The sequence below is a fragment of the Mesorhizobium sp. M0174 genome (genome assembly GCF_040322275.1).
GTDB lineage: Bacteria > Pseudomonadota > Alphaproteobacteria > Rhizobiales > Rhizobiaceae > Mesorhizobium.
The window spans coordinates 1-53,100 of sequence record NZ_JAMYTB010000028.1; the positions used below are offsets into that span (position 1 = coordinate 1).

48 protein-coding genes and 12 pseudogenes are annotated in these 53,100 nt (G+C 58.5%); 14 read left to right on the forward strand and 46 right to left on the reverse strand.

Features of this window, described 5'->3' with window-relative positions:
- Positions 1 to 152 precede the first annotated feature (152 nt).
- A pseudogene (locus tag NKJ13_RS28450) lies at positions 153 to 315 on the forward strand (IS21 family transposase); the annotation flags it as partial.
- Positions 316 to 669: 354 nt separating this feature from the next.
- A pseudogene (tnpC, locus tag NKJ13_RS28455) lies at positions 670 to 1,649 on the forward strand (IS66 family transposase); the annotation flags it as partial.
- A 55-nt stretch (positions 1,650 to 1,704) separates the two neighbouring features.
- On the opposite strand, the gene tnpC (NKJ13_RS28460) reads toward tnpC (NKJ13_RS28455), so the two are convergent.
- From tnpC (NKJ13_RS28460) to tnpA, 3 genes are read right to left on the reverse strand one after another with little or no spacing between them, the layout of a single operon-like run.
- On the reverse strand, positions 1,705 to 3,276 hold the full coding sequence (gene tnpC, locus NKJ13_RS28460; RefSeq protein ID WP_352778982.1) for an IS66 family transposase: 1,572 nt from the start codon (positions 3,274 to 3,276) through the stop codon (positions 1,705 to 1,707).
- 31 nt (positions 3,277 to 3,307) lie between these two features.
- The gene (tnpB, locus tag NKJ13_RS28465) at positions 3,308 to 3,685 is read right to left on the reverse strand and encodes an IS66 family insertion sequence element accessory protein TnpB (protein WP_352778984.1); all 378 of its coding nucleotides are present in this window, start codon (positions 3,683 to 3,685) and stop codon (positions 3,308 to 3,310) included.
- The gene (gene tnpA, locus NKJ13_RS28470) at positions 3,666 to 4,139 is read right to left on the reverse strand and encodes an IS66-like element accessory protein TnpA (RefSeq protein WP_352496699.1); all 474 of its coding nucleotides are present in this window, start codon (positions 4,137 to 4,139) and stop codon (positions 3,666 to 3,668) included. Before tnpA ends, tnpB begins: the two co-directional genes overlap by 20 nt.
- 81 nt (positions 4,140 to 4,220) lie before the next feature.
- Between tnpA and NKJ13_RS28475 the strand changes: the two are divergent.
- Positions 4,221 to 4,496: pseudogene (locus NKJ13_RS28475) on the forward strand (transposase domain-containing protein); the annotation flags it as partial.
- Positions 4,497 to 5,009: 513 nt separating this feature from the next.
- Here NKJ13_RS28475 and NKJ13_RS28480 read toward each other — a convergent pair.
- From NKJ13_RS28480 to NKJ13_RS28535, 12 genes are all read right to left on the reverse strand, one after another.
- Positions 5,010 to 5,369 (reverse strand): EutQ-related cupin domain-containing protein, encoded by a 360-nt coding sequence (locus tag NKJ13_RS28480; protein WP_352778986.1) that lies wholly within the window; start codon positions 5,367 to 5,369, stop codon positions 5,010 to 5,012.
- 717 nt (positions 5,370 to 6,086) lie between these two features.
- Positions 6,087 to 7,067, reverse strand: a complete 981-nt coding sequence (locus NKJ13_RS28485; RefSeq protein ID WP_352778988.1) for a transketolase family protein — start codon at positions 7,065 to 7,067, stop codon at positions 6,087 to 6,089.
- A gap of 1 nt (position 7,068) precedes the next feature.
- Positions 7,069 to 7,884, reverse strand: coding sequence for a transketolase (locus NKJ13_RS28490; protein WP_352778990.1), 816 nt, complete (start codon positions 7,882 to 7,884; stop codon positions 7,069 to 7,071).
- A gap of 129 nt (positions 7,885 to 8,013) precedes the next feature.
- Complete coding sequence (locus NKJ13_RS28495; protein ID WP_352778992.1) at positions 8,014 to 8,748, reverse strand: ABC transporter ATP-binding protein; 735 nt, start codon at positions 8,746 to 8,748, stop codon at positions 8,014 to 8,016.
- The gene (locus tag NKJ13_RS28500; protein WP_352778994.1) at positions 8,745 to 9,575 is read right to left on the reverse strand and encodes an ABC transporter ATP-binding protein; all 831 of its coding nucleotides are present in this window, start codon (positions 9,573 to 9,575) and stop codon (positions 8,745 to 8,747) included. The genes NKJ13_RS28495 and NKJ13_RS28500 overlap by 4 nt, the downstream gene beginning before the upstream one ends.
- A gap of 3 nt (positions 9,576 to 9,578) precedes the next feature.
- On the reverse strand, positions 9,579 to 10,493 hold the full coding sequence (locus NKJ13_RS28505) for an ABC transporter permease (protein ID WP_352778996.1): 915 nt from the start codon (positions 10,491 to 10,493) through the stop codon (positions 9,579 to 9,581).
- A gap of 14 nt (positions 10,494 to 10,507) precedes the next feature.
- Positions 10,508 to 11,530: an ABC transporter permease gene (locus NKJ13_RS28510; protein WP_352779067.1), complete on the reverse strand. Its 1,023-nt coding sequence runs from the start codon at positions 11,528 to 11,530 to the stop codon at positions 10,508 to 10,510.
- 46 nt (positions 11,531 to 11,576) lie between these two features.
- Positions 11,577 to 13,175, reverse strand: a complete 1,599-nt coding sequence (locus NKJ13_RS28515; RefSeq protein ID WP_352778998.1) for an ABC transporter substrate-binding protein — start codon at positions 13,173 to 13,175, stop codon at positions 11,577 to 11,579.
- Between the two features lie 140 nt (positions 13,176 to 13,315).
- Entirely contained in the window at positions 13,316 to 13,729 is a 414-nt protein-coding gene (locus tag NKJ13_RS28520; protein ID WP_352779000.1) for an FAD-dependent oxidoreductase, read from the reverse strand.
- A 184-nt stretch (positions 13,730 to 13,913) separates the two neighbouring features.
- The gene (locus NKJ13_RS28525) at positions 13,914 to 14,702 is read right to left on the reverse strand and encodes an SDR family NAD(P)-dependent oxidoreductase (RefSeq protein ID WP_352779002.1); all 789 of its coding nucleotides are present in this window, start codon (positions 14,700 to 14,702) and stop codon (positions 13,914 to 13,916) included.
- A gap of 243 nt (positions 14,703 to 14,945) precedes the next feature.
- Positions 14,946 to 16,307 carry a flavin monoamine oxidase family protein gene (locus tag NKJ13_RS28530; RefSeq protein WP_352779004.1) on the reverse strand — a complete coding sequence of 454 codons (1,362 nt, stop codon included), beginning with the start codon at positions 16,305 to 16,307 and terminating at the stop codon, positions 14,946 to 14,948.
- A gap of 743 nt (positions 16,308 to 17,050) precedes the next feature.
- Positions 17,051 to 17,263, reverse strand: a complete 213-nt coding sequence (locus NKJ13_RS28535) for an aminotransferase class III-fold pyridoxal phosphate-dependent enzyme (RefSeq protein ID WP_352779069.1) — start codon at positions 17,261 to 17,263, stop codon at positions 17,051 to 17,053.
- 1,041 nt (positions 17,264 to 18,304) lie between these two features.
- Between NKJ13_RS28535 and NKJ13_RS28540 the strand changes: the two genes are divergently transcribed.
- Positions 18,305 to 19,150 carry an SMP-30/gluconolactonase/LRE family protein gene (locus tag NKJ13_RS28540; protein WP_352779006.1) on the forward strand — a complete coding sequence of 282 codons (846 nt, stop codon included), beginning with the start codon at positions 18,305 to 18,307 and terminating at the stop codon, positions 19,148 to 19,150.
- Between the two features lie 274 nt (positions 19,151 to 19,424).
- Here NKJ13_RS28540 and NKJ13_RS28545 read toward each other — a convergent pair.
- A pseudogene (locus tag NKJ13_RS28545) lies at positions 19,425 to 19,616 on the reverse strand (IS6 family transposase); the annotation flags it as partial.
- Between the two features lie 363 nt (positions 19,617 to 19,979).
- Between NKJ13_RS28545 and NKJ13_RS28550 the strand changes: the two are divergent.
- Together NKJ13_RS28550 and NKJ13_RS28555 are read left to right on the forward strand one after the other, a co-directional pair.
- A complete protein-coding gene (locus NKJ13_RS28550; protein ID WP_352779008.1) occupies positions 19,980 to 20,213 on the forward strand; it encodes an MBL fold metallo-hydrolase in 234 nt (77 codons plus the stop codon).
- Positions 20,214 to 20,616: 403 nt separating this feature from the next.
- On the forward strand, positions 20,617 to 21,294 hold the full coding sequence (locus NKJ13_RS28555; protein WP_352779010.1) for a GntR family transcriptional regulator: 678 nt from the start codon (positions 20,617 to 20,619) through the stop codon (positions 21,292 to 21,294).
- A 10-nt stretch (positions 21,295 to 21,304) separates the two neighbouring features.
- On the opposite strand, the gene NKJ13_RS28560 is transcribed toward NKJ13_RS28555, so the two are convergent.
- A complete protein-coding gene (locus NKJ13_RS28560; RefSeq protein ID WP_352779012.1) occupies positions 21,305 to 21,691 on the reverse strand; it encodes an integrase core domain-containing protein in 387 nt (128 codons plus the stop codon).
- A 187-nt stretch (positions 21,692 to 21,878) separates the two neighbouring features.
- A complete protein-coding gene (locus tag NKJ13_RS28565; protein ID WP_352779014.1) occupies positions 21,879 to 22,079 on the reverse strand; it encodes a hypothetical protein in 201 nt (66 codons plus the stop codon).
- 331 nt (positions 22,080 to 22,410) lie between these two features.
- Between NKJ13_RS28565 and NKJ13_RS28570 the strand changes: the two are divergent.
- Both NKJ13_RS28570 and NKJ13_RS28575 read left to right on the forward strand, forming a co-directional pair.
- Positions 22,411 to 23,612 (forward strand): annotated as a pseudogene (locus NKJ13_RS28570) (IS5 family transposase).
- A 1,431-nt stretch (positions 23,613 to 25,043) separates the two neighbouring features.
- Positions 25,044 to 25,763 (forward strand): methyltransferase, encoded by a 720-nt coding sequence (locus NKJ13_RS28575; RefSeq protein WP_352779016.1) that lies wholly within the window; start codon positions 25,044 to 25,046, stop codon positions 25,761 to 25,763.
- Between the two features lie 223 nt (positions 25,764 to 25,986).
- Here NKJ13_RS28575 and NKJ13_RS31675 read toward each other — a convergent pair.
- A pseudogene (locus tag NKJ13_RS31675) lies at positions 25,987 to 26,124 on the reverse strand (IS630 family transposase); the annotation flags it as partial.
- Between the two features lie 7 nt (positions 26,125 to 26,131).
- Here NKJ13_RS31675 and NKJ13_RS28580 point away from each other — a divergent pair.
- Positions 26,132 to 26,239: pseudogene (locus NKJ13_RS28580) on the forward strand (IS5/IS1182 family transposase); the annotation flags it as partial.
- 177 nt (positions 26,240 to 26,416) lie between these two features.
- Here the strand turns inward: NKJ13_RS28580 and NKJ13_RS31680 are convergent.
- Positions 26,417 to 26,520 (reverse strand): annotated as a pseudogene (locus NKJ13_RS31680) (transposase); the annotation flags it as partial.
- Between the two features lie 57 nt (positions 26,521 to 26,577).
- Between NKJ13_RS31680 and NKJ13_RS28585 the strand changes: the two are divergent.
- Genes NKJ13_RS28585 through NKJ13_RS28595 form a run of 3 tightly spaced genes read left to right on the forward strand, consistent with a single transcriptional unit; the run spans position 26,578 to position 27,609 of the window.
- Complete coding sequence (locus NKJ13_RS28585) at positions 26,578 to 26,841, forward strand: transposase (protein ID WP_502901951.1); 264 nt, start codon at positions 26,578 to 26,580, stop codon at positions 26,839 to 26,841.
- Positions 26,769 to 27,125, forward strand: a complete 357-nt coding sequence (locus NKJ13_RS28590) for a transposase (protein ID WP_352779018.1) — start codon at positions 26,769 to 26,771, stop codon at positions 27,123 to 27,125. The genes NKJ13_RS28585 and NKJ13_RS28590 overlap by 73 nt, the downstream gene beginning before the upstream one ends.
- Positions 27,037 to 27,609: a transposase gene (locus NKJ13_RS28595; RefSeq protein WP_352779020.1), complete on the forward strand. Its 573-nt coding sequence runs from the start codon at positions 27,037 to 27,039 to the stop codon at positions 27,607 to 27,609. Before NKJ13_RS28590 ends, NKJ13_RS28595 begins: the two co-directional genes overlap by 89 nt.
- A gap of 148 nt (positions 27,610 to 27,757) precedes the next feature.
- Here NKJ13_RS28595 and hemA read toward each other — a convergent pair whose 3' ends face one another.
- Together hemA and NKJ13_RS28605 are read right to left on the reverse strand one after the other, a co-directional pair.
- A complete protein-coding gene (gene hemA, locus NKJ13_RS28600) occupies positions 27,758 to 28,969 on the reverse strand; it encodes a 5-aminolevulinate synthase (protein ID WP_352779023.1) in 1,212 nt (403 codons plus the stop codon).
- A 281-nt stretch (positions 28,970 to 29,250) separates the two neighbouring features.
- Positions 29,251 to 29,586 (reverse strand): annotated as a pseudogene (locus NKJ13_RS28605) (transposase); the annotation flags it as partial.
- Positions 29,587 to 29,993: 407 nt separating this feature from the next.
- Here NKJ13_RS28605 and NKJ13_RS28610 point away from each other — a divergent pair.
- Entirely contained in the window at positions 29,994 to 30,221 is a 228-nt protein-coding gene (locus NKJ13_RS28610; RefSeq protein WP_352779025.1) for a hypothetical protein, read from the forward strand.
- Between the two features lie 101 nt (positions 30,222 to 30,322).
- Here the strand turns inward: NKJ13_RS28610 and NKJ13_RS28615 are convergent, their stop codons facing one another.
- From NKJ13_RS28615 to NKJ13_RS28730, 22 genes and pseudogenes are all read right to left on the reverse strand, one after another.
- Positions 30,323 to 30,493, reverse strand: a complete 171-nt coding sequence (locus NKJ13_RS28615) for a hypothetical protein (protein ID WP_352779027.1) — start codon at positions 30,491 to 30,493, stop codon at positions 30,323 to 30,325.
- A gap of 715 nt (positions 30,494 to 31,208) precedes the next feature.
- Positions 31,209 to 31,457: a transposase gene (locus tag NKJ13_RS31685; protein ID WP_502901949.1), complete on the reverse strand. Its 249-nt coding sequence runs from the start codon at positions 31,455 to 31,457 to the stop codon at positions 31,209 to 31,211.
- A 253-nt stretch (positions 31,458 to 31,710) separates the two neighbouring features.
- On the reverse strand, positions 31,711 to 32,067 hold the full coding sequence (locus NKJ13_RS31690; protein ID WP_502901950.1) for an exopolysaccharide production repressor protein: 357 nt from the start codon (positions 32,065 to 32,067) through the stop codon (positions 31,711 to 31,713).
- 39 nt (positions 32,068 to 32,106) lie between these two features.
- Positions 32,107 to 32,424, reverse strand: a complete 318-nt coding sequence (fdxB, locus tag NKJ13_RS28630; protein ID WP_352779030.1) for a ferredoxin III, nif-specific — start codon at positions 32,422 to 32,424, stop codon at positions 32,107 to 32,109.
- Positions 32,421 to 32,624, reverse strand: a complete 204-nt coding sequence (locus tag NKJ13_RS28635; RefSeq protein WP_352779032.1) for a CCE_0567 family metalloprotein — start codon at positions 32,622 to 32,624, stop codon at positions 32,421 to 32,423. Before NKJ13_RS28635 ends, fdxB begins: the two co-directional genes overlap by 4 nt.
- A gap of 25 nt (positions 32,625 to 32,649) precedes the next feature.
- A pseudogene (locus NKJ13_RS31695) lies at positions 32,650 to 33,111 on the reverse strand (NifX-associated nitrogen fixation protein).
- 293 nt (positions 33,112 to 33,404) lie between these two features.
- Positions 33,405 to 34,574 carry a TlpA disulfide reductase family protein gene (locus NKJ13_RS28655; RefSeq protein WP_352779036.1) on the reverse strand — a complete coding sequence of 390 codons (1,170 nt, stop codon included), beginning with the start codon at positions 34,572 to 34,574 and terminating at the stop codon, positions 33,405 to 33,407.
- A 148-nt stretch (positions 34,575 to 34,722) separates the two neighbouring features.
- Complete coding sequence (locus NKJ13_RS28660; protein ID WP_352779038.1) at positions 34,723 to 35,208, reverse strand: FixH family protein; 486 nt, start codon at positions 35,206 to 35,208, stop codon at positions 34,723 to 34,725.
- A 710-nt stretch (positions 35,209 to 35,918) separates the two neighbouring features.
- Positions 35,919 to 36,806, reverse strand: a complete 888-nt coding sequence (locus NKJ13_RS28665) for a universal stress protein (RefSeq protein WP_352779040.1) — start codon at positions 36,804 to 36,806, stop codon at positions 35,919 to 35,921.
- Positions 36,807 to 36,914: 108 nt separating this feature from the next.
- Positions 36,915 to 37,700, reverse strand: a complete 786-nt coding sequence (locus NKJ13_RS28670) for a response regulator transcription factor (protein ID WP_352779043.1) — start codon at positions 37,698 to 37,700, stop codon at positions 36,915 to 36,917.
- A gap of 27 nt (positions 37,701 to 37,727) precedes the next feature.
- Positions 37,728 to 38,207, reverse strand: coding sequence for a NifX-associated nitrogen fixation protein (locus tag NKJ13_RS28675; RefSeq protein WP_352779046.1), 480 nt, complete (start codon positions 38,205 to 38,207; stop codon positions 37,728 to 37,730).
- Between the two features lie 17 nt (positions 38,208 to 38,224).
- On the reverse strand, positions 38,225 to 38,722 hold the full coding sequence (gene nifX, locus NKJ13_RS28680) for a nitrogen fixation protein NifX (protein ID WP_352779048.1): 498 nt from the start codon (positions 38,720 to 38,722) through the stop codon (positions 38,225 to 38,227).
- Positions 38,688 to 40,070, reverse strand: coding sequence for a nitrogenase iron-molybdenum cofactor biosynthesis protein NifN (nifN, locus tag NKJ13_RS28685; protein ID WP_352779050.1), 1,383 nt, complete (start codon positions 40,068 to 40,070; stop codon positions 38,688 to 38,690). Before nifN ends, nifX begins: the two co-directional genes overlap by 35 nt.
- A gap of 7 nt (positions 40,071 to 40,077) precedes the next feature.
- Complete coding sequence (gene nifE, locus NKJ13_RS28690; RefSeq protein ID WP_352779052.1) at positions 40,078 to 41,568, reverse strand: nitrogenase iron-molybdenum cofactor biosynthesis protein NifE; 1,491 nt, start codon at positions 41,566 to 41,568, stop codon at positions 40,078 to 40,080.
- A 62-nt stretch (positions 41,569 to 41,630) separates the two neighbouring features.
- Positions 41,631 to 43,172: a nitrogenase molybdenum-iron protein subunit beta gene (gene nifK / locus NKJ13_RS28695; protein ID WP_352779054.1), complete on the reverse strand. Its 1,542-nt coding sequence runs from the start codon at positions 43,170 to 43,172 to the stop codon at positions 41,631 to 41,633.
- Between the two features lie 125 nt (positions 43,173 to 43,297).
- A complete protein-coding gene (gene nifD, locus NKJ13_RS28700; protein ID WP_352771771.1) occupies positions 43,298 to 44,800 on the reverse strand; it encodes a nitrogenase molybdenum-iron protein alpha chain in 1,503 nt (500 codons plus the stop codon).
- 98 nt (positions 44,801 to 44,898) lie between these two features.
- Positions 44,899 to 45,792, reverse strand: coding sequence for a nitrogenase iron protein (gene nifH, locus NKJ13_RS28705; RefSeq protein WP_352771769.1), 894 nt, complete (start codon positions 45,790 to 45,792; stop codon positions 44,899 to 44,901).
- A gap of 476 nt (positions 45,793 to 46,268) precedes the next feature.
- Positions 46,269 to 47,525, reverse strand: a complete 1,257-nt coding sequence (locus NKJ13_RS28710) for a type II toxin-antitoxin system HipA family toxin (protein WP_352779057.1) — start codon at positions 47,523 to 47,525, stop codon at positions 46,269 to 46,271.
- Entirely contained in the window at positions 47,500 to 47,826 is a 327-nt protein-coding gene (locus NKJ13_RS28715) for a helix-turn-helix domain-containing protein (protein WP_352779078.1), read from the reverse strand. The genes NKJ13_RS28710 and NKJ13_RS28715 overlap by 26 nt, the downstream gene beginning before the upstream one ends.
- Before the next feature lie 267 nt (positions 47,827 to 48,093).
- Entirely contained in the window at positions 48,094 to 48,198 is a 105-nt protein-coding gene (locus tag NKJ13_RS28720) for a hypothetical protein (protein WP_352779059.1), read from the reverse strand.
- 115 nt (positions 48,199 to 48,313) lie between these two features.
- On the reverse strand, positions 48,314 to 48,877 hold the full coding sequence (locus NKJ13_RS28725) for a Tn3 family transposase (protein ID WP_352779061.1): 564 nt from the start codon (positions 48,875 to 48,877) through the stop codon (positions 48,314 to 48,316).
- A 227-nt stretch (positions 48,878 to 49,104) separates the two neighbouring features.
- Positions 49,105 to 49,491, reverse strand: coding sequence for a hypothetical protein (locus NKJ13_RS28730; RefSeq protein ID WP_352779064.1), 387 nt, complete (start codon positions 49,489 to 49,491; stop codon positions 49,105 to 49,107).
- A gap of 480 nt (positions 49,492 to 49,971) precedes the next feature.
- Between NKJ13_RS28730 and NKJ13_RS28735 the strand changes: the two genes are divergently transcribed.
- Positions 49,972 to 50,481, forward strand: a complete 510-nt coding sequence (locus NKJ13_RS28735; RefSeq protein ID WP_352779081.1) for a recombinase family protein — start codon at positions 49,972 to 49,974, stop codon at positions 50,479 to 50,481.
- Here the strand turns inward: NKJ13_RS28735 and NKJ13_RS28740 are convergent.
- Positions 50,459 to 51,270: pseudogene (locus NKJ13_RS28740) on the reverse strand (IS3 family transposase); the annotation flags it as partial. The gene NKJ13_RS28735 and the pseudogene NKJ13_RS28740 overlap by 23 nt on opposite strands.
- Before the next feature lie 206 nt (positions 51,271 to 51,476).
- Positions 51,477 to 52,487 (reverse strand): annotated as a pseudogene (locus NKJ13_RS28745) (IS110 family RNA-guided transposase).
- Between the last annotated feature and the right edge of the window lie 613 nt (positions 52,488 to 53,100).

The window sequence follows — 53,100 nt, forward strand, 5'->3', positions numbered from 1 at the left end:
GCTGATCCGCCTTGCCATCCATCCTCCGAATCGGGATGACAACACCTGACCATCCCATTCGGAACAGCGACACTATTGGTAACATTTTGCTTGAGGCAATGCGCCCTGACGAAATGAAGAACTGACCCCCTCGGTTATGAGAGGAGGCATGGATGACGATTGGGATTTCGGCGATTCCTGCATCGTCGAGAACGATGCAGGGAGAGGAGATGCTTCAGCCTGAGGAGGTGCCAGCGATGCTGCGGCTGCATGAGCTTGGCTGGGGAGTGAAGCGATTGGCGAAGGAATTCGGGTGCGCGCGCAACATTTCAACATTTCGATTCAGCCTCAATTCATCCCGCTCTAAGATCGAAAAGTCGGGCAACCGAAAGGCGCGGAACGTCAGTGGGCTCGACCGATGCGACCGCTGGATCGATCATCCATGCGGGTACCAGGAAGGATGGGTCCTCGCCTGAGCGCAGGTCAAATGACGACTGCCGTTGTGGAACTGATCGGCAATCACGATCGCGGGCCGCCGGAACAGCGGGTGAAACGGATAGGCGACCTCTACCTCATGCCCTAGAATCCAGGCATCATCAGGTCCCGTCGGATACGGCGCGGAGACCCTGGCACGTGCCATGACGACCATGGAGAAGGCCAAGATGAATAGCCTCGATCCGCAGGCATATCAAGCTGGGCGAGGACGTGACCGAGACGCTGGAGGAGATCCCGCGCCGCTTCAAGCTGATCGAAACGGTGCGCGAAAAGTTTACCTGCCGCGACTGCGAGAAGATCACCCAGCCGCCGGCGCCGTTCCATGCCACGCCGCGCGGCTTCATCGGTCCGCAGCTGCTGGCGACAATCCTCTTCGACAAGTTCGGCATGCATGCTCCACTCAACCGCCAGAGCGCGCGCTTCAAGGCCGAGGGGATCGAGCTGCCGCTGTCGACGCTGGCCGATCAGGTCGGCCACGGAACCTTCGCCGTCATGCCGCTCTTCCAGCTGATCGAGCGCCATGTGCTCGCGGCCGAGCGCCTTCATGGCGACGACACCACCATTCGCATCCTGGCGAAGGGCAAGTGCGCGACCGGGCGCATATGGACCTATACGCGCGACGACCGTCCCTTCGCCGGGCCTGCGCCGCCGGCGGCGATCTATTACGCCTCGAGCGACCGGCGCGGCCAGCGTCCTCAGAAGCATCTGGCCGGTTCGCCGGCATCCTTGAGTGCGACTGTTACAGTGGCTTCGAGCCGCTGTTCGACCCGCAGCGGAAGGAGCAGCCGATCACGCCGGCCTTTTGCTACGCCCATGCGCGGCGAGGATTCTTCGAATTGGCCGACATCGCGAAAAAGGCCCGGGATGGCAAGAAGGGCAAACCGATCTCCCCGATCGCGCTGGAGGCGGTCAGGCGCCTCGACGCACTGTTCGAGATCGAGCGCGCCATCAACGGCCGCAGCGCTGCCGAGCGGTATGCCGTGCGGCAGGAGAAGAGCAAACCACTTCTCGACGACATGCACGCCTGGTTGCTCCGCGAGCGCGATACCCTCTCGCGCTCTTCCGAGGTCCTGAAGCCAATCAATTACATGCTCAGGCGCTGGGCCGACTTCGCCCGCTTCATCGACGACGGCAGAATCTGCCTCAGCAACGTAAGCGCTATTTTCGCTGCACGTTGACGCGGGGGCTTTCGACGGATGGCCTTCGAATCGGGAACGGTATCTGGTCTGATCAGGCTGCTGTTACTTTGGCGAAGTTGAAGGGCAGCAGATCGTAGATATCAGCGTCCTCGTTGCGTTGAGGCAATTCAGTGAGGACGTGGCGCAGCCACGCTAACGTCTCGACGCCACAGGCGCGGCAGGTCAACATCAGGCTGTAGATGACGGCGCTGGCCCTGGCTCCGTCGACGGTATCGCTGAACAGCCAACTTTTCCGGCCAGTGGCAAAGATTCTGATGTCACGCTCGAGAAGATTGTTGTCGATCGGCATGCTGCCGTCCTCGGTGTAACGAGTCAGATATCCCCATTGGTTCAGGGTGTAGGAGACGGCGTCGCCGAGCTTGCTGTCCGGCAAGACTTTTGGGGCGATGTCGTCGAGCCATGCCTTGAGAGCCTGGAGGATCGGGACACTATGTTGCTGGCGGAAGCGGCGAATGCAGTGATCTCGCGTTTCGCCGTCATCGGGGATTTCGTTCCGCGCCTGCCTTTCAACCCGATAGAGCTGTTCAAAGAACCGGAGCGCCTGTTCCGGCGGGCCGCCGCCTTTCTTCCTCGCCTTTAGGGCATCGACGAAGCGCCGCCTGGAATGGGCCATGCAGCCAAGATGCGTTGCCCCTTCCAGCGTGCGCCAGGCGGAATAACCGTCACTCATCACGATGCCGCGGTAATCGCCCAAGAAGGTCTGCGGGTGTATCTGGCCGCGACCCGGCTGATAATCGAGCAGCACGATCGGCTCGTCACTGTCGTGGCCGCTCCGGTATGCCCACATGTACGAGGTGCTGGTGGCCTCTCTGTCCATTTCCTTCAGCACCTGGACCGTGGTCTCGTCGCCATGGATGAGGGGCTGCGATCTGAGCCGCAGCTTCAGCACGTCATAGATGCGGGCGAGATGCTTTTCGCTCGAGCCGATCATCCAGTGACCCAGAGCGCCACGGCTGACAGGAACGCCCGCGCGCTCGAAGGCCTGCGCCAGGCGGTAGAGCGGTGTGCCGTCGACGTATTTGTGAACGAGCGCGAAGGCCAGCGTCGAGGCCGTGGCGATGCTGCCCGGCAAGGGTTGCGCGGGCATCGGCGCGGTCACGACCGGCGTGTTGATGCCGGTACGGTCGCAATGACGGCAAGCATATTTGAACCGCACATTCTGCAGGACCTTCGCCTTCACCTCGATATGAAGTTGCTCGGTAACGGCCTCGCCCATGCGATGCATCTGGTGACGGCAGCAAGGACAAGCCTTCTGATCGTCGGGAAGGTCATACTCGACGCGCTCGCGCGGCAGGTTTTCCGGCAAGGCCTTGCGGCCGCGCTTCTTTCCCGTCGCCCCTTCGCTCGCCGGCAAGCCCGTGTCCGGCAGGACAACGACGCCGCCATCTTCGTTGTCGGCGGCGTCCTCATCCGCGGCCTGTTCGGCTTCATTGAAGAGGCGGTCAATGTGCTTTTCACTGCGCGGCGCAAAACGATGCAGTCGTGCAAGCGCCAGCTCTTCCTCGAGTTTGACGACGCGTTCGGTGAGTTGACGGTTCTGCGCCTGCAGCGCAGCAATACGCGCCATCAACGCTTCAACAGTCGGTTCGCCGGGTCGATTCATCAGATTCTTGAATCGAAAGCATGCCGCCGCGTCAACCGCTCAATTCGAGAGCCCTCAACCCGCAACCTGATATTGCCGCACCGGATGGCGGACCATCGCATCGATGTCGATGCCGTCGAGGATCCAGTGCAATTGGCTCGGTCGTAAGCGTGACCACCGCTGCCTCCCGGCGCGGCCACCGGAACTTGTCCTCGGTCAGCCGCTTCAGGACCAGCACAAAGCCCGACCGATCGAAGAACAGGAGCTTCATCCGGTCGCGACGGCGATTGCAGAACGCAAAAACCGCCGGAGCAAACGGATCGAGCGCCATCGTCTCTTGGACCAGAACCGCAAGGCTGTTGATGCCGGCCCGGAAGTCGATCGGCTCGCGGTGCAGGTAGACTTTCAGGTCAGCGCCCAGTCTGAACATGACCCAGTGCTCCGATGGTCGCCGTCAACGCATCCACATCACCGCATTCCAGCGTCAACGTCACGCCGTTCGGCAGCGACGCGCTCACCTTGGCTGGAGAGGAAAAAGGCGCTGTCCTTTTCGATGCCGACCTACGTGCCCCATCGCAAGTCCCCGGCAAATCCACCGCAGCCATGCTGCTCTGTCGCAGCAAGGCCCGATCGGAAGTGCTTTCAATCTGAACCGGGATGAACGCCGATGGTGGGGGCTGTGGGAGGGACTGGGTCTCCGCCCGCTTCTTTATCCACTTCCGAAGAAGGTTCGCATTGACCCCATGTTCGAGCGCAAGCCTCGATACCGACACGCCAGGCTCAAGACAGGCCGAGACAAGACGGTCCTTCGATGCCGGGTCGTATCGGCGTCGCCCGTCCCGACCGACAAGCCTCACCCGCAGTTTCTGCTCATCTTCTTCCATCACAAGGTGTCCACCTATTTTGGTGGACACCTCATGCATCAGAGCACTCAACAGCAAAAGGTGCGGGGAAATTCGCGCTTACTCAGCAACAACGCGGCCGAAAGAGCGCTGCGTGGCATTGCTCTGGGAAGGCGCAACTGGACCTTCGCCGGTTCCCAGCGCGGCGCCGACCGCGCCGCCGTTATGCTTACCCTCATCACCACGGCACGCCTCAACGACGTCGACCCAAAAGCCTGGCTCGCCGATGTCCTGGCCCGCATTGCTGATCTTCCCGCTTCGCGTCTGCACGAACTACTGCCTTGGGAATGGAAGCGCCTGCGCGAAGCCGACAAGGCCGCCGATCAGCAGGCCGCCTGACCTTCACGCATCGCCATCATAGAGCCCGCCGCGCGCACGCGCGTGTCCCAATCATGCGGCCTTCGTCGTATGCGTACGATCGGACGCCCACGCTCGTCGTTCGACCGACGAATGGAACAACTTCCTCGACAGCTTTGTCGACGGCCAAGAGCTCATCGAGCGCATCAAAGCAAAAGCTCCGCGGTAACAATCGGCCGGTTACGACCTATGTCAAAACCCAACTTGCTCCCGAACTGTCGCCGGGCGATGTCGTCATTCTCAACAACGTCGCCTTCCACAAAATCCCGCGAACCAGAGACCTCGTCAGGCGATGCGGCGCGCCTGGCTCCTCTTCCTGCCGCCATACTCGATCGATCTCAATCCGATCGATTCGTACTCAAAATTGAAGGTATTGTTGAGAAAACGGGCGGCGCGGTCCGTAGACGCCATCTGCGGCGCGCTCGGCGTAATCTGCCACCTGTTTGAACCCCAGCAGTGTCGAAACATCTTCAAGGCTGCAGGTTATGGGGCCGATTAAATGCGCCAGGCTTGGCCCTGCGGCCGCTGCTTTTCCCAATCCGGAGGAGTGACGGCCCAAACCGCTTTGGTAGTACCAACGCTACGATAGATGAGTTCGGTGCCAGCCGGAAGCCACATCATATCACCTGGCTCCAACTCATGCGCAATTCCGTCGACAACAAGCTCGAAGCTCTTCTCCAAAGATAGACATAGAAGCATTTCATCATACCACAGCTTCCAATGTATCTCAGCGTCCATAAACACAGTTATTCCGCTCGCCATGCTAGCGCCCTGTTCCGCACCAAAATATTGGTGAAGTGATGACCCGCGCGGTGAGAAACTGGGGGTGATATCCTTGAGCTTGAACACTTTCATTTCGGCCAATCCATCTGCTTTGACATATCTTCTCCGCATCTAATCCCGAATTACCATTTTCTGTCTCATTGAAGTAGCGCAGAAAGCTGCTTCCACCGCTGTCGTTTTCGATTGCTTTTTTTACGGGAATACCATCTTTCGCGCAGAATGCATTAAGCAACTATCGTGCTCGCCTCCTTCGGTTCAATCATGGGCAGCTTTCTGATAAAAAACCATACCTAATAGTCCCAATTGAAACCAAAATGACATCAATTTCTTCTACATAAATCCATACGGAACAATAGATATTCGCCAAAGTGAAATTCTCTATTAGAGATTCTCGTCGTTTTATGTATCTCAGGCGCCTTAAATTTCCAACAATTGCAGGTGACACCTTGAAGATATTTGGCTTTATCTGCCCCTAATCCTGCAGCAAGCGCCCTCTAGCGCAACTCTCATAAGTCTCAAGTGCCAATACCGCTCGCGGGTCATGTCGGCACTGCTACAAACCTCCCAGATCTGAGCTCGAGCGGTGCCGAGTTGCTGAGCAAAATTCTGCATAATATGTCGTTCGCCTAGTCGAAGATACCGTCCATCAAAGCTCTTCGCAAGCGATATAAGTCCTTATCGAACGGCTTCCTAGTTCCACCTGCTGAATTAGAATGCCGTCTCAAGCGAGAGATATTCAGTTCCGTATAATCTACTACAGAAAATCGAAACCACGCTAAGATTTCCTAACTAACCTCGAAGAAATTGCTCGGCAACGCTCCGGATGCCGGCTGCATCAAGCTTGTAGTGTGCGTAGAGATGAGTCGGCGGGGCGATGAGGCTGTACTCGTCATAAATGCCGTGGCGCTTCAGCTTCACGCCCATTCCTTCGTCCGTCAGCACCTCGGCGACCGCCGCGCCAAGACCACCCAGGACGTTGTGTTCCTCGACGGTCATCATCTTGCGGGTTCGCGACGCTGCTTCCAAGATAGCCTCGCGATCGATCGGCTTGATCGAGGCCATGTCGAGGACGCCGATGGACCGTCCGGCAGCGTTCATCGCGCTCGCCGCCTCAATCGCGCCGTGCACGGCCATGCCGCAGGCCAGGATCGTCAGTTCCTCGCCGCGCAGTTGTTCGTGCGCCTTGCCAAATACGAATGTCGGCCTGTCATGATAAACAACCGGGTCCCGGCCGCGGCCGATGCGGAAATAGATCGGCCGGTCGTAGTCGGCGGAGGCGCGGATCACCGCCTCCAGCTGCGGCCCATCCGCCGGGGACACGACCGCGAGGTCGGCGATCGACCGCATCGTGGCGATGTCTTCCGTGGCATGATGCGACGTGCCGTAGAACCCCAACGAAATGCCGGTGTGATGGCCGATGAGGCGGACGGGCTGGGCGCAATAGGCGACATCCATCCTGATCTGTTCGCAGGCGAGCAGCGCCAGGAACGAGGCGAATGTCGCGACGAAGGGCACCACGCCGCAGGTCGCAATGCCGGCGGCAGTGCTGACCATGTTCTGCTCGGATATGCCGAAGGAGATATAGCGGTCGGGATACACGGAAGCGAAGCGGTTAAGGCCGTTGGAATACTGGAGATCCGCCGATCCGGCGACCACGTTGTGGCCGCCCTTCACAAGGTTGATGAGGCCGTTCGATAGGTGGTCCAGCCCGGGGTTGACCGCGTTCAGGCCGCGATACTGCCAGGAATTGGGGGAGAGCGGTCCGTTCATCTCAGGCATCCAGCGCGTTGATTTCGGCGATCGCCTTTTCGGCGTCGGAAGGGTCGAGATAACCCAGGTGCCAGCCAGGCTCGGTCTCCATGTAGGAAACACCCCTGCCCTTGCTGGTCCTTGCAATGATCATGCACGGCCTGGTGCGCTCGTCGTCGGCCCGCACCCGGCGCAGGAGTTCGGTGACCCGCGCGACGTCGTGGCCGTCGACCGTATGCACCTCCCATCCGAAGGCCCGCCATTTCTCGTCCAGCGGCTCGATATTCATCAGGTCGTCCACGCGGCCATCGAGCTGGTAGCCGTTGCGGTCGACGATGGCGATCAGGTTGCGGGCCTTGTGCTGGGCGGCGTTGAGGGCCGCTTCCCAGACCTGGCCCTCCTGCATCTCGCCGTCGCCCATCATGCAGAAGACCCTGTAGTCCTCGCCGGTCCAGCGCTGCGCCAGCACCATGCCCAAGCCATTGGACAGCGCGTGGCCGATCGAGCCGGACGAGAAGTCGACGCCCGGCACCTTCCGCATGTCCGGGTGATCGCCAAGTGGGCTGCCGAGGCGGGTGTAGTTGTCGAGCCATTCCTTCGGGAAGAAACCGAGGTCCGCGTAGATGGGGAAAAGTCCCACGGCGGCATGGCCCTTTCCGATCGTGAAGCGGTCCCGCGACGCCCAGGACGGATCGCCTTTGCGCAGCCGCATGACGTCGTAGTAGAGGGCCGCGAATATCTCGGCGGCGGAGAAGACGGAGGTGTAGTGCCCCGTCTTGGCGATCTCGATCAGCCGAACCGTCTCCAGGCGGATGAAGCGCGCGCGCTCCTTCAGCATCGCCACTACGTCCGGGCCGGGATAAAAATCATTCCGGACATGCCTTGGAGCCGTGCTCACTCTTTCCACCAAAATTCTTCTCCCTCCATCGCCTAAGTTCGCTCTGCCTTCCCTAGAAAGCCGGCAAATTCAGTGCACCAACTCGACGCTAAACTCGCGCAACTTACTCGTATATTCATTCAGAATCCAACCATGCCGCAGTTCTTCTGAAGAAACCTCTTCCACCATCGTACCGTTATTAAGAATAGCAATATTCTCACACAAGTGAGCTACTACCGCGAGATTGTGGCCGACCAATATATATGTCAGTTCTCTTGAAACTCGCAAATCCTTTAGGAGATTAAGAATATCCGCCTGTATCGATACATCCAGAGCAGATGTAGGCTCATCAAGCAATAGTATATCCGGCTCACTTACCAATGCCCGAGCGATAGCAACTCTCTGTCTCTGGCCGCCTGAGAGCTGGTGTGGATATCTATATCGAATATTTTTGGGGAGCGATACCTCATCCATTATTTTCTCTACTCTTGCACTTATATTAGAAAAACCATGGACGAATAAAGGCTCCTTCAGTATTCTTTCTATTGTCTGTCTTGGATGAAGGGAGCCAAAAGGATCCTGAAATACCATTTGGACTTTCCGGAAATAGTCTTTTGTGGGCTGCCTGGCGAGACAGACTCCGTTGACGCTGACAGAGCCGTTCCAATCCGAGCGGATTCCGGCCAAGGTTCTGAGAATACTGGACTTACCGGATCCGCTTTCTCCAACTAGCCCATATGAACCGCCGGCTGCGACGTCAAAGCTAACCCCTCTTACGGCCTCAAAGCTGCCGAAACGGATGACAAGCCCATTAACAGCGATCATTGCATTGCCCAGGCTTCGTCGCGACGCAAGGTCTGGAGCCTACCAACGGGGCTGACTAGAGACGGGAGGCATTTCAAGAGCCCCTGCGTGTAAGGGTGCTCCGCCTTGTGTAGGTCTTTTGCGCGGCATTCCTCTACGATCCGACCAGCGTACATCACAAGCACCCTGTCACAGAAACGGGAAACCAGCGGGAGGTCGTGACTTATGAGCAATAGACCCATCGATCTTTGCTCCAGTAGCCCGTCAATTAATCGGAGAATTTCCGACTGCACCATCCCATCCAATGCGCTGGTAGGCTCGTCTGCGATCAATAACTCAGGGTCGGGAGCTAGCATCATAGCAATCATCACGCGCTGCCCCATTCCTCCAGACAACTCATGCGCGTAGGAGCCAGCTACGCGTTTCGGATCCCTGATATTCACCTGCTCCAGCAATCTAATGGCCTCGCTGAATGCCTCACGCTTGCCTCCACCTCGATGCTGGCGCCATGCCTCAGCGATTTGCTTACCGACGTTGATAACCGGGTTCAGGCTGTACTTCGGATCTTGCATGATCAACCCAGCCCTTCTCCCACGAATACTCCGCATAACGGCCTCATTGGCAGTTATGATGTCAATTCCATCAAAGCTGAGCTTGTTCGCTTCCATTATCGCGTTCTTGGGCAGAAGCTTCAGAATAGATCGGGCCGTGATTGACTTCCCCGATCCGCTCTCGCCCACGATTGCCACTTTCTCGGCTCCCAACTTGAAGGAGACGCCCTTGACTGCCCGCGTTACCCCACGTGGAGAAGGAAACGCCACCCGGAGGTTCTGAATTTCAACTTGCATACACTACTCCTGCCTCGGGTCTAGCACGTCACGCAAACCGTCGCCCAGCAGATTGAAAGCAAGCGAAGCGATCAAGATGGCCATGCCTGGAATGGTTGGCACCCACCATTGCTCCAGAATGAAGCCACGAGACATCGCAATCATGGTTCCCCATTCAGGCGAAGGCGGCTGAGCGCCCATACCGAGGAATCCAAGCCCCGCCGTTGTCAAAATAATGCCGCTCATGTCCAACGCGACCCGCACAATGAGAGAAGACACACAGAGAGGCACGATGTGTCTCAGGATAATACGGCCCGAGAACGCCCCGGTTAGGCGAACGGCCTCTATGTAATCTGCATGCCTTAGCGTCAGCGTTTCAGATCGGGCTAATCGTGCGTATGGCGGCCAAGCGGTGAGCGCGATCGCAAGAATGGCGCTCGCCATGCCTGGCTGCATCGCCGCCACAAAGGCCAAAGCCAAAACCAATCGGGGAAACGAAAGAAAGACGTCGGTGACACGCATCAGGATCGTGTCGAGAAGTCCGCCATAGTAACCCGCCACCGTTCCGACGGCCAATCCAACCGGGGCTACGAGCATTACGACAGCGAGCACGATACCCAGTGTCGCTCGGCTGCCGTAGATAACACGGCTATACAGATCTCGACCCAACTCATCGGTTCCAAGCCAGTGCGCAGCTGAAGGCGGCGCAAGTCTGTTGGCCAAATCCTGAGCCCCTGGCGGATAAGTTGCCAAAGCGGGTGCTGCAATCGCCACAAGAACTAGAACTACAACGATCGCAAGTCCCGCGGTAGCAAGATGGTTCTGGCGGAACTGCAGCCACCGGCGATAAAGCTGCCCAGCCGCTGCCTGACGAGTAGTCACCGGCATATCAGCTAGAAGCCAGTCGTAAAGCGTATCTCGACGAGAAACAGTCCACATTTCACCGACTCTTATCACTTTGCACGGCTAACGCGCGGATCGAACAAATACTGGCCGACATCCGAAAGAATATTCAGCAAGATGTAGATCACCCCGATCAGCGTCGTTGTGCCCAGCACCGCGTTCAAGTCCCCATTCAAAAGCGAGCGCGTGAGATACTGACCGAGGCCTGGCCAACTGAAGATTGTCTCGGTCAGAACCGCACCTTCCAACAGCCCGCCATAAGTCAAGGCGATTGTTGAAAGCAGCCTGCCGACTACGGTGGGGAAGGCATGCCCCCAAAGAATACTGGACCTCGTAAGGCCTTTGGCGCGAGCCGTTACGATGAATTCTCCAGACAGCGCCTCGATCATGAAGGCGCGGGTCATGCGCGATATCACCGACATGCTAGCGTAGGCTAACAGCAGCGCTGGCAAAGCCAGGTGCCTTAGCGCATCGAAGAAGGCATCCGCTTGGCCGTCCAAAAGAGTGTCGACCAGCAGCAAACCGGTTCTGCTCGTTGTAAACCCCTGAAAATCAAGGCCTTGCCTGCCTATTCCAGGTACCAGATCAAGCTTAACGTAGAATATCAGCAGCCCCACAAGCGCCATCACGAATATCGGCGTCGACTGACCAGCGAGCGTGATGACTCTCACCACGTTGTCGAACCTCGAGCCCTGCCGGTAAGCCGCAAACACACCTAACGGAACGCCGACAACAAGAGCAATAATCATTGCTGTGGTGGCTAATTCCAACGTGGCGGGCAAGTACTTCAGCATGTCGGCAAGGACTGGCTGCCCAGTCATCGTCGATACACCTAGATCGCCTTTCAGGAGCCTTTCCAGGTAAAAACCGAACTGGCTTAGCAGAGGTTGATCCAACCCGAGTTCCAGACGAACTTTGGCAACAACGCTAGCAGGCGCCTTGTCCCCGACAATTGCCAGCACCGGGTCAACCGGCATCACCCTCCCAATTAGAAAGGTCACCAGAACAAGACCGAGAAGCGTCGCCAACACGGCGGCGCTCTCGGCTGCGATCTTGCGAAGGTTCTGTACAATCATACGGAAAAGTTCCGCCCCCTTCTACCCTCGCAGGCAATCAGGTTCATGACTTTGTGATGCCAGCGTATCTGTTTACGTTGACAAGAGGCCCGATGTCGTACCCGCTCACTCCCTTCGCCATTGCGGCGACGTCTCTCTGTTGCAACAGGAATGCGAACGGGGCCGTTTCAAAGAAACGTGTCTGGATCGCCCGATAGATTCCTAGGCGTTTTTCGAGATCAAGTTCGCGAACCGCGGCACTTACCGATTTGTTCATTTCCTCGTCGCTGTAGTGGCATCGCCAAGCCGGATACTTGGTAGCACTGCCGTCTGAATCGTCCACGTTGAGGCAGAAAGCTTGGGAGTTCATGTTGGGATCAACATAGTCGGCGCCCCAATACGCCAGGGCCAGCTGGTGCTGACGACTGCGCATTTTGGTGGAAACCTGACCGAGTTCGCCAGCGAGCAGTCTCACTGTAATGCCAATTTCAGCCAAATTCGCTTGCAGAACCTGCGCGATGTTTGGAGCGGGCCAGGTTGCATAGTGATCCAGTGTCACCTCGAACCCACCTTCTAGTCCAGCCTCCTTCATAAGGGCTTTGGCACGGTCCAGATCGCGGCGGAACGGGTTATCCGTCACAGCTCCGGCAGACCCTTTCGGCAAGAAGGATTGCCAGTTGTCCCACAGACCAGGTGTGATGTTGTTGGCGATGGATTCATAATCGATCGCCCATTTGATCGCCTGGGTGATTTTCTGACTCTTCAGCTGATCCGTGCTGCCGTTCATTGCAATATAAAACTGGGTAAAGACGCTTGCCGTCGCCTTGCTGATATCAGCGTCGGAGTTGATGGACCTCAGTTCGTCGGCGCCCAGGTTTCGCGCCACATCGACGTCTCTCTTTTTCACCAATAGCAACTGCGTGGGTGACTCTGCCACGTGCCTGACGATGAAGCGCGAAACGCTAGGATGAACCCGCGCATTTGGATTTGCGGTCAAGATAACCCGGTCGGCGGCCTCCCACTCCTTCAGCTGATACGGACCAGATCCAGCTGAGTTGGTTCGCAGCCACTTGTTTCCGAAGTCTGATCCTGCCGTATTGGCTTCGACAGCCGCCTTTTCCACCACGCCGCCAGCATTGGTGGAGAGGCAAGCCAAGACGAGCGTAGATGACCACAGCTGTGCCAGTGTGAGCACAACCCGGTCTGGTCCATCGGTACGAATTCTTTGGTCAACATTGTCTGCAGTGAATCCAAATTGTGCGATATATTGGCTCTGCCCCAGACCCATTTTGACGGCGCGACGCAAGCTGTAAGCGACGTCTTCTGCCACAACTGGGTTGCCACTCGGAAATTTGGCATCTTTTTGCAAGTAAAATGTATACTCCGTGCCATCAGCTGACACTTCCCACCGTTCCGCGAGGTCGCCAATAATCTTGGTCGAATCGGCCGGATCAACAGTACACAGAGACTGATATATATTTCCACATACTTCATTGTTGCTGAAATCGAACACTTCCGCCGGATCAAATCCGGTTGTGATGTCATCAATGGCCTTCGCCATGACGACAACACCGTCTGGCGTCTTTGCGGACGCCAACACATTCACGAATGGCAGTACAGCGACTGCCGCTCCAAGCCTCATTACGTCTCTACGTGTGATCATTTGTTTCTCCCATTTTTGATCTTACGCAACGGATTGAATTTGCTGTTGTGCTTGCCTAAGAACCCTCATCGATCGACAAAGCTAGTCGGATCAAGCCTCGCAATTCTGCCAATGAGCCCCCCCCCAATTCCAATGTCCTCTTACGCAACCCGCGAGCTAGAAGTGCCGGTTGGACTGTGCAGATACTTGAATCGAACACCCCAGAAGCGAAGGCCCTCTGAGCCTATTAACTCGGCGATCTCACCTCTTCCCATGCGCTGGAAGGGATGCATGCCGGCGGAAGCGATAGACGACAGGGTTAAACCCCACGCACCGGCCTGGGCTGAGTTACCAGCAACCCAAAGCCAGCCGCCGTTTCGAATATCGGCGTCGATGTTATTTGACTGGCAGAAATCGGTTATCGAACCCACGGCCGAAGCGGAAAGCTTGCATATGCCAAGGGCAGCCTTCGGGAGGAACTGCTTCATAAGCGAATAGTACTTCGACCACCAATTCATTATGAATCCGCCGTTACGCCCACCGGCCCCGGATCCGCGGATGTGTTTTTCCAGCAAAAACTACATCGGTAGATGGACTGCGTTGCTTAAGGTGAATCACCGTCCATAAGCCGGTAAATCCACCAGCCGCGACCGCGGTGTCGGCATCCACAAGCCCTTTTAGGGCCGGCAATGGGGTCGGGTTACCTTCGCGCGCAAGGGCCTTGCGCAACCAGTGCGATCTGAACTTTGTCATGGACGGTCAGGCCTTCCTGGTTCGATCAGTCAATGTCGCGACATCCGCGCCTTCGAGCACACTAATCCCCGCCGTCTCACCACCGTCGACCACGACGACTGCCCCATTGACGAAGCTCGCCCTTGGCGACCCAAGAAATGCTACGACTTCGGCAATCTCGCTCGGATCACCGATCCGGCCTACCGGCACTCGCGCCTTAGATCGCTTCACCAGATCGGCACTGTCGGTGACCCGCCGCATCATTCGGGTTGCAACCTGTCCAGGGCACACGCAGTTGAATCTGATATGACCTCCCAGTTCTATGGCCCAAGACTGCGTCAGAGCTATGAGCGCGGCTTTTGATGCGCTGTATGCCGAGAGCTCTTCCTCTCCCACAAACCCCGCGATCGAAGCTATGGTGACGACTGAACCTTGGGCCTTTTTCAAAGACCCAAGCGCCTGCCGGGTGACCGCGAAAACCGCGCGGCCATTGACGTTCATCATCTGATCCCAGATTTCCAGTGAGCATTGTTCGAACGGAAGGCGCTTTGCTTGGCCTGCGTTATTGACCAGCAAGGCGATGCTGCCTCCGCCCAAATCCTCCGCGGCAGAGATCACTTCCTTCTCGAAACCTAGCTTGGTTACATCATTAAGCAGAAAGACACTGCCGGCAACATCGTCCTGAAGCTTCGTCCCGGCATCTTTGTCGGTTCCGGTAAAGAGCACCTGAAAACCATCTCGAGATAACACACGTACGCATGCCGCACCAATACCCTTGGTGCCTCCCGTGACTACAGAAACAGGTTGGGTGGACATCGGACCCTGCCACGACTCGTGTGAAGATCAATGGTGTCGCGACTTTCGTCGCATATTTTTCTCGCAGCACGCTGCATCTAACAAAATCGCATAATTTATAACTTATGACAAGAGACTTATGAATGCCGGCCGATTTTTATACCACTTCCGAGTCTCGGAGTTTTAGGCGGCAATCGCTGCACCGCGCAGACGCGCGGGCTTACGGATCACAATGGGGCCAAAAGACCCAGAGCTGTTTGAAGGCTACGATTGCCGCCCACCTGAAGCGGACTGCATCACTCCGAGCGCTGCAGCCTCGCCAGCCACAAGCGCGCCTTCCATATACCCTGGGAATTGTCTCGCGGCTTGCGTCCCGGCCCAATATATCGGGCCTGTTGGAGCGAAAACCCTATAGCCAATCGCGGTAATTGCACCCGGCGTGGTAAATGAACAGCTAGCACCGGCAGCCCACGCGTCTTCTGCCCAGATTTGTTCTTGATAATCGATCGGCTTCGCCGCGTCATTACCTAGCGCTTGAGAAATTATGTTTAACACGCGAGATTTGCGTTCGTCATTCGATAGTTGAGATATGCCTTTTCCTGCCACTCCGCCAAATAACGCCGCCAATACGGGATAATCTGAGGACTCACTCCCCAAATCGTAAACCGATCCTATCGACCCGTCCATGCAAATTACGTTTCCGCTCAACTGGCGGTCTCGCCAGAACTGTTTCGGGTAGGTTAAAGCGACCTTAGTATATTGCCCAATTGGAAATCTCTGATGGAACTGCCTACGTATCGCTGGCAGCACTGGATAAAATTGAACCTGCGATATCATGGTCGGTGACATAGCGCAGACGAGAAATCGTGCCCCCCATTCACCTTTGGAAGTTCGCACTTCCACGCGCTTGTCAGACCATTTTATTTCGCGAACGTCAGCGGACAGAACGACATTTCCGATCTCTTCCGCCATCCGTTCGGATATATATGCGGCCCCAACTAGATGCTCCTCCTGGGCACCCTCTCCCACGCCCGCCTGGAACGTTGGACCACCACAAGCCTTGAACTTGTTCAATGCGTCGAGCGCGGAGATTTCGTTCGCGGCCGCACCGTAATAAGAACTCGTCATCCGCTTGAGGAGGCCCCGCACTGACTGCGTATGAAATTTGCTGTCCACCCAAGAGGAGAACGTCTGCGAGTCGAAATTGTATGCGATATCACCTTGCCAGTAATCCGTGGGAATGCTTTCCAGAGCCCTCTCCAGAGTGACAAGACCGCTTTTCTGCTCCTCTACTTCAGTAGCGTTCAACCCTGGAACTGTGCCCATCGGTCCGGTGAAGGTCTGTTTGCCGTGAATCCGCACTCGCGCTCCGCCCGTAAACTGCTTTACGATCGGGGCTTTATACCGATGGATAAGGCCGTACATGCGCTTATGAAGATCTCCGACCCATTGCCCGCCAAGGTCGATCCTCTGTCGAAGCACTTCACTGTATGGCGAGTATGTCATGCCTCCAACCCGATCCCGGGCTTCGAGAACGACCGTTTTCACACCGCTCTCTTGAAGCTTTATCGCCGAATAGAGGCCTGAAAGACCACCACCTACTACTATCACGTCAACGTTATTCATCGGAATTACCTCACAGGTCACCGCGGACCATGCGGAGCACCAGCCAGCGATCGTTCATAAATGATGAATGATGACTTATAATTTATTTTTCCGCAACGCAAGGAGAAGCTCGTTGCTAGTTTCTCCGGAAGTCAATTTTTAAAACCATTTGTTTGTGGCGACGGCCAGCCGCCTCGGTGCGCTCGCAAACGCCCAAGGCCGGCCTCCTTTTCGCCCGGCAGCGCGGCGAGATTGTCTCCATCCGGGCGCAGCGCGCTCCTAAATGCAGGCCATTGATATTTTTAGCCGATGAGATCAATCTCATGGCTGGCACGTCCGGTGCCGACGCTGCGGTGGGCAGCGTTTCGGACCAGCCGAGGCCGTGGGCGCGTCAGGTCACCTTGCGCCGCGCCCAGGGAGGTTGAACCCTGCCGGCCACTGGTTCCTCAGTTCCTCTGTAATGGGCCGCGGATCGGTCTGCGAAGCGCCGGACGGAAGCGGGATCACGGGATCGAGCGAGTAGCGTGCGAAATCGCCCTCCTGGAGCGAGTTCACCAATGGCGTCGCGATCACTTGCGCCGCCACGATTTGCAGCCGCACACCTCCATGGCGGAGCGCGTCGGGTAACACACCATTATTCGGACCCGGCTCGGCTCACAAGATCGATCTCGCGGTAAATCCTGATTCCCCTCTGCCGAGACGACAGCCGTCACTGGATGACGGAAGAAGTAAAACCATAGCCGAAGACCTCCGCCCTGTGCGCCTCATTCGGCGAAGTATCGGTTGACCTTATCCGCAATAATGACGCCGCCGATGGGCAAATAGCCGGATGACAGCCTCTTCGCGATCGAAAGGAAGTCCGGGTACATGTCGAGTGTCTGGCTGCTGAAGCAGTTTTCGGTGCCTCCAAATCCACAGACCACTTCGCAGGACAGCATGAGGATATCCTGCTTGCGCAGGACTGCCTGGATGACAATCTTGCAGGGGCACGAGCACGCCGCCTGCGCCCATGGCGGGGTCGGCGATTATCGAAGCAATGGTGTCAGGACCTTCCGTAAAGATTGGCAACTCAAGCTCCCGTGCCAAGCGGGTGGCCTAGAGTCCGTTTCCGTTTCATTTTCATTCGAAAGCTTTCAAAATAGTGGACCGGCCGCGCTGCGGAGATGACGGAGAGCGGCGGGAGATTGCACGACTTGTGGGTCTGTGGCAGGCTGCTCAACCCGGCGCCCATGACTGCACTGCCGTGGAGAGCGCCGAACCTGCTGATGACGCCCGCGAGCCGGTGGTAATTCCAGGCGAGCTTAAGCGTCGTGCCATTGAGTTCCGAGCCGAAAGATCGCGCATTCTCGAACGGCGCCAGCGCTGCGATCTGTCGACGAGTTCGATGGTGGGCTTACCATGTTGAAGGGTGTGATAGACAGCCAGCTGGCGCATCTGGCGGTCGGCCGCGTGGGCCAGCTGGTTGTCGCTGAACTCAAGCGAGACACACCACAGTCCGCCCATTCCCTCGATGTAACAAGACCTCGTGCACGATGTCTCGCCCTGGCTGGCGACTATCGTCAACGGCCCTGATCCTCATGCCGGCGTGGATCCTTCTGGGAAGGGAAGTGCCTGGCTATGTCCAGCATGCGCGCTTCGTTCTTCATCAATTCTCCCCTCGGCGATTGCGTAAGGAATGAATATCTTATAACTTACAAGCTCAGCGAGTGGGATGATCTTGACAGCTACGCTCAATGCCCAAACCACACGCCTCAGACATCGCCTTACGACCCGACGCGGAGCGGATCGCCGTATTGCGGGACAAGGCTGGTTACCAGGGCGGTTCCGATTTCATCCGCGCTGCAATCTGGAGCGCGATGTGTGTCGACAGGCCGTGCCGCCGTTGCGGCAGGTCGAAGATGGTGCGGGCCTTGTCGCCTGTCGCTTCGCCCCGAGAGACCGGCGGCGTCGGGGCACGGATCGGCTTGGTACTCCTTCAAAAAAACACGATGCGTGCTTGAACCGAGAAGGGGATTTCGATGCGATGGAAGGCTGAAATTCATGTGACCGGCCTGGGCTTTCCGGAAGGTCCGGTGGCCCTGCCCGACGGCTCCATCGCCTTCGTCGACCTCTTGGACGCAAAGATACGCGCTTGGCGCGATGGCGAGTTGCGCGAACTCGCCATTGTCTCCGGCGCGCCTAACGGCATGCGGCTTGGCCCGGATGGCATGCTCTACATCGCCAACAATGGTGGCATCGCGCCACTTACCCTGGAGCAATTGAACTTTTGTGACCCACAGATTACCGGGCGCATCCAGCGGCTCGGGCCGAATGGCGTCTTGGCCGATTTCGCCACGGACCTGCCAGGCGCGAAGCCGTCTCGACCCAACGATCTGATCTTTTCACCTCAGGGCGAACTTGTCTTCACCGACCCTCAGAACTGGGATGTTCTGGGTATCGATGCCGCCGTCTATCATGGCGGTCAGCTCCTCGTTGCCGCAGTGGACGGCACCGTCCGCCATCTCGCGGCCCTGACCGGCCTTCCCAATGGCTTGGTCTTCCATCCCGACGGCTCGCTGCTCGTCGGCATCACCATGGAGCATCGCGTGCTGCGTCTTCCTTGGCTCGGCGACCGCGTCGGACCGATGGAGGAATGGTGCCGCCTCGATGATCGCTTCAACCCCGATGGCATGGTCTTCCATGAGGACAGGCTCTACCTCACCGGTAGCGACGGCGACCGTATCGCCATCCTCGATGCCGCCGGAGGATTGGTCCAGATGATCGACACCGGTCTAGGCAGCGATCCGACCAATTGCTGTGTTCATGCCGGCCGCCTGTGGGTCACGCTGGGCTTTCCCGGACAGCTGATTTCCTATCTACTGTAAGACCGACAGGATGTATTGCGACTTTTTGGTTACCTACGTCGACTTTTTCGAAAGGGTTGCGATGTTCAAGGGACGCCAGCTGGATCAATCTGTGATCCTTGCGTGCGCTGGTATCTGACCTATAATCTGAGCCTACACGAACTTGAGGAGCATGATAGCCGAGCGCGATATTGCTCTCCTGCCATTTGCGGGTCACAGCAGCTCCAGCAGCAAGGGCAAGAAACTTGTTGCAACCGCTGAATTGGGACACAGGGAGGATTGTTTGCGCTTCTGGTCAGGTGGCGAGGATGGCGAACTGTTCCGCTAGGGATGGATTCGGATTGAAGGCGTAGTTCGCCTGTCGCTTACGCAATGTAAACCATTTCAATGCCGGACAGGTAATGCCGACGGTTGCTAGGGATTTGAAGCCGAGCGTTCGGACACGGCGCTTAATGCGCCGATCGTCCTGCTCGATCCGATTGTTCAATATTGCTCTCGGCCCGGGATGCAGAGAGTACACGCGTCTCTGGACGCAAGCTATGCTATGCGATCGTATTTAAATCGCATGCGGATATCACTCGCTGCCGACGGGCACCCAAGTCGAGAACGTCAACCAATCTGGCGATCACTGCCTTGACCTACTTGACATATGATATAAGTTATGAGACATGCCAGAAGGGCGGCTTATGACCGTTAGCGAAAAAAATCCGCCGCTTCGCCGAAGGGGCGACAGATCCAGGGGCGACAGATTGTAATTAGGAACAACCAGCGAGCACAACAGTCGCCGGAGGCAAGAATATACCCTTTTTACTGTGGTGGAGACTATTCCGGCTGCGCAACAGTTTATCCCTTGAGAACCAATACTTCATATGTTGTGAGCCGTCCACACGACAATGTCTTGTTTGACACCGGGCCCAATATCACCGACCCTGGCACACGCTTAAGACCTGTGTCAGAGGCTTTCGACATGCGTATCTCTGCAACGGATTGGCTGGTTTCACGCCTTGCTACCATCGGTAAGAATCGCGACCAAATTTCGCATGTGGTCCAGTCACATTTTCATTTCGATCATGCCGCGGGTTGATGCAACGTGGCGAACTGGCTTTCGCACGCTGGCCACCCTACCAACGAGACATTTATGTGCGCAAGGACTTCGACCATCCGATTAACAGGATCGAATTGGATGGCGAGCGACGGCAAGTTGCTGATCGTCCCGACACCTGATCGTACAAGAGGTCACCAATCCCTTCTCGTGCGTCTTCCCAGCCGACCTGTCTTTCTTTTGGGACGCCACCTACCTATTGGCCAAAATCCGAAGCCGTGCTCTACCCGCTGTCGCCTGGAGTCCGGATGCGTTCACGACGACGTGGGACGATATCCGAGGTTACGGTTCCGCAACCGCTCATGGGCTATTACTCCCAATATACACGACGAGTTTTGTCTACTGAAGAACGACAATGAGAAGATTTTGAGGTGGCGAGTGGCATATGCAGCTGGTTGAACTTGGCAGTCTTTCGTCCAGAACATATCTCGCGCTAAGAGAGGCGCTAATTGCGGGCAATTTTCGACCAGGCCAAAGATTGCTCATGCAAGACCTTGCTCAACAGTTTGGAACGAGCATAACTCCTGTGCGCGAAGCGTGCCTCAGACTGGTTAGTGAGCAGGCGTTTGAGGTACGCTCTGGCCGTTTTGTGGCCGTTCCTGAATTGACGCGGTCGCGTTACTGGCAAGTTCGACTAATGCGAATTGCGCTGGAGGGTTTGGCTGCCGAATTGGCGGCCGAGCACGTCACTGACGCTGACATCGCAGGCCTGGAAAAAGTACATCGCAAGTTCGTGCTAAGTGAGACGTCGGGAGACGTGGAACAAACACGCGTCATCAATCGAGAGTTTCACTTTGGTGTTTATAGATTGTGTCAACTGGATATGATTATCGCTCAGATCGAGAGCCTTTGGGTATCCATGGGCCCGATGTTGAATGTTTACTATGAGCAATCCCATGACGAGTATGTTGGGGGAGAGGAGCACGATTGTCTCTTGGATGCGTTTCGTTCTAGAAATAAAAGGGCAGCCCGCAAAGCAATTGAACGCGACATTGTTCGCGGAGGGGCTACCTTCTTGCGATACTTCAATGAACGGGACCACGCAATTGCCGCAGACGGCTGATTTCATCAGACTATTCTTGGACACTTGATCCCAATGCGGATCGGCGAAATACGCGAATTTCGCAAAACGGGACAGTCGTTCCGCTAAATCGCGGACGGCATTGGAGTGCACCCCAAGACTGAGACACAGAAAATCGCGGACAGTTTCCCGTGTTAAGGCTATGCGGCCTTTTCCATCTCTCGTCTGCGTGAATGCTTCTGTTCGTATTCTTCCGGGTGAGATAGTCGAGCGCCGAATGCCGGCGCTGCGTGTTGTAAAGGGTGTCGATGAAAGCGCCGATGCGCTTGCGGGCATCATCTGCATCCTTATAGGCGAGACCTTGCACCTCTTCCTGCTTCAGGGTTTTCATGAAGCTCTCCGCCTTCGCGTTATCGTAAGGATTGCCAACACAGCTCATGCTCGCCTGGAAACCGTGAAGATGCAGAAGTTCGGAGTAGACCCCGCAGGCATGTTAAGCTCCGCGGTCGGAGAGATGCGCAAGGCTCCCGGGTTCGGGCTGGCGATCAGTGATGGCCATCTCGAGAGCCTCGATGACAAGCGTTGCTCTGAGATGCGTATCCAACGCCCATCCGACCACCTTGCGGCTAAACGTCAAGCACAACGGCAAGGAAAGCAAACTCCTCAGCCAGATGCAGGAACGTGATGTCGGCAATCCATAGCTGATTGACGCCATTGAGGATCATTCCCCTGGCAAGGTTCGGCACGACTTGCCAACTATGCCTGGAGTTCGTCGTCACAGGAACAAAGGGCCTTGCGCACAGGCACAGCAGATTGTCTTCACGCATGACCCGTAGAATGCATGTATGGTTGACTTGCCATCCTCCCGCCGCAACATCGCTGCGATCCGGCGATAGCCGTAGTGCGCGTGCCCGAGAGCCATCCTTTGAATAAGATCGCGCAAACCTGTTTCGGCCCGACGAGGGGCCGAATCTAGCCAGTGACGGTAATAAGTCGAAGGTGAACTATCCGCAAACCATTGATCTGGCATGCTGATTAGGGCGGAGGTCGGCTTTTGAGTTGCAGGATTTGCGGGCACTGTTTCTTGCAATTCGATTTTCCCTTTGTGCTGCGGAGCGTGATTCACTCGGTCGGCGGGCGAATTCGAGGGGAACGGCAGTGTCCAGGCCACGCGAGAAGCGCGAGACCAGGCTCGATCAGATCATCAACATGAAGCACGAGCTGGTGCGCCTGGCGCAGGCGATCGACTGGCCGGTGCTGGAGGCGCGTTTCGGTGGGGTCTATTCGGACGGTCCCGGCATGCCGCCGCTGCCGACCCGGCTGATGGCGGGGCTCGCCATCCTCAAGCACACCTTCAACCTGTCAGACGAGGTGCTGTGCGAGCGCTGGGTGGAAAATCCTACTTCCAGTATCTGTGGGGCGAGGAGTTCTTCCGCCACGCACTGCCCTTCGACCGCTCGTCCATGACGCACTGGCGCAGCCGCATGGGCGAGGAGGATCGTCGCGCTTTTGCAGGAAAACCTCAGCATTTCGGTCAAGACGGGGGCGATGAAGCCGACCGACACGCGCCAAGTGATCGTGGACACGACCGTGCAGCCGAAGAACGTGCTGTTCCCGACCGACGCCAAGCTCATCCACCGGGCCCGCGAACGGCTGGTGCGGCTGGCGAAGAAGACGCGGCTCGACCTGCGCCAGACCTATGTGCGGGTCGGCAAGCTGGCGCTGATCAAGCACCAGCGCTATGCGCACGCCAAGCAGTTCAAGCGGGCCAACAAGGCGCTGCGCAGGCTCAAGACCTATCTCGGCCGGACCGTCCGCGACATCTCCCGCCAGATCGCCGGCGATGCGGAACTGGACGCGCTCTTCAAAGGGTCGCTCTACCAGTCCTCCACCGTTCTCGAGCAGCGTCAGCGCCAGCGCGGCCGCAAAATCTACAGCCTGCATGCGCACGAGGTGGAATGCATCGGCAAGGGCAAGGCGCATGTGCCGTACGAATTCGGGGTGAAGGTGTCGGTGGCCACCACGCTGAAGCGCTCAAACGGTGGCAGTTTGCCCTGCATGCAAAAGCGCTGCCGGCAACCCCTATGACGGCCACACGCTCGCAGCGATGATCCCTGACGGAAAAGACCATTGGCAACGAGATCAGCCGCGCGCCGACGCCGGCTATCGGGGCCACAACGCACCGGAGTGCCACAGTTCAGGGTGGCTGCAATTACCTTGCTCACACCCAAGCCGATGCGATCAACGCCATCCTGGCCGCAGCCGGCTATAACTTCTCCCTCCTGCTCAGGTGGCTGAAGGCTCTTTTGTGGCTTCTCCTCGCCGCCTCTCAAAATCAGCCGAAAGAACTCAAAACCTGATCCCTCCCATTGTTCACGGCCGACTAATAACTCGCGCGGCTAACACCAGCGAGCCAGCACATTCTGTCGATGTTGATTTCGCTTTGCGACAAGGTCGGTCGTCATCTCGATGACTTTGAAGATCCCGTTTTGCCAGGAGCGCTGCTCCGACGATGATCTTCCTCGAAGTGCAGCAGGGCTTCTCGAAAAAATCGAGATTGAGCTGCTGTTGGCCGACTTTCTGCTCCAATTCCCTGATCCGGCGCCTGGCCTTGGTCAGTGCCTTTTCCTGAGATGCCGGCACGTCGACTGCGATCTGCGGCGGCCGGGTCAACTCCTAGGGTCGATCTGGCCGGCCGGCCACGCCGACGTGACTTCAGATTACCGTGAGGCCTGAGATATGGCGCGATAATTTGAGTGGGAAGCGCGATGATCAGGATGAAGAGTCAGGTGGTCGCGATTTGGTAAAGATGGACTGTGGATGAGTGAGTTGCAACGGGAGGGTATTTACGGCCATGCGATGACGAAGATCATGCAGCCGTGACCCCCGGCGGTCGCCGGCGCCGCGCAAACCGATCTGGTGAGACAGTTTGACGAAGGTCCATCGGACGCTCCATGGGTCAGGCGGGCGCCGGTCTCGGAAACAAAAGAGCTTGAACTGTCGGGGTTGCAGCACAAATCATCTCGGCGTGTTGCGTAATCTTGCAGAGCACATCCAGCGGAGGCGTGCAGCGGCACGTAGCGCGACTTGCCGAACTTCGTGCCGCGGACGGTCAGCACGCCTTCGCCAAGTCCACGTCATCGCGATCGAGCTTCAGCGGTTCGCTGCACGACATGCCGGTAACCGGCATATAAGCCGAAAAGCGTGGAATAGGTGTGAGGCCGTAACCCGGTTACAGAGGGCAGTCGCCGCGCCGCCTCGAGTAAGCTAGCGATCTTCTCGTCGCGACAAATGTAAGGCGGCGACGTTGATACCGATCGGGAAGCAGCCCCCGAGACGGCACGGTGTTGCGTGGGTCCAGCGCGGCGCAGTACTCTGCAAAACGACGCGCGATCCCCAAGCGGCGCGCCCACTCGGCGGGCTGCGCGCTGCTGCAACAGGTGTCCGGCCAGACGGAGCTCGTGCCCGAGGGCGCTACGCATGGCCAGATACTCGTCGAGCGCAGCCTGCAACGGGCTCATGACGCATCTCCCGGCCAAGCCGCCTCGCTGCGAACCACTTTTCAACAGCCGGATAGCTATGCCTGTTCAATAAGTATTTATGCGCAAAAGATGCTAGCTATATGAAAGTAGTATCACAAAACATTCTCGGTGTGATTGTTGACCTAGCATTTTTATTCCATCAGACTGCCCTAAGGAAAGCATGGCATGACGGATGTTTCTTCGACGCCGACTCACGTCGTCGTCAACCGCTCGCAAAATTTATGACGTCTATTGTCAGGGAGCAGAGATATGACGGAAATTGACCAGATCAAGACGAGACTAAAACACAGTCAACAGCGCTCTTTTCCGGCGTATATCCGAGAGTTTGGACTGGAGTTGACTGTAAACCGAGGGGTCTTTTCACCACAAGAATTCCAGGCTTGGCGTTGGCTTACTGAGAATTTTCCTCCTGTCGTCGGGAAAAGCATCCTGGAGATCGGCTGCGGCTTCGGCCTCCCAGGACTGTACCTCGCGAAAATCGGTGCGCTATCCTTGCTTGCTTGTGATATCGATCCGAAGGCGGTGACGAATACGCTAGAGAATGCTGCAAGAAACGGCATCCAGAATATCGAGGTCATCGAAAGCGACATTTTTAGCGATATTCCCCCCGATCGAGAATTCGATTATATTTTTTGGAATTATCCGTCGACTTTTGCGCCGGACAATTACGAGTACAAGGACAATCTCGAACGAGGCGCCATCGATCCGGGTTATAGATTACTCAGCCGATTCCTATCGGAAGGCCCTGAATTCCTCACAGCGTCGGGCTGCATCCTCCTAGGCTTCGCCGGCGGTGCGCGGGACGATCTTCTCGAAGAAATTATCGACGCAAACGATCTCGTATGCGTGCTTCTCGCGTCCGGCACCTACCCTCAAGTGAGCCGAACCTACAGAATGTTCTCCATACGCAAATCTTGTTGTCAGGGTCGGTCTGAAGACGTGGATGGACAAGTAGCTCCATCCCGTTGAATAGCCGCGTCTATCGACGCGACCGCCGCGCTCACCGCTCGATCCCGTGTGTCGTCGTGTGCAAGCTCGCTTTCCGGGGTCGAGCAATGGCGCCTCTCGCCGGCCAACCAGCTTAGGTTTCGATGCCGCCCGCGTCAGCCGTCGCGCTAGCCAGAACCAGTCTCGACCGGCCTCGTAGGCGAATCAGCCGCACTGATCGCGTGCCCCCCGCCAGCCGTCTGTTCTAGTCGCCAGCGCTTGATGCTGCTGCAACGATCTCATCGGGGTCGGTTTTCCAGACGAATGGCCGCGGATCGTGATTGTGCTCACTCATGACCGCCTGCAGGTCGACGACGGAATGGAAGACGCAGTGTTTCAGTTTCGCTGCATTGGCTCAGATCACCAGCGGCCGTAGTTCGGTGATTTACAGGCGCACCACCCGGCACAGCGGCTATGCTGTCAGTCAGCGTATTTGCAAACGCATTGAAGAGGCGTTCGCCTCTTCGACGAGATCGAGGAAATCGTTGTCCCAGACATCCATTTCGACGATACGCACCTTACGTTCAAAGGCGCGGCGACGGCGCGATCGGCTTCGGCGCCCTCAAAGGGCTTCCTTAATGTCCGCTACGGCGCGTGAGACGGCTCGGCTACGCCGAATTCTCGTGGGACGGATGATAGCGCGCCGGGGTCAGACCAGACGTGCGCCAACATCCCTCGAGCGCCGAAACCGGTCCGGCTGATCGATCGTGGCAAGGAACGCTGGCGCAGTAATAGGTCCGGTCACAATGGAAGCGTCCCGCTTGCCGTCGCGGGCAAGCTGTTTGCCAAGGACGGTTTGCTCGACGATCTGAAGAAGGCGCTGTCGGAGCGCGTACTGAACGCCGAGTTGGACGATCATCTTGACGAGGAGCAAGCCACAGGACTGGCGAACCGGCGCAACGGGCATTCGAAGAAGACGGTTCTGACGGGGACATCGAAGCTCGAACTTTCGATCCCGCGTGACCGGCCAGCTCCTTCGACTCGAAGTTGGTCGCAAAGTATCAGCGCCGCTTTCCCGATTTCGACGCCAAGATCGTATCCATGTATGCGCGCGGCATGAGCGTGCGCGAGATCCGCGCCCACCTGCAGGAACTCTACGGCATCGACGTTTCGCCGGACCTGATCTCGGCCGTCACCGACGCCGTGCTCGAGGAGGTCGCCGAATGGCAGAACAGGCCGTTGGACGCCTGCTTTCCCTTGGTCTTCTTCGACGCCATCCGGGTCAAAATTCGCGACGAGGGCTTCGTGCGCAACAATGCGATCTATCTCGCTCGGCATCCTCCCCGACGGGATCTGGATCGAGCAGACCGAAGGCGCCAAATTCTGGCTGCGCGTGATGAATGAGCTGAAGAACCGAGGTGTCGCCGACATCCTGATCGCCGTTGTCGACAGCCTGAAGGGCTTTCCAGAAGCGATCAACGCCGTATTCCCGCAAACGGTCGTGCAGACCTGCATTGTGCACCTGATCCGCCTTCATTGGAGTTCGTGTCTTGGAAGGACCGCAAGCCTGTCGTGCCGGCGCGGCGGGCGGGACGCCGAAGCCGCCCTGGCCGCGCTCGATACCTTCGACGCTGGCTACTGGGGCCAACGTTATCCAGCGATCGCTCAGAGCTGGTGGCGCAGGGCTCCGCGCGCCGTCAGCCAGCGGCAGTGCAACTTTCCCGATGTGCTACGGCATCCAATTCACCACGCAGGCGCTGGCGGCTCGGCCGTTCCGCTGATCCATGAAGCGATCGCAAATGGCGACGTTCGAATCTTGACCGTTGCGTCCTTGACCGTGCGGTTCATGCACTCGACCTGTTGGTCGAAGGATGCTTTGGCTTCGTAGTTCGATATCGTTCCTGGCGCAGGCGTATAGCATCTCCACTACGAAGATAACGACCAACTGCGTCAAAGTGTGCTCAACCACCTGGGTCTGCCCAGCTGGCACAATCAGGTTGAGGCTGCGCCCCCCTATTTATCCCCTGCATCATGCCTCAGGCAACCTTGCCAAGATTGTCCGTCAGCAGAACCTGCGTGAGCGCATCGACGAACTTATGGATATCTTTCGTGCTATGGTCGGGCGTAACCGTCACCCTGAACCGCTCGGATCCCGCTAGAACACTCGGCGCCAGAATTGGTTGAACGTATATCCCATGCTGATCCAAAAGCTGACGGGACGCTTCCTTGCAACGGGATGAATCACCGATCAGCACAGGAATGATGTGGCTTTCAGTCGGCATGACCGGAATGCCCGCCTCATTCAGCAGTCCGATTAAAAGCTTCGTTTTCCGGCGCAGAGCATTTCGTTCTGAATCTGAACCGCGCAGATGGCGGAGCGCAGCCAGCGCACCCGCCGCCACCGCCGGCGCAAGCGCCGTGGTGAAAATAAAACCGGTCGAGAAGCTTCGTATGGTGTCAACAATGGAAGCCGGTCCGGTCACATAACCGCCCATCGAGCCGAACGCTTTACCCAGAGTCCCTTCGATGATGGTTGGGCGATTCATGATGCCATGTTCCGCAGCAATGCCGGCGCCTTTCGGACCGTACATTCCCGATGCATGAACTTCATCCAGAAACGTCATTGCGCCAAATTCGTCCGCCACGTCACAGATATCTTTGATCGGCGAAATGTCCCCGTCCATTGAATATACTGATTCGAAAACAACAATCTTAGGTCTTGCAGGATCTACACTGCCAAAAATTTCCCGCAAATGCGCAACATCGTTATGTCGGAAAACGCGCTTTTCCGCCCGGCTGTTGCGGCATCCACTGATAATCGAAGCATGGTTGTGCGCGTCGGAAAATATAACTGTGTTCGGCATCAATGATGCTAATGTACTCAATGATGACTCGTTCGAGCTGAAGCCGGAAACAAAAATTAATCCTGCTTCCTTCTTGTGAAGATCAGCAAGCTCCCGCTCCAGCAAGACATGATAATGGTTGGTGCCACTAATGTTGCGGGATCCACCCGATCCTGCGCCATTGGCATCGATGGCGCTCTTCATTGCCGACAGCACTTTGGGGTGCTGGCCCATGCCGAGATAATCGTTAGTGCACCAAATGGTTATCTCTTTTCGTCCGTCAGGCCCATTGAGCCAGGCCTTAGGGAAGTTGCCAGACTGACGCTCCAGATCGGCAAATTCACGATAGTCGCCGCAGGCTTTGAGTTGCTCGATTCGGTTGGCGAAGTATTGCACATAGTCCATTTCAATCTCCTGTTGGGAAACCGTTCTTCGGCGCGCTGAGAGCTGCCTCATAGCGCGCATGCATGCCGCCAACGCCCGTCGCATCCCGCTCGATCCTGCCCGGAGTTCGGCTGCCGTAATCAGTTGAATAACACGCGCTGCAATTCAAGTGAAAAAGCTGTTAAATTTGTTAATTACTCGTCAATAAAATTCAAGTTCTTAGAGTTGCAGAATTCCGTAACATATTGGTTTTAAACATATTATGGATTCTACTTAATCCGCAGACTCATAAGCACGGAGCCTCAGAGGCTCCGTTTTGAAATGCACGGATGAGCGCTTCGACGGACGAGATACCGCGCATGGCACAAGGATCATGGCTTGCGAGACATCGATGCGCTGCTCGTAGTCTCGCATAGGCGGCGCCATCTTGTCAGCCAGCCGAAGGTCCGCTCGAGACCCGGCGGCGGGGCAAGATCTAGAAGCCCTTCTGGTCGTCGGATCGACGGTTGATCTCGACCACGAAGTCAAGATGGGCCGTTTTGTCCATGAGCTTCAGCCTGTCATAGACGCGTCGGCGAATAGATGCGTCGCCCAGGGCCAACACTTGCGGATACGTCTAGAATCACCTGAGCACCGCTCTGCCTGCCGCGGTCCTCCCGTCACACTTGCGTTCGGGATGGGCCTTGGTGCGCTGATACACGCATCGTTCATACTGCTCTTCAATCGCGCTGACCGCGATGTTGGAGAGCAGCGGTGAGAGTATCCCGCTCTGAGGGTGCCCACGTCTGTGCGAAGGAACTGCTCTACAGACTTGAAACCAACGGCTACCGCTCTGAACAAGGCGACACAAGACTAAGGGCTTTTACCGATTATCTGGCGGCGGTCGTTCGTATAGCTTCTGAGACCGGCGATGCGGCACGCTGAATTGATTTAGCCCGCGGGTTCAGCGCTCTTTGGGTCCCGATGAGATTGCCCACTAGGACCTGCCACGGCCAGGTTGACGCCGGTGATGGTGAGCAGACGCCTGATCGCTGGATCGTCCAGCGTGGTCTCGGCAATCCCCGTCGAGGGTCGCCAGGTCCTCGGCAAGCCAATCGAGTTCGCGCACATGCCGCTCGATCGCGAACCGCTCATCGTCGGGCACTGGCGGGCGCGCCAGCCAGGCGCGCCCGCGGACGTTGAACAGATCGGCGTGCGGACACTTCGGGATCAGGTGCGCATGCAGGATCGCATGCACCTCATCTTGATCCGGGTCCCATGTCGCACGACCTGATAGCGCCGCGCGACCAGCCTGCGCATTCGCTCGGTGGCGGCATCTGGCGTCCAGATCCGGCAGATAGCCCGCCGCTTGCAAGCTTGCCAGCGTGCCCGTCTTCACACGGCATCGGCGATCGCCTTCACCTGAAGTGGGTTGGCAATGACCACCCGCTTCACGAAGGGCGACAGCACCCGTGACACCGCCATGCAGTTGCCGGTCGCCTTGATTACCACCTCGTCGGTCGCCAGAAGGCTCTTACAAAAGCCCTCCAGCGCCGTTTGGGTCATGTCGACCGCCCTCCATGTCGAAGCCTGCTTCCCAGAAAACCACCTCCCCGAAGGTTCGGTGGATGTCCATTCCAATCACGCGTCGCATATGCGCTCCTGTCAGAGCGAAACGACGGGAGCGGCGGCGACACGACAACTAAGGATTCGCGCTCACGGTGCAACCGGGCGAGTCGCAGAGGCGGCCAGCTACTAACACGAGCTCTCGGCTCATCGTGTGGATCGGCCTGCCCGCACCTTCGTGCTCCCGGTGCCTCCGTCCCGGGTCCCACCATACGCCGCGATCCTGGAAACCGCAGCCGGATATCGGCACCGAGAACCTTCATACCGGTTACGGATGAGATCGAGCGCCTCAACGGCGAGATTAAGCGGAGCACCGGGGGTGACGATGCGACCGTACGCCTCGTCGGGCAATCCTGCACGAACAGAACGATGAATGGGCAGTGCAGCGGGCCGATATATGACGCTTGTGTGGATGCCAGCCGTTTTGCAAGAAGCGAGCGTGAGGCTCGGTGCGTCACGCGGTCTTATCGATCATTTGCCCATGCGGTTCAGGCCTTCCTAAGATTCCCGACGGACCGGCTTCAGGTCAGCTGCTGAATGCTCATGCAGGCACCGTTGCCGGATTCCGGTAATCCTCTTCGTCAGCATGGCAAGATGCCACGCGCCATCTTGTACGCCAACGCAATGGCCACAAGCATGCGCGGCTTCTTCGCCATCATGCGGGCGAGCCAGGAGCCCCCGGGCGCGCCGTTCCGGGATGCCCATCGGACCACTGCCATCGCGCCGACGATGAGCAGCCGTCGAATATCGCGTTAGCCGATGTTCGAGGCTTTCCTCGTCGTTGCTTGCCACCGGTCGACTTCTGCAACGGGACGAGCCGAAGCCAAGCGGCGAAGTCACGGCCGCATTTGAACGTCTCTATCGGCGCGAAAGTTTCGATGCACCAGTGCTGCGATGGGGCCAACGCCGGGCATGGTTTGCAAGCGCCGAGATGCCTCAGCTATCCCTCGATAGGGCATCGATCTTCTTCAGTGCGTCGATCCGGCCAGTCAGCTGATAGATCAGGTCCAGCAGATCGCGGCAGATCTCGCGGACCAGATCAGGCAATTGGCGTTCTCGTCCTCAACCAAACGTTCAGATCGCCTCAGACAACGAATTCCCCTGCGGCGCGATGTGGCCGAATTCATAGAGGTGCGCACCGTAATGCGTTGACCAACTCAGTGCGGTGATTGCCCAGCTCTTCTCGCGTGCGAAACATTAGCTGCTCCTCGGTCTTCATTTCGACGAAGCGCATCGTTGGCCTTTGCGCTGCCTCGACGATCGCCTTCGCATCCGCTGCGTCGTTTTTCTGCCGCTTGATTAATCGTCAGGTTTCCATGATGCGAAGGAACGTTCGCAGATCGGCTGGGGTAGCTAGACCGCCAGATCATAAAGAGCACGCTTGCGAAATAAGCTACCTGGAGGAGCAGCGAACAAGCCTGCGTTGTGACGACGACCGTGCGGATGGAATGCGAAGCGAAGTAGACAATCAGAGCGTTGCTGCACAGGACCAGCCACAGGACGCGATAAAACATTCTCAGGGGCAACGCCGTTCTCCTGGTTTGTGTGCCACATTATGCAGCGACCTTGTCGGCCGCGACATGGGTCTGGCAGTTCTTCGGGCAGACGCGGGCGCAGGCTCCGCAGCCAATGCAGCGGCCGGCAAGATCGACGACCATAATCATGCGATTGAGCTCGCCATCGAAATCGTCGTCTTCGCCGTCGCAGACGCCCAGAATTTCACCCGCGTCATCGACGCCGTAAAGATGCATGACCTCGCGCGAGCAGACTTTGAAACAGCGGCCGCAGCCGATGCAGGTCGTGCCGTCTATAGCGGTGAGATATTCCGGCACCCATCCGGAGCCGTCGCGGGTGGTGAATGTGCTCGTCATCGTAACTTCTTCATTGCAGCGAGCTCTCTCTTGGCACCATCCAACTCGGCAAAAACGGCCGACGTTTCCTCGGCAACTTCCTCTATCTCCGTCCATTTTCCCGGGAGATTCTCTGCAAGGTCGCGCAATTTCATCTTGGCAACTGCCGCGCGCAGCTGAAGCTTTCGGAATTTCTTCCCCATCTCATCTAGCTTTGACATAAATCCTTCCTCGAAATCGGTTTCTTCACGCCCGTGCCACGTCGGGATAGGCTTCGATGGCTGCAGTCGCATCGTCGACCAGTTTCGTACCGGCCTCCGCGAGCTTCCTGAACGTCTCGAAGCCGAACCGGTGGATGTCACGACAGAGCGACCAACCGCTCGCCGTGAAACAATCGTCCGAAGCGCCCCTGGGTTTCATCTCCTCATTGGCGATGTCATCAGGCCGGAGCGCTCCTCGATCCTAAGCCCGACGGCCGTGTAGAACATATCGAGCCTCCACAGCACGTCCGGATCGGATCGCCAATGATGGGGATGCACGGCGCTGTTTTCTGGTGATGAAGTCGCCCAGCAGTTCGGCGTCCGATTTGCCTTCCCGTGACCCAGAGGCATCCTGAGCACGGATCAGCCGCACGAGGCATCTGACAAAAGGCATGGCAAGGGCCGCCTCGTCCTCGTTGACAGCCGGGCTGACCGCGGCATCAGACATTTCGCCTTCTCCTCATTTCAGTCCTCTTCGTCGAAGCACGATGTCTGTTTTCTGGGATGCCTACTTCGGGCACGCAATTGATATCCCTCTGGCCGACCCTTGAACACGTCCTCGACTGCGAAGTCTTCCACGCGAATTCGCGTCTAACATCACTTCCGCCGCAATGCGGCCGGAGGCCATGAAGATTCGAGCCTCGATCCTGCTGCAAACGATCGACCAAGTGCTGCATGGACCCTCCTGCTGCGGTCACGCCAGGGAAATGGACGAATTGGCCAGTAAGCCATTTCGACCAATTACCCTTTTTTATCTTTCCTCCTCGGCCGACCGCGCTTTGGCACCTTCGGGAAATTGTTTTGCGCAGCCGCAAAGAGAGCGCCGCAACAAGCCTTCGCACCCCTGTACTTGGCGAGGGCCTGCAGCAAATCCGGCAGATGCTGCTCTTTCAATTCGGCTGGGATAGGCTCCGGACCGTCCAGCGACGTCAGTGCCAGTTCGACCAACTCGATCGCGCGATCATTGTTTCCGTTCTCGTGATAGTACCGGGCGACTGCGGGATAGGATCGGTACTTAGGGCTGTCGCCTCGCGGGGGATTCAGCGCCAGGATGTATTCGGACAGCTCCTTGCCCATTGCGAAGCGCTCAGCAGGGGGAAGGCGCGAATGGTCATTGGCCGGATGGAAAAGTTGGTCTAGCGCCGACACCATCCAGTCCTCGGAGTTTTTGTCAATCGCATCGCGAACCAATTGGCGCATCGCGGGCAAGCCGGTCCACATGTCTTGAATTTTGTGAAGCAACAGATGCGCATGAGCCAGGCGGAAATGGATGTCGTCGGGCATCAAGGCGATGCCCTCTTCGATCGCCCAGAGCGCCGTCTTCCAATCTTCTAACTTCACCGCAGCCCAGAATCTGTCATGGATCGGCTGCTTCAACGCTTGTTCGCGCGCCATGGGCTCGCTTGTGGCGATCCGCTCCGTATCGGCGGCTTTAGCTTTATCGCTGATGCGCCAGCTGTCGTTGAGCATTTTCGGCAAAACCTCATCGAGTTGGCTGGGATGACCGATAAAGGCGATGTTGCCGTCTCGGTTGACCACGAACGAGGTCGGAATCCCAACAGAAAAGCTGGGTTTCATCCAAAGCTTGTTCATTTCGCCTGTGTAGTCGAACGCGATCCGATAGTTCAGATTCGAGCACTTTTCGGTCAACCAAGCTTTTAACTTAGTGCGAGCCTCAACGGCCGTTGGAGCGTCTTCATTAGCCGCGACTGCGACGACCTCAAGTCCGCTGTCCCTGTATTTCTCCTGTAGCCGCATCAGATCGAGCATCTCCGCCGCACACAGTTCGCACCAAGTTGCCCAAAATTCGACGATATAGACTTTGCCGGGTTGGAAGTTCGTCAGGGGCTCGCCACGCAGCCAGGTGTCCACTTTGATTGAAGGAGCCGGTGACTTCATCTGCAATACCATGCTGCTCTCCAAAGCTGTTGCCACAGGTTGCGCCGCTTAGAGAGGGGCACAAGAGTTTCAAGGAAAGGAGAGCGGCTCTCGTCTCTCGCATCTGCATGGAGTCATGCCTTCACTTAAGTGTTGCCACATCACAATCAGCAAAGGTCAATTAGCAAAGGCCGTGCCAGCGCGCTCGGTGCGCACTAAGCGCGTGATTTGGCTTTGAAAAACCTCCATGTGCCAAGATGGCCGGTGTATTGAAGCCGACATGTTTTCTACCGCTGTCAGGTTTTGGACAAGGATCACGCGCTTCGCGTCGCCTGAAAAGCCTAGCCACGGACGACTCCAACAATTCGGGCCGAGGGACGAGGCCGATGGACATCATGACTGCGTTGGCTATCGTCAGGCCCGTCACCATCGTCCGCTTCACGCCACCGGCTTGAGCGTCTTGCCGTTCCAGCCCTTCAGGCGGTAGCGGATTTCGCCATTTACGATTGCAGGGAGGCGCTCCATCCCGACCGAGCGCCGCCTGCGCCCTGCCCTCTTGCGCGTTGCGATTGAATTCCTGGCTGGCGACATGGGAGTTGTTCACGACGAAGCCGGTCCAGCTGCGGCTCGCCAATACCGCCATCGTCCGATCGACGATAATGATCATGGCGGAAAAGGCCAGGATGAGTGCCGGCCTGTGCCGGCCGGTGAACTCTGCGGGATCCCTGCTTTGTGTTTATCTTCTGTGTTCCCGGTGCTCAGGTGCAACGGGACCTCGCGGTGCGACGTGAGCGTTGGCGGAATTGCAAACCCAAAGACCGCTCGGTCGCCACGCAGGTTGGGCCGGACCAACGGGAAACGCTGGAGATGCGGCTGTCCGCCACTAACCCGGGCTACCATCCCAGAGATGACAAGGTGATTGATGCCATCGTTCGCGCCGACGCCGGCAAGAGCCCGACCGTCCCGACTCGAAGGTCGGTGCCTTGGCCACTGCACGGTCGTTGCGGTGGTCAGCTCCCGGCCAGTGGTGAGGGAAATCGTGATAACGCCAATACGATGCGGCTACGGTCCGAACGCGGCCTGCCGCGCTGAAACGACTCTCTTTCTCGACCTGACGCCGACCTGAAGCGGTGGTTTTGAGTGGATTGAGGAGCGCCTGTACCTCTGCGCGGCCTTTGGGCTCCGCGTTACGGATCATCTCGGGCGAGGAGAACCCCCGAGCGCGCGTTAGAGACGTCCGGGATGTCTCGGCGACGGCGCTGCAGATTCGAGCTTCGCGAAGCTTGCACGTTTGCCACGATCTTTCTCCGACTTGGCCACAGGATAGTGACCCAGTGAGTAGAGCTTCGAACAGCGTGGGTGCTGCTTCGGAACCCGTCAGCGAGCCAAAAACAGCGGCAATGGCGGCTTCCCAACTATCCATCTCGTCACGCCACCGAAGAGCCGCTCGCGCAGCCGGCGGCTGCCGTAAGCGCCCATGACTATCATGTCGGCAGACGTGTCGATTGCGTGCTGCGCGAGCACCGTGGCCACCGGTTTGCCGGCGCTCGGCAGCCGGTCAACCGACACTCGAGCACCGTGCCGAGTGAGATAGGCAGCGATGTCGGCTCCCGGCTCGGCGCCGTTTCCGGTGCAGGTCGCCTCCGGATCGACTAGTGCGACACGAACTTCCTCAGCACCGGCTAACAGATCCAGCGCTTCCCGAACCGAACGGGACGCCTCGACTCGCGAATCCCAGCCGACCAGCACGCGCCGTGGCGACAGAGTCGCCTCAGCGCCCTCCGGCACGACAAGCACCGGCTTTCCGGAATCGAACAGGCTGCCGTTGATAACAAGGGGTCCGAGATTGATGTCGTTGAGAAGTGCGGGGCCGACGATTGTCAGGTCGTTGCAGAGCGCCCGCTGTCGCACCGCGTCACCGACGCTGGCCTGATCGCGGTAGTCGGTATCGACGTCATAGCAAAGCCACATGGCCCTCAACAGCTTCTGAATTTCCCTGGATGTTGTTTCCAGTCTGACCATGTCCTGTGAAAATCTCTCGATTTGCCTATACCGTTTTTCCAGTCTGGCAATGGCCTGTGCGCGTTGCGTAGGCCACGCGGGGATGCCATCGCCTATCAGCGGAGGCGACATAACGAGCGGCGGAGGCGACATAATCAGTACGGAAAGGTACGCGCCGACCTCGGCACACAAGCCGGCAGCTGTTCTGACGTCCTGATCGGAGTGGTGGGCTCCCGTCACACTGAGTACGCTTTTGAAGGCCATCTGACTGCTTCTTTTTAGAGTATGTCGTACCTGTAGGCGCGTTTCGAAGCCGCAAGATTTGCCCTCAGCACGACGGAGATGGGGGGTGGCACTACATCCGTTCGCTATTCACCCGTCCGGCCACTCGAGCGAGTAGCCGGCAGACCTGACGGTACGAATGACGCTGGAGGGGGAGGCCGCCTTCAGCGCCCTTCTGAGCCGGCTGATATGGACATCCACGGTGCGTACACCGACATGAATATTGGCCGGCCAGGCCGCGCTGATCAGCTCGTCTCTGGTGAAGACCTTGCCGGGAGTCTCAAGCAAAAGCCGCAGCAGGTTGAACTCGATCGGCCCAAGGTGGACTTCGTGGCCATTGCCCCGAACCCGGTGGGCATCGAGCCTTATCTCAAGGTCGCCACAGGAGATCCAGCCGCCGTTTTCAAACCCGTTCGAACCCGGCTTTGGCAGCGCCAGCTTCATCCGTAGACAGTCAAGCAGCTTGGCCGGCGCGAAGGGCCGCACAAAGCTCTCGTCAATACCAGCCTTCAAGAGATCGAGGTGCTGGTTCTCGGCGCCGGGCGCGATCAGCGCAATTACGGGCAGGCCGCCGGTCCGGGGCTCCCCCTTGAACCGGGCGCAGATTGTGGAGCCTGTCGCGCTTGCCGGCCCGCAGTCCAGCACTACCGCCTGGAGCTCCCGTTCATCGGCCAATGCAAGTGCTTCCTTCACGCCGCCTGCCGGCTCACTCGTGAAGCCGTCCACTCCCAGAATGTGGCTGAGGAACAGATACAACTCAGCATCTTGCGAACAGATCAGGACCAGTGGCTTCATCAGCGCTACCCCAAGAACCACATCGGCCTCGACCGCCTCGATTGAGAGGGCTGGCCATCGCATGTCCTCAAGGCCTGACATGATCCCCTTGATCGAAAATCCGTTTCATCACGCCCGCGCCACGTCGGGATAGGTTTCGATGGCTGCGATGCCATCGCCGACCAGTTTCGTGCCGGCCGCCGCGAGCTTCCAAAACGTCTCGAAGCCGAACCGGTGGACGTCGCGCAGGGTCTTGGACAGAACGACCAGTCGCCCGGCCGTGAAGAGCACGCGCCCGAAGCCCTCGTGGCTCATCTCCATCATCGGCGATGCCATCAGGCCGGAGCGTTCCTCAATCGCAAGCCCGACGGCGGTGTAGAACTTATCGAGCCTCCACAGCACGTCCGGATCGGGATCGCCGATGATCGGAATTGCACGGCGCTGTTCCCTGGTGATGATGAAGTCTCCCAGTAGCTCGGCAACCGGTTTGCCTTCCCATGACCCGTGGGAATCATTAGCACGGATCAGCCGCACGAGGCATTTGACGAACGGGGTGGCAAGGGCCGCCTCGTCCTCGGTGACGGCAGGGCTAACAGCGGCTTCAAACATTTCGCCTACTCCTCATTTCAGTCCTCGTCCTCGAAGGACGGTTTCTGTTCGGCGACACCTGCCTGCGCCAGCACCTTGCGCAGCCAAGGGGGAGGACACGTCCTGAGCATCATCTGCGTGCGCAACAGCACCTCTTGGATGGTTTGGGGCTGCGGCACTTTGATCGGATGAATTTTTGCCGAAACAATCTTGGCTGCCGAAGGTCCGCCGATCGCCAAACAAAACAGGAGGTGACAGCCCTTCAGCGCCTCCACCTTCGGGGTGATGCGGTCATCGCCCTCAGTTGGGTGCTTCCCGCTCTCGTCCGAAACGTCATCGAAGGCCACGGCCTCGACGAGCTTCCACTCCTCGCGCGTCACGTCGTAGACAGCAAAGCGCCTGGCTGAACCGAAATGGGCGTTGAGGTTCTTCATGTCCTGCGTGGCGATCGCCACGCGCAATGCGCCGGCTTGGCGTTCCGGCCTCGGTGCGTGAACCTCGTCAGTGACGAGCGAGAGGCGACGAACGGAGCTCATCTGGCATTTCTCGCTTACGGAGTGGATCAAGCGGCTCGGGCGTCGGCGCGTGCCGGTTAGCTTCAAAAATGTTGGCGACCTCGAAGATCAGGTCGCGGGTCCCCTGGTAGAGGATTGTGAGCTTGTGCTGGCTGCCGAGCCGGTCGAAGATCGGGAAGCCGACCCGCATGAGCGGAATGCCGAGGCGCTGCGCCGCCTGGCGGCCATGGGAATGGGTGACGAGAAGATCAGCGCCGGCGCCAAGAGCTTCCAAATCGCCGAGATCGCCGATCTGAACCGACTGCGCCGGTACTTCCTCCAAAATTTTCGACATGTCGGTCGTGGTGACCGCCGCTGCGATTTCGGAGCCCATGCCGATGAAGAAGCTCGCGAGTTGGTAGAGTTGGTCTGGTTCAGCAGCGATCGCAATTTTCTTGCCTCCAAAGTGGAAATGTCCGTCGAGCAACGCGTCCTGCAACTGCGCCCGGCGACGGCGCACCCCAGCCGGCGCCGCCGCGCCCGAAACTGCGGACAGCAGCGAGACGAACCGGTCGGCGTCCTTCAATCCAGTCAGCGACCGGAACAGCACGTAAGGCACGCCGGTCAACCTCTGCAGCAGCTCGGCCGGGCGGCGCATATGCTCACCGATGACGATGCATTGCTCGGCCGTGCCAAGCTCACGGATATCCTCGACACTGGTGCCGCCATAGGTGGTCGTGACCCAGCGGTCGGGCACCGTACCGTCGAGCGAGCCGGAGATGTCCGGCAGAATCACCGGCTTGACTCCAAAGCTTTCAACCATCTCACGCAAATGCTCGATATCAGCCACAGTGAGGTTCCAGCCAGGCAGGATGGCGATCTTCTTCGACTGCCGCGCCTGCTCGCCGGGACGCGTAATCCTTTCGATCATGGCGGTGACAGCCTTGGCCCAGCCCTCTTCGATCGCGCCGTCGAAATCCGGTGTGTTGGCTAGCACCACCTCCGTACTCGCGAGTTCTTCCGTGCGCTTCAGCCTGATATTGGCGATATCTCCTGCGCAGTCTTCGCCCCGGGTTTCCACCAGCGCCGTCGTGCAGACCCCGATCAGCGTTGGCTTTGCGCGGGCCTTGAGGTTGAGGACCGCCTCTTCCAGATGGTCTGCCCCGCCGAGGATCGTCGCCACCTCGTCCATCGCGGTTGTCTGCAAGGGGATGGCTTCCTTGAAATGCCGCACGAAGAGCACGAGCGCGAAGCTGGTGCAGCCTTGACTGCCGTGGAACAACGGTATCGCGCCGTCGACCCCAAGGAAGGCGAGGGCGGCACCCAAGGGCTGCGATGACTTGAGCGGATTGACCGCCGCCGCTTTGGTCTGGGGAAGGATGCGGACCATCGCTTCCTCAACACTCGCCGAGATCGTCGGCCGTCGTGCCGGCGAATTCCTGGACAGCATGCAAGGTCGCTGTCTCGCTTTTCGTGCGCGGCAATTGCTCCCTCACCTCAGGCTGGCAATCCCATGGTGCCGGCTCCCGCACCTGGCGCCAAATCGGGTTATGAATGGCGAGGTCGATCTGGCGTACGAGTTCCACCATGCCGTCATAGCCGGCGTAAGGATGTTGGCGCTCCTGGTTGATATCGAGCCAGGGTGTCTTGGCCTTCAGCGCGATGAACTGCGTGCGCCCGCCCGACAGCATGATATCGGCCTTGTGTTCTGAGAGCATGGCGTAAAGCTCGCGCGGCGCCATCTGCTGGAACATGTGGTTGTCGTCCTTGAGGATCTGCTTGATGCGCTCCTTGTCTTCGAAGGTCGACTTCTTGACAGAGGTGCCGACGATCTCGATGCCGATCTCCATCAGCGCATGGACGACCGACCAGGACTTCACACCGCCGGTGTTGAGCAGCACGCGTTTGCCTTCGAGCCTCGGCCGGTAGGCCGCGAGCTTCTTCCACGCAATCGCCTCCTCCTCTTCAATCAATGCCTCGGTGCGGCCGAGGATCTCCGGATCGGCACCCTTCTTCACGAGCAGCTGAGAAATCTGTCGGAGCGCTTCCGAGGTGTCGGTGATGCCGTAAAAGGAGCCCTCGAAAAACGGGATATCCCAGCGCTGCTCCATCTTGCGGGCCAGATTGATGAGCGCGGTCGAGCACACCATCATAGCCGCCCGGGCGCGGTGCGCGCAGGCAATGTCGAAGTAACGCGCGTCACCCGGAATGCAGGCGCGCACCCGGATCCCGAGCCGATCAAGGAGCGGTTTCACGAGCCAGAACTCGCCGGAGAGGTTGAATTCGCCAAGAATGTTGATGTCGTAAGGGCCGGCATCATCGGGCTCCACCGTGCCGATGACATGCTCGAGCAACGCCTCGCCGGCAAGCTTGTTGCCGAGATTCTTGGAGCCGACGAAGCCCGGCGCATTGACCGGCACCACCGGTAGGCCGAACTTTTCCGCCGCGCGCTTGCAGACGGCGTTGATGTCGTCGCCGATCAGCGCCGTAACACAGGTCGGATAGACGAAGATCGCCGGCGGCCCATACGCTTCCTTGATCTCGCGGATCGCTTTGAAAAGCTTCCGCTCGCCCTGCCCCATCACCACGTCGAGTTCAGTGAGGTCGGTCGTGAAGCTCGTGCGCCACAATGTTGGCCCGGACGAAGCCGCACCGCGGTTGTCCCAGGAATTGCCTTCGCAGGCGAGCGGCGCATGGATCAAATGCGCGACGTCGGTGATCGGCTGCAGCACGATCTTGGCGCCGTCGAAGGCGCAGCCGCCGGCAGCCGCCCCGGGGGTCAGTGGCTTCGAACAGCCCTTTTTGCGCGCCTTGGCATCCTTGCCGCGGTTCTGCTCGCAGGCGGGCTCGTTGAAGACATCCTGGATTTTGGCTCTGAGCGAGGACATTGCGTCGGTCTCCAAAGTCCCTCGGGAAGACGACCGGCCTCACGATGAGCCGGCCGGCACCCTTAGCGGGTGAGGTCATACGAATAGTCCGTCACGCCCGTCTCGCTTGTCTCGCGATCGAGCTTGTCGAAGATCTTGTCGAGGATCGTCGTCAGTACACGCAACCCGCCTTGGTAGCCCATGAGCGCAAAGCGATGGTGATGGTGGCGGTCGAAGATCGGAAACGCCAGCCGGATCAGCGGCGTGCCGGTGTCGCGCTCCAGATACTTGCCATAGGAGCTGCCGATCAGCAGGTCCACCGGCTCGGTGAAAAGCAGCGAGCGCATCGCCCAGAGGTCCTTGCCCGCCCAGACTTGAGCATCCTTGCCGAACGGCGATGATGCAAGCAGCTCCTTCAACTCCGCTTCCCATGCCGAGGTGCCGTTGGTGGCGAGGCAATGGGTCGGCTCGCCGCCCGTCTCCATGATGAAGCGGGCCATGGCGTAGACAAAGTCCGGATCGCCATAGATGGCGTATGTCTTACCGTGCAGCCAGGATTGGCTGTCCGCCATGGCGTCAACAAGTCGGCCGCGCTCCAGGCGGATTGACTCGGGGATTTGCTTGCCGGAAATCGCGGAGACCTCCACCAGGAAGTCGTCGGTCGCCTGGACGCCGAGCGGGTAATGGAACGAGGCCGTCGCCTGCCCGACCTGTTCGCAATACTCCAGTGTTTTTCGGGTGTTGTAATGTTGTAGCGAAAGTGTCGCCTCGGCGTTGAGTGCCTTCCTCACGTCTTCGATCTTCGTGCCGCCGTCGTACATGCGGTATTCGCCGTCCGACGGCGTGTCGAACTGGTCAGAGGCGTCTTGGATGAAGGTATAGGACACGCCTATCAGATCGAGCAGGCGCTTGAGTTCCCGGTTGTTGCCGACACAGAAGCCGTCGAAGCCCGGAATGATGTTGATGCTTCCATCGGCTTCCGTTCGCTCCTCGCCTTTCCAGAAATGCTCCAAAATGCCCTTGACCGTAACGTCATAGCCGTCGACATGGCTACCGACGAAGGCCGGCGTGTGGGCGAAGGGCACGTCGAAGTCGCGCGGAACCGAGCCTTGGTCCTTGGCGTTCTCGATGAAGCTGTGCAGGTCGTCGCCAATGACCTCGGCCATACAAGTGGTCGAGACGGCGATCATCTTCGGGTCGTAGAGTTGGTACGTGTTGGCGAGCCCGTCGACCATGTTCTTCAGACCACCGAACACTGCCGCGTCCTCAGTCATCGAGGAGGAAACTGCCGAAGCAGGCTCCTTGAAATGGCGCGACAGGTGCGAGCGGTAATAGGCCACGCAGCCCTGGCTACCGTGGACGAAGGACATGGTTCGCTCGAACCCTGCGGCCGCGAACACCGCGCCAAGCGGCTGGCAGGCCTTGGCGGGGTTCACGACAAGCGCTTCGCGAGCGAGGTTCTTTTCGCGGTATTCCCACGTCTTGGTGAATTCGCGTTGGTCGGTAACGACCTGGTCCGGGTGCGGACATTCGAAATTCAGCCTCTTCTCGGCGAGCATCTGCCTGTATTCCGGCTCGCGGAACAGGGGAGCGTGGTCGAGAACTTTTTCAGCCGACTGCGGCATGGGTGGTTACCTCTTTCCATCTGGCCCGCCATACGGGGCACAGGGACGTCGAAACGTTTCAGGTCTCCCGCGGATAAAGGACCGCAGGCGTTCAACGGCCTCCCGGCTTCCGGGAGGCCAGGGTTTCATTCGGCTGCGATCGCCGCCGACGGCTCGGCTTTTTTCTTCCAGGGGGCGTCGTAGAGGTTCCAGACCGGGTTGTTGATGGCCAGATCCATGTCGCGGGCGAAGATGGCGAAGCCATCGTAGCCGTGATACGGGCCGGAATAATCCCAGGAATGCATTTGACGGAACGGTATGCCCATCTTCTGGACCGGGTACTTTTCTTTGATGCCGGAACCAACGAGATCAGGACGGATCCCCTCGATGAACTTCTCCAGCTCGTAACCAGTCACGTCGTCATAGATCAGCGTGCCCTTCTTCACGTAATGGCCGGTGCGCTGATAGTCGTCGTTATGGCCAAATTCATAGCCAGTGCCGACGATCACCATGCCCAGATCCTCATATGCCGTGACGACGTGACGTGGGCGCAGCCCGCCGACATAGAGCATCACCGTCCTGCCTTCGAGGCGCGGCCGGTACTTGGCAATGACGGCATCGACCAACGGCCGGTATTTGGCGATGACCGCCTCGGCCTTGGCCTCGATTTCCGGCCCGAAATGCTTGGCTATCTTGCGGAGAGAGGCTTCGGTTTGGGAGGGGCCGAAGAAATTATACTCCATCCAGTCGATGCCATACTTTTCCTCCATGTGCCGGCAGATGTAGTTCATCGACCTGTAGCAATGGATGAGATTGAGCTTGGCCTTCGGCGCGCGCTCTATTTCGGCCAGCGTAGCGTCGCCCGACCAGTTGCCGACCACGCGCAGGCCCATCTCCTCGAGCAGGATGCGCGAAGCCCAGGCGTCGCCGCCGATATTATAGTCGCCGATCACATTGACATCGTACGGGCCGGTCTCGAACTCGACCTCCTTCTTCTCGAAAACCCAGTCGCGGATCGCATCGTTGGCGATGTGGTGGCCGAGTGATTGCGAGACGCCGCGAAAGCCCTCGCAGCGCACCGGCACGATCGTCTTTTCGTGCTCCTTGGCCTTGTTGCGGGACACCGCTTCGGTGTCGTCGCCAATCAGGCCGATCGGACATTCGGATTGCACGCTCATGCCCTTGTTCAGCGGAAACAGTTCCTCGATCTCGTCGATGATCCGTTCCAGCTTCTTGTCGCCGCCGAAAACAATGTCCTTCTCCTGGAAATCGGAGGTGAACTGCATCGTCACGAACGTGTCGATGCCGGTCGTGCCGACGTAGTAGTTGCGGCGTTGCGACCAGGAATATTGCCCGCAGCCGACCGGGCCGTGCGAGATATGGACCATATCCTTGACCGGACCCCACACCACGCCTTTCGAGCCGGCATAGGCGCAGCCGCGAATCGTCATCACCCCGGGGATGGACTTGATGTTCGATTTGACCTCGCATTCGGAAAGGACTTCGTTTTCCTCGCCAGCCTCGTCGCCGCTCTTTGCGACGCTGAGGTGCTTCTTGCGGCGCTTCGCCGCCTTGTCAGGATATTGCGACAGCACCTCCTCGATAAGCTTCGCATGGAGGGCGCCGTCATTCTCGTATTCCAGGCTCATGGGACCCCTTTCAAGGTTCAGGGTGACGCCTCACCGACGAGGCGCCGTTCTTCGAAAGGCGCGCCAGGTCAGGCCGCGCCCCCAGTCAGTAGCGGTCGTTACTGTACGGCCGCCTTGGCCGCTTCCTTGACCTGAAGCTCGGCAAGCATCTGCTCGTCGGTCTTCATGATGCCGAAGTCGAGCAGCATGTCCTCGAGCTCCTCCATGGTGATAGGGGTGGGGATGGTGCCCTGGCCCGAATTGGCATGGATCTTCTCGGCCAGCGCCCTGTATTCCCCGGCCTGCTTGGAGTCCGGCGCATACTGGATCACAGACATCTTCCTGAGCTCGGCGTGCTGGACGATGTTGTCGCGCGGCACGAAGTGGATGAGCTTGGAATTGAGCCTGGAAGCCAGCGCTTCGGCGAGGTCGAGCTCGCGATCAGTTTGGCGCTCGTTGCAGATCAGGCCGCCGAGCCGCACGCCGCCCGAATGGGCGTATTTCAGGATGCCCTTGGCGATGTTGTTGGCGGCATAGAGCGCCATCATCTCGCCGGACATGACGATATAGATTTCCTGGGCCTTGTTCTCGCGGATCGGCATCGCGAAACCGCCGCACACCACATCCCCGAGCACGTCGTAGGAGACATAGTCGACATCGTCGTAGGCACCGTTCTCCTCGAGGAAGTTGATCGAGGTGATCACGCCGCGGCCGGCGCAGCCGACACCCGGCTCAGGGCCGCCCGACTCCACGCATTTGATGCCTTTGTAGCCGACCTTGAGCACGTCCGCGAGTTCCAGGTCTTCCACCGAACCTTCCTCTGCCGCGAGGTGCAGGACCGTATCCTGCGCCTTCGCGTTCAGGATCAGGCGGGTGGAGTCGGCTTTGGGGTCGCAGCCGACGATGAGGATTCTCTGCCCGAGGTCGACAAGGGCGGCGAGCGTATTTTGGGAGGTGGTGGACTTGCCGATGCCGCCCTTGCCGTAAAAGGCGATCTGACGCAAACCTGACATGTAGCTTTCCTTCCTTCGTTCCATTCATCGCGGCTGCCGCGACATGAATGCCGGTCGGGCAGCTGTCGCCGCCTCGCACCCAAGGATCTCAAGACTCGTGCCAATTTGGCTGATCGAATCGAAGAATAATTTCATGTTTGCTTTTCAGGGATTTAGCTTGAGGCCAAAGAAAGGATCGTCGGAACAAGCCGTGTAGCGGACCCGACATTGGCGACAAAAACGTCGGATAGCGATCCTCAGTCACCGCATTCGTTCGAACCGCATCGTTGTGTTGAGGTGGCGAACAGCATCTCGACCCTCTTGTAATTGCGGGATGCTGCGAACTCTTCTGTCGGCGAGCTGACGTGCTTGCTCACGCGTGTCCTCGTGGACACTGCGCCGAATCTTGCGCCACGCTGGCATACCTTCGATCCACGGCCATCCATACGGGCCGCGGGCGATAATTCCGCCATATCACCAACCCAAGGGGACTCGGCTCACTTATCGGCGCAGGAGTTCAGTATCGGCGTCATCGCCTTCACATGTTCGTCGATCCGCTCGAGCACTTTCGCTGCGACAACCTCGCGCTCAGGCAGATGCCACCAGTGCTCGTTGACGAGTTCGACGGTCTCGACCACTGCCTTCAGGACTGCCGGCTCCGGAAGCCTTGCACGGTTCGCAAATGCTTTCCATTGCGGTGCTGCTAGCGCCTTGAATGAGCGCTCCCCTCCAAGCGACAGCGCCATGGCGTCGGCGGGAATATATGGCACGGTCGACAGGACGTCGTAGATTGGTGCAAGCACCGGCTTGTCGCCGTTGCCGGGATAAATCAAAGACCAGTTCTTCAGGTGCATGTCGCCATTGCCAGTGATGACCGTCAGCGCCAGGCGGCGGACGAATTCGAGAGCCGCCGTAAGTGAGACGGCCACGCCAAGGGCCCAGGCTATGTCGTGATAAGCGGCGCCCGCATATTTGCGCGAGGGATAGACACCGAAGACCTGAGCGAAATCCTCGATGTGAATCCTCTCGCCATCGGCGCCGCGATCGAAGCGTTTGACGAGAAGGCCCTTGCCCTCTGCCAGCGTGTTGAATTCCTCGGGAATATCCTCGAAATCGGACTTCTCGATAAGTTCGCGTTCAGGCACCTCCATGCCGATCGCTGCGGCCAGCGCGAGGTTGGCGAATTCATTTTCGGAAACGCCTGGAAACGCCGTCGAAGGGAACTTGGCGATGTATCGGCCTGGCTCGTCGTCCATCGGCAAGGTCAGGCCGCCGCCTTTTCCAGTGTTCTTCATGACCGACAGCTTCATCTGCACGCCAGCAAGTGAGAACCGCGCCTTGGGCTTATCCTTTGAAGCATCCTGCGAAACTGCTATCGCGCTGTCACTGGGCAACGCCCGTACGGCTCCCGGCAGATCGGCGCCCAGCGCAGCTAAAAGATCGAAATCATTGCCTGGCCGCACATTGCCTTCGTGGTGCTTTTCCATCGCCTCGCGCAATTTCTCCTCCGGCAGGAGGTTCGCGAAGAAAGCGGGCAAGACGCCCGCCAGAGGCTTCGGATCTTTCCGCAATCCTCCCGTCGCTGCCCGGAACGACAGGCTGAAAACCGGAAAGCCGCTGGTCGCGCGGTAGGCCTCATCGAAGTTGAATGCATGGAAATCACCCGGCGTCCTAACGATTGTGCCGATCTTCAGTGCGTTCAAGAGCACGTCCAGCGACGGGATCGTCTTAGGTGCGCGAAAGACTGGAGCCATGATCGTCATCGTCAGGTTGAGAAACAAAGGCGGGTCGATCGTCATCATGATGCGGACGCAATAGAGCCTGGACAGCCGGCACCATGACTTGCGGAACCAGCATCATTTCCAGACCGAGCGCGCGAGCGATATTCATGAGCGTCGTCGCACGCGCCGCTGCGGCTCCCTTTTCGATGTCGCGATAGCGGGGACGGGATATACCCGCCAAATCAGCGACCTGCTCCTGCGTCATGGCAGCGGCCACCCTCGCCTGCCTGAAAAGCCCACCGATTTCGCGCAGAATCTCCGATTCAGAGTCCATCATGTACCTATACGATCTGTTCCGATGCGCGATGATACGCAAAGGTATCTCATCCAGCGAGCGAGTCAAAACTTTTATGATCTGTTCGCGTATCATATATGAAGATAATGATATGCAAAGAGATCAATCCTTCATTCGAGGATCTCCCTGCCTTTAGCGCCGCGCCGAACGGCGTTCCTCCGAGAACAGCTGCTATGGACACCGCCCACCGGAGTTTCTACCGAATGGGCCAGATGCGTACGCGAAAACGGCCAACTGAAAGAACATTCAGCGAACGGCTATTTTGACCTCGGCGCCGATGCGCCCGACGGTGGCCCTATGAACGCGAAAGAGACGAGCGATTTCAGCTGCCGGACGGCCTTCATTTAACATGCCGATGATTTCGGAGCGCTGATCGGGCGTTAGTTTCGGACGGCGTCCACCCTTCGCCCGCGTTCGCGGGCTGCCTGTAACCGGGGCTCCGTGGGTATTTCTACAATAATACCCGCTAAGGGAATTCGAAATTGTTTGGATTGAAGCGGTTAGCGCGGATCGGCGTGAAGCGTTCGAGGGGTCGGTCAATTTCCTTCCAGAGATAGTCTCCGGTGAGTGCGATATGAGCCAAAAGTAGCGGTGCGACCTCGGAGAGCAACTCGGCGGGAATATCGATGCCCTGGCCGCGGACATAATCGACAGCGCGGCTGAGATAGACGGTAAGCGCGTAGGCTATTAGAGGCCCGTTCAGTTCTGGCTGTCGGAAAGCCGCCCGCAGCCGGTTGCGAAGTTCGCCATTGATCTCCGCCGCCCGGACCTGCACGAGCATATGCGCACCGTGAAGCGACCACCGCATCTGCTGCTTCTTGACCATACGTTTCCGGAGGACTGAGTTCACCGCCGACTCGGCCAGAGTGGTGGCGACGCGAAGCCCAGCCCGGCAGCGCTTTCCATAGTAGACGATCGCGCCGCGGTTCGATCGGACATAGGTCAGGAGCTGCGCTCCGAGGCTGTGAAGCCGTGCGATCGAGAACTCGCCTTCCTTCAGTCTTACTAGAAGTTGCTCCAGGTCGCGCATCGCACGATCGGCCCGCCCATGCCACAGACGCCACTTCACGGCTCTGATGTCCTGTCGGCGGTTGGAAGCGCTTAAAAGGGGCCGGATCGGGATCGCACTATGTGATCGGCGATCTGCTGCATGGGCTGGATCTTCATGGCAATATGAAACCAGTCGATGATGTGGGTCGTCGTTTTGGGCACGGCGCGGGCAGCCGCTTTAGGATTTGGCGCCGTCCGAGATCACCGTCACATCCCCAAAGCCGCTATATCCTTCCTGGAGAGAGTGAAGAGCACGATCGCGGATTGCCTGCTGGTCGGTGCTGCCGGTAACGAAATAGCGACCGCCCCTTTCGCCCCGTCCCCGCGGCCGCATCTGGCCACGACGAGCTCGAAATTTCGCGCCGAATGTTGATCCGCGCTACGAATGTGCACCGTATCAATGCTGATGACGAACTCTTTGCGATGATCTCCGGGAAGCTGCATCTCAAGCTGGCATCGGTCATCCGTTTGGGACCTCGCGCGCCAAGTTTCCTGCATGACCTGATCGTCGAGCCGCTTGCCGATCCTGATGGTACGCTTCCGCACGGTCGCATGCGTCTCAGTCGGTTCAGTGGGCAGGAAATCGGCCAGCACCTTCTCCGCCTGCCGGTAGGCAGCATGCTTCCTAGTCGCGCCGTCAGTTCCATTAGCTCCGGTGTCGCTCGATCGGGACAAATTTCCTTCAGCGGCGCGAAGGCACCGACCATCCCTGGATGTCATTCCCGGCACAGCATCCATCGGGGATTGCCAAGGGGCGGTAGCGGCACGCGAGGTATCGCGTTTTGCCCGCAACAGCCGCGATTGGCAGCAGCTCATCGAGATGTGCCGCGTCGTTGATACGTTCTGATCGACCAGGAAGCGGTCTACGCACCACGCCAGGGCAATGACCGGCTGCTCTTGGGTTTGAAGGGCAGCCTCAACCAGTATGAGCTCGATCTCTTACGTCAGCGTTCCCTTTCCGCCCGCTACGAGAAGGCACGCCGCGGAGAGCTTGTCGTCACGGTCCCGGTCGGCTTTTTGAAGGTCGGTGACAGGATCGAGAAAGATCCCGACCGGCGCATCCTGGACGCCATTGTGTTGGCCTTCAACAAAGTCGCCGAACTTGGCAGTGCACGGCAGGCGCTCCTATGGTTCCTCGAACACGGGTTGGATTTGCCGGTCAGGCGCGCGGACGGTGATGTCATCTGGCGCAGACCCAACTATGCAACCATACACCGGATGATTGCGAACCCGATCTACGGCGGCGCTTATGCTTATGGTAAGAGTCGCTCCGTACCGGGATACGGTGGCCGATCTGGAATTCGCCGCAAGGCGCGTGATGAATGGTTGGCGCTGATCCCGGATGCACACGAAGGTTACGTCAGTTGGGAACGGGCGGAGGAGATCCGCAAGATGGTCAGCGACAATGTACCGGCCAGTCGCCATCATGGAGCGCCGAAGCATGGCGACGCTCTGCTTGCCGGCCTTTTCCGCTGCAAAAGGTGCGGCCGGAAGCTGACGGTTCGTTACACAGGAGCCAACCATAACATCCCGCGCTATCCACCTTGTGATCCTTCGATCAGGGGAGGGTGGCGTTCGAGGTGAACTCGGTGCCTAGACGGAGACGATCATGCCAGGCTTGCCGCGGCGGGCGACCAGTTTCGTCAGTTCGCGCGCGACACCCCGGCCCGAGATCGAGGTGTCTGCGATCGCCGCCAGGCATTCGCGTGTCATGTGGTCGACGATGTTGAGCACGCGGAAGCGCCTGCCGCGGGGAACTGGCCGTGGAAAATCCAGCGACCAGCGGGCGTTCGGCCTTGCCTCGGCCAGAACCGGGGCGCGGGTGCCAACCGCGCGTCGTCGTGACCGTCGCTTGCGAACCGTCAGCCCTTCCTCGCGATAGAGCCGCTCATGCGGTTGATCCACGACGGCTCGCCCTCGCGTCTGAGCAGGATGAACAGCCGCCGATAGCCGAAGCGCCGGTGCTCAGTGGCAAGGTCTCGCAAGCGGCCGCGCAGTTCCGTCTCAGGCGGCTGGCAGGACCGGTAACGGATCATCTTGCGGTCGGCAGCAACGATCGAGCAGGCCCGCCGCTCCGACAGGCCCATGGCGGCCCTCAGATGCGCGACGGCTTCGCGCTTGGCGACGGGCCCTATTTTTGAAAGAAGCTCGCGCAGCGCCGAGGCTTCCAGCATCTGGTCGGCAAGCAGCTTCTTCAGCTTCGCGTTCTCCTCCTCCAGCGCCTTCAGCCGCTTGGCGTGCGACACCTCCATCGCGCCATATTTGGCCTTCCAATTATAAAGCGTCGCCTCCGAGATCCCGTGCTTGCGCCAGATCGCCCGCCTTCGCCCCCGCCTCGTGTTCGCGCAAAACCGCGATGATCTGCTTCTGTATTCGGTGTCCTCCAGTCAAGGCGTGACGTTCGATGCAGGTTCTTTGCTTCTGTTCGCGGTCGGCATGCAGCCGCCGGCATGATGGTGTCCGTGGGTCCGATCGGTTCAAAGCTCTTCGGCGTGCTCGGGAAGCGGCAACGACAGATCATGCGAACTCGTCCGGACCGCGCCCTGCATCGAGCGCTCCCTATCCGTGGACAGCTCAGCCTAAGCTGCCGACCAACGGAAATCCTGTTCGTCAAACCACATGCGGTGAAGGGTGACTGCCATTCGTCTGGCCAGGGCGACCTTCGCACGTCGGGCACCCTGTCGATTGGCAATCTTCATTGCCCAACCCTTCATGCTCGACCATCGGGTCGTCGGGCGCAGGATGACGCTCGAACAAGGCCGTTCGCGTCTCACTGTCACCCACTTTGGTGATGCGACCGACCCTGTCGACTTCTCCAGACTGGTATCTTCGCGGTGTGAGGCCGAGATACGCACCGACCGATCTGGATCGGCGGAAGCGCTTGGGATCATCGATCGTTGCCCTGTAGGTGAGCGCGGTGACGGTCCTATGCCAGGCATGGTCATGAGGCGACGGCAGATGGGATCCACTCGAACCGCTCTCAGGACGAGCCGGTGCAGATCCGCCCGGTTTTCGCGCAGACACCTGTGCATCCGCAAGAGCGGTTCAAAGATAGCCAGCAACAGCCGATCCGCTCCGACCAACTGTCGAACCCTTGCCTCGAAACGAACGCGCGTGACGGCGCCAATCTTTAGCCCCAGGGGACGCAACAAGCCTCGGATGACCTGCTCGTTGGCAGTGACCGCCCTGACGGCAGCCTTGCGCGCGGCGGTGAGCGTGCGCAGCCTCTGGCCGGCAGCGGACTTCAGATGAACTGCCTTGAACCAACCTGTGCGCACAATCTGTGCAATCCCCTGCGCGTCATTCCGGTCCGTCTTCACCGTCATCGCGCCCAGAGCCGCTTTGACATGTCGACTCTCGAGACACACGACAGGGAAGCCCTCGTCGACCAGGTGTCCGCCGATCCACTCCGATGTCGCACCGGCTTCCAAGCCAACGCGAACTAGATCGTCCCGCCATCGCTGAAGTGCAGCAGTCACAGCATCCGGGTCACCGAGCACCTTTCCCTGCCACAGCATCTCGCCGGTCTCGGCGATAACGCAAATAGCTACAGCGTCGAGTGAAGTATCCAGTCCTGCATAAACGCTCATGCCGATCTCCTCTTGCCAGGTCGGCTCTGAGCATCAGACAAACGTCATGATCCGAAAAGGGGCCAAGCGTTCAGCGAGCTGAACCGAATACCCCATCTCTTCCGTAAATCGCTTTCTCTTCATGAGTCCGTCCTTCAATCGAGGCCGGACTCTAATCTCAGATGGAGGAAATTACCCGTGGCAGGTCAGTTCGGGCGGACCTTCGTGGCAGATCCGAACGTGGCTCCCAACCACGGCTGGCGACATCGATTCAAAACCATGGGCATGGAAGCTGGTATCCCTTGACCTTGCCCCCAGTTTCTATCCAGTTTTGAGTTCGTTTCCGGCGTGGGTTGTGCCCTGCTGGGCGGGTGAAGCGGCGGGCGCTGGCGCGGAGCCTTTGGCATAGCGCAGCGCGAGCGACCGTCGCAGATTGAAGGTGGTGGCGAACTCGGCCGGTGTCTGCCAGGCGATTTGGGAATGCGGCCGCGCGGTGTTGTACAACACGACGAGAGAACGCCCACGGGACCGGGAACGCAAGTTTCTTTATCCATGGCATCCCTGGGCCGGGCGTTGTGTTCACGTTCATGAGGTGATCGAGAAGGCTGACCGGGAGGTTTTCCGCTGCAGTCTC

What these genes read in the sequence shown, in the direction of transcription:
- NKJ13_RS28530 (WP_352779004.1), bottom strand. Translation starts at nt 16,307, where the DNA reads ATGAATAACGTTGACGTGATAGTAGTAGGTGGTGGTCTTTCAGGCCTC.
- NKJ13_RS28555 (WP_352779010.1), top strand. Translation starts at nt 20,617, where the DNA reads ATGCAGCTGGTTGAACTTGGCAGTCTTTCGTCCAGAACATATCTCGCG.
- NKJ13_RS28720 (WP_352779059.1), bottom strand. Translation starts at nt 48,198, where the DNA reads ATGTTAAATGAAGGCCGTCCGGCAGCTGAAATCGCTCGTCTCTTTCGC.
- NKJ13_RS28635 (WP_352779032.1), bottom strand. Translation starts at nt 32,624, where the DNA reads ATGTCAAAGCTAGATGAGATGGGGAAGAAATTCCGAAAGCTTCAGCTG.
- tnpC (WP_352778982.1), bottom strand. Translation starts at nt 3,276, where the DNA reads ATGAATCGACCCGGCGAACCGACTGTTGAAGCGTTGATGGCGCGTATT.
- NKJ13_RS31690 (WP_502901950.1), bottom strand. Translation starts at nt 32,067, where the DNA reads ATGTTTTATCGCGTCCTGTGGCTGGTCCTGTGCAGCAACGCTCTGATT.
- nifD (WP_352771771.1), bottom strand. Translation starts at nt 44,800, where the DNA reads ATGAGCCTGGAATACGAGAATGACGGCGCCCTCCATGCGAAGCTTATC.
- hemA (WP_352779023.1), bottom strand. Translation starts at nt 28,969, where the DNA reads ATGGACTATGTGCAATACTTCGCCAACCGAATCGAGCAACTCAAAGCC.
- nifX (WP_352779048.1), bottom strand. Translation starts at nt 38,722, where the DNA reads ATGAGCTCCGTTCGTCGCCTCTCGCTCGTCACTGACGAGGTTCACGCA.
- NKJ13_RS28480 (WP_352778986.1), bottom strand. Translation starts at nt 5,369, where the DNA reads ATGAAAGTGTTCAAGCTCAAGGATATCACCCCCAGTTTCTCACCGCGC.
- NKJ13_RS28565 (WP_352779014.1), bottom strand. Translation starts at nt 22,079, where the DNA reads ATGCGTGAAGACAATCTGCTGTGCCTGTGCGCAAGGCCCTTTGTTCCT.
- NKJ13_RS28595 (WP_352779020.1), top strand. Translation starts at nt 27,037, where the DNA reads ATGCGATCTATCTCGCTCGGCATCCTCCCCGACGGGATCTGGATCGAG.
- NKJ13_RS28615 (WP_352779027.1), bottom strand. Translation starts at nt 30,493, where the DNA reads ATGACCCAAACGGCGCTGGAGGGCTTTTGTAAGAGCCTTCTGGCGACC.
- nifN (WP_352779050.1), bottom strand. Translation starts at nt 40,070, where the DNA reads ATGGTCCGCATCCTTCCCCAGACCAAAGCGGCGGCGGTCAATCCGCTC.
- nifH (WP_352771769.1), bottom strand. Translation starts at nt 45,792, where the DNA reads ATGTCAGGTTTGCGTCAGATCGCCTTTTACGGCAAGGGCGGCATCGGC.
- NKJ13_RS28525 (WP_352779002.1), bottom strand. Translation starts at nt 14,702, where the DNA reads ATGTCCACCCAACCTGTTTCTGTAGTCACGGGAGGCACCAAGGGTATT.
- NKJ13_RS28500 (WP_352778994.1), bottom strand. Translation starts at nt 9,575, where the DNA reads ATGCAAGTTGAAATTCAGAACCTCCGGGTGGCGTTTCCTTCTCCACGT.
- NKJ13_RS28485 (WP_352778988.1), bottom strand. Translation starts at nt 7,067, where the DNA reads ATGAACGGACCGCTCTCCCCCAATTCCTGGCAGTATCGCGGCCTGAAC.
- NKJ13_RS28670 (WP_352779043.1), bottom strand. Translation starts at nt 37,700, where the DNA reads ATGTCAGGCCTTGAGGACATGCGATGGCCAGCCCTCTCAATCGAGGCG.
- NKJ13_RS28655 (WP_352779036.1), bottom strand. Translation starts at nt 34,574, where the DNA reads ATGGTATTGCAGATGAAGTCACCGGCTCCTTCAATCAAAGTGGACACC.
- fdxB (WP_352779030.1), bottom strand. Translation starts at nt 32,424, where the DNA reads ATGACGAGCACATTCACCACCCGCGACGGCTCCGGATGGGTGCCGGAA.
- NKJ13_RS28515 (WP_352778998.1), bottom strand. Translation starts at nt 13,175, where the DNA reads ATGATCACACGTAGAGACGTAATGAGGCTTGGAGCGGCAGTCGCTGTA.
- nifE (WP_352779052.1), bottom strand. Translation starts at nt 41,568, where the DNA reads ATGTCCTCGCTCAGAGCCAAAATCCAGGATGTCTTCAACGAGCCCGCC.
- NKJ13_RS28490 (WP_352778990.1), bottom strand. Translation starts at nt 7,884, where the DNA reads ATGCTGAAGGAGCGCGCGCGCTTCATCCGCCTGGAGACGGTTCGGCTG.
- tnpB (WP_352778984.1), bottom strand. Translation starts at nt 3,685, where the DNA reads ATGTTCAGACTGGGCGCTGACCTGAAAGTCTACCTGCACCGCGAGCCG.
- NKJ13_RS28710 (WP_352779057.1), bottom strand. Translation starts at nt 47,525, where the DNA reads ATGGCTCCAGTCTTTCGCGCACCTAAGACGATCCCGTCGCTGGACGTG.
- NKJ13_RS28675 (WP_352779046.1), bottom strand. Translation starts at nt 38,207, where the DNA reads ATGTTTGAAGCCGCTGTTAGCCCTGCCGTCACCGAGGACGAGGCGGCC.
- NKJ13_RS28665 (WP_352779040.1), bottom strand. Translation starts at nt 36,806, where the DNA reads ATGGCCTTCAAAAGCGTACTCAGTGTGACGGGAGCCCACCACTCCGAT.
- NKJ13_RS28660 (WP_352779038.1), bottom strand. Translation starts at nt 35,208, where the DNA reads ATGATCATTATCGTCGATCGGACGATGGCGGTATTGGCGAGCCGCAGC.
- NKJ13_RS28560 (WP_352779012.1), bottom strand. Translation starts at nt 21,691, where the DNA reads ATGAGCTGTGTTGGCAATCCTTACGATAACGCGAAGGCGGAGAGCTTC.
- NKJ13_RS28505 (WP_352778996.1), bottom strand. Translation starts at nt 10,493, where the DNA reads ATGTGGACTGTTTCTCGTCGAGATACGCTTTACGACTGGCTTCTAGCT.
- NKJ13_RS28540 (WP_352779006.1), top strand. Translation starts at nt 18,305, where the DNA reads ATGCGATGGAAGGCTGAAATTCATGTGACCGGCCTGGGCTTTCCGGAA.
- NKJ13_RS28715 (WP_352779078.1), bottom strand. Translation starts at nt 47,826, where the DNA reads ATGGACTCTGAATCGGAGATTCTGCGCGAAATCGGTGGGCTTTTCAGG.
- NKJ13_RS28495 (WP_352778992.1), bottom strand. Translation starts at nt 8,748, where the DNA reads ATGATCGCTGTTAATGGGCTTGTCATCCGTTTCGGCAGCTTTGAGGCC.
- NKJ13_RS28575 (WP_352779016.1), top strand. Translation starts at nt 25,044, where the DNA reads ATGACGGAAATTGACCAGATCAAGACGAGACTAAAACACAGTCAACAG.
- nifK (WP_352779054.1), bottom strand. Translation starts at nt 43,172, where the DNA reads ATGCCGCAGTCGGCTGAAAAAGTTCTCGACCACGCTCCCCTGTTCCGC.
- NKJ13_RS28725 (WP_352779061.1), bottom strand. Translation starts at nt 48,877, where the DNA reads ATGCGCGACCTGGAGCAACTTCTAGTAAGACTGAAGGAAGGCGAGTTC.
- tnpA (WP_352496699.1), bottom strand. Translation starts at nt 4,139, where the DNA reads ATGGAAGAAGATGAGCAGAAACTGCGGGTGAGGCTTGTCGGTCGGGAC.